General features: G+C 46.5%; 56 protein-coding genes and 2 other RNA genes (1 of these 58 running past the window's edge). 23 read left to right on the top strand and 35 right to left on the bottom strand.

Annotated elements, in window-relative coordinates; genetic code table 11:
* The 3 genes from rimM to ffh form a co-directional block, all read right to left on the bottom strand.
* Positions 1–433, bottom strand: partial view of a ribosome maturation factor RimM gene (gene rimM, locus EHS89_RS12975; protein WP_124926584.1) — the 5' portion only. Its footprint begins 101 nt before the window's first position; the window shows 433 of its 534 coding nt (coding positions 1–433); its start codon is at positions 431–433; its stop codon lies beyond the left edge, outside the window.
* Between the two features lie 31 nt (positions 434–464).
* A complete protein-coding gene (rpsP, locus tag EHS89_RS12970) occupies positions 465–704 on the bottom strand; it encodes a 30S ribosomal protein S16 (RefSeq protein WP_124926583.1) in 240 nt (79 codons plus the stop codon).
* Positions 705–1,086: 382 nt separating this feature from the next.
* Positions 1,087–2,496 carry a signal recognition particle protein gene (gene ffh / locus EHS89_RS12965; protein WP_124926582.1) on the bottom strand — a complete coding sequence of 470 codons (1,410 nt, stop codon included), beginning with the start codon at positions 2,494–2,496 and terminating at the stop codon, positions 1,087–1,089.
* 222 nt (positions 2,497–2,718) lie between these two features.
* Between ffh and EHS89_RS12960 the strand changes: the two genes are divergently transcribed.
* A complete protein-coding gene (locus tag EHS89_RS12960) occupies positions 2,719–3,519 on the top strand; it encodes a cytochrome C assembly family protein (RefSeq protein WP_229753587.1) in 801 nt (266 codons plus the stop codon).
* Positions 3,520–3,645: 126 nt separating this feature from the next.
* A complete protein-coding gene (locus tag EHS89_RS12955) occupies positions 3,646–4,929 on the top strand; it encodes an HlyC/CorC family transporter (RefSeq protein ID WP_124926581.1) in 1,284 nt (427 codons plus the stop codon).
* 12 nt (positions 4,930–4,941) lie between these two features.
* Here the strand turns inward: EHS89_RS12955 and EHS89_RS12950 are convergent, their stop codons facing one another.
* From EHS89_RS12950 to EHS89_RS12935, 4 genes are all read right to left on the bottom strand, one after another.
* On the bottom strand, positions 4,942–5,247 hold the full coding sequence (locus tag EHS89_RS12950) for an MTH1187 family thiamine-binding protein (RefSeq protein WP_124926580.1): 306 nt from the start codon (positions 5,245–5,247) through the stop codon (positions 4,942–4,944).
* Positions 5,231–5,449 carry a DUF1289 domain-containing protein gene (locus EHS89_RS12945; protein ID WP_373290054.1) on the bottom strand — a complete coding sequence of 73 codons (219 nt, stop codon included), beginning with the start codon at positions 5,447–5,449 and terminating at the stop codon, positions 5,231–5,233. Before EHS89_RS12945 ends, EHS89_RS12950 begins: the two co-directional genes overlap by 17 nt.
* 3 nt (positions 5,450–5,452) lie before the next feature.
* A complete protein-coding gene (locus EHS89_RS12940; protein WP_373290062.1) occupies positions 5,453–5,974 on the bottom strand; it encodes a gamma carbonic anhydrase family protein in 522 nt (173 codons plus the stop codon).
* An 84-nt stretch (positions 5,975–6,058) separates the two neighbouring features.
* Positions 6,059–6,646 carry a CoA pyrophosphatase gene (locus EHS89_RS12935; RefSeq protein ID WP_124926578.1) on the bottom strand — a complete coding sequence of 196 codons (588 nt, stop codon included), beginning with the start codon at positions 6,644–6,646 and terminating at the stop codon, positions 6,059–6,061.
* Between the two features lie 73 nt (positions 6,647–6,719).
* Between EHS89_RS12935 and EHS89_RS12930 the strand changes: the two genes are divergently transcribed.
* The 3 genes from EHS89_RS12930 to EHS89_RS12920 all read left to right on the top strand — a co-directional run bounded on the left by EHS89_RS12930 (position 6,720) and on the right by EHS89_RS12920 (position 8,173).
* A complete protein-coding gene (locus EHS89_RS12930) occupies positions 6,720–7,271 on the top strand; it encodes an NUDIX hydrolase (RefSeq protein WP_124926577.1) in 552 nt (183 codons plus the stop codon).
* A 39-nt stretch (positions 7,272–7,310) separates the two neighbouring features.
* A complete protein-coding gene (locus EHS89_RS12925; RefSeq protein ID WP_124926576.1) occupies positions 7,311–7,472 on the top strand; it encodes a YqaE/Pmp3 family membrane protein in 162 nt (53 codons plus the stop codon).
* A gap of 89 nt (positions 7,473–7,561) precedes the next feature.
* Positions 7,562–8,173, top strand: coding sequence for a MarC family protein (locus EHS89_RS12920; protein ID WP_124926575.1), 612 nt, complete (start codon positions 7,562–7,564; stop codon positions 8,171–8,173).
* 295 nt (positions 8,174–8,468) lie between these two features.
* On the opposite strand, the gene EHS89_RS12915 is transcribed toward EHS89_RS12920, so the two are convergent.
* The 7 genes from EHS89_RS12915 to grpE all read right to left on the bottom strand — a co-directional run bounded on the left by EHS89_RS12915 (position 8,469) and on the right by grpE (position 15,078).
* Positions 8,469–8,780 carry a YqfO family protein gene (locus EHS89_RS12915; protein WP_124926574.1) on the bottom strand — a complete coding sequence of 104 codons (312 nt, stop codon included), beginning with the start codon at positions 8,778–8,780 and terminating at the stop codon, positions 8,469–8,471.
* A 69-nt stretch (positions 8,781–8,849) separates the two neighbouring features.
* Positions 8,850–9,239: a DUF3461 family protein gene (locus EHS89_RS12910; RefSeq protein ID WP_124926573.1), complete on the bottom strand. Its 390-nt coding sequence runs from the start codon at positions 9,237–9,239 to the stop codon at positions 8,850–8,852.
* Between the two features lie 234 nt (positions 9,240–9,473).
* Positions 9,474–10,280: a 4-hydroxy-tetrahydrodipicolinate reductase gene (gene dapB / locus EHS89_RS12905; RefSeq protein ID WP_188885247.1), complete on the bottom strand. Its 807-nt coding sequence runs from the start codon at positions 10,278–10,280 to the stop codon at positions 9,474–9,476.
* 49 nt (positions 10,281–10,329) lie between these two features.
* On the bottom strand, positions 10,330–11,133 hold the full coding sequence (gene cysE / locus EHS89_RS12900; protein WP_124926572.1) for a serine O-acetyltransferase: 804 nt from the start codon (positions 11,131–11,133) through the stop codon (positions 10,330–10,332).
* Positions 11,134–11,193: 60 nt separating this feature from the next.
* Positions 11,194–12,318: a molecular chaperone DnaJ gene (dnaJ, locus tag EHS89_RS12895; protein ID WP_124926571.1), complete on the bottom strand. Its 1,125-nt coding sequence runs from the start codon at positions 12,316–12,318 to the stop codon at positions 11,194–11,196.
* A 117-nt stretch (positions 12,319–12,435) separates the two neighbouring features.
* Positions 12,436–14,361, bottom strand: coding sequence for a molecular chaperone DnaK (gene dnaK / locus EHS89_RS12890; RefSeq protein WP_124926570.1), 1,926 nt, complete (start codon positions 14,359–14,361; stop codon positions 12,436–12,438).
* 120 nt (positions 14,362–14,481) lie between these two features.
* On the bottom strand, positions 14,482–15,078 hold the full coding sequence (gene grpE / locus EHS89_RS12885; RefSeq protein ID WP_124926569.1) for a nucleotide exchange factor GrpE: 597 nt from the start codon (positions 15,076–15,078) through the stop codon (positions 14,482–14,484).
* 177 nt (positions 15,079–15,255) lie between these two features.
* Between grpE and recN the strand changes: the two genes are divergently transcribed.
* The gene (recN, locus tag EHS89_RS12880) at positions 15,256–16,926 is read left to right on the top strand and encodes a DNA repair protein RecN (RefSeq protein WP_124926568.1); all 1,671 of its coding nucleotides are present in this window, start codon (positions 15,256–15,258) and stop codon (positions 16,924–16,926) included.
* A 128-nt stretch (positions 16,927–17,054) separates the two neighbouring features.
* Here the strand turns inward: recN and fur are convergent, their stop codons facing one another.
* Positions 17,055–17,480, bottom strand: a complete 426-nt coding sequence (gene fur, locus EHS89_RS12875; RefSeq protein WP_124926567.1) for a ferric iron uptake transcriptional regulator — start codon at positions 17,478–17,480, stop codon at positions 17,055–17,057.
* An 89-nt stretch (positions 17,481–17,569) separates the two neighbouring features.
* Here fur and EHS89_RS12870 point away from each other — a divergent pair, with 89 nt between their 5' ends.
* On the top strand, positions 17,570–17,908 hold the full coding sequence (locus EHS89_RS12870; protein ID WP_124926566.1) for an outer membrane protein assembly factor BamE: 339 nt from the start codon (positions 17,570–17,572) through the stop codon (positions 17,906–17,908).
* Between the two features lie 68 nt (positions 17,909–17,976).
* On the opposite strand, the gene EHS89_RS12865 is transcribed toward EHS89_RS12870, so the two are convergent.
* The 4 genes from EHS89_RS12865 to EHS89_RS12850 all read right to left on the bottom strand — a co-directional run bounded on the left by EHS89_RS12865 (position 17,977) and on the right by EHS89_RS12850 (position 23,008).
* Entirely contained in the window at positions 17,977–18,285 is a 309-nt protein-coding gene (locus tag EHS89_RS12865) for an RnfH family protein (protein WP_124926565.1), read from the bottom strand.
* Positions 18,286–18,372: 87 nt separating this feature from the next.
* Positions 18,373–18,807 (bottom strand): type II toxin-antitoxin system RatA family toxin, encoded by a 435-nt coding sequence (locus EHS89_RS12860; protein ID WP_124926564.1) that lies wholly within the window; start codon positions 18,805–18,807, stop codon positions 18,373–18,375.
* Between the two features lie 5 nt (positions 18,808–18,812).
* A complete protein-coding gene (locus tag EHS89_RS12855) occupies positions 18,813–20,177 on the bottom strand; it encodes a sodium-dependent transporter (RefSeq protein WP_124926563.1) in 1,365 nt (454 codons plus the stop codon).
* A 110-nt stretch (positions 20,178–20,287) separates the two neighbouring features.
* Positions 20,288–23,008, bottom strand: a complete 2,721-nt coding sequence (locus tag EHS89_RS12850; protein WP_124926562.1) for an ATP-binding protein — start codon at positions 23,006–23,008, stop codon at positions 20,288–20,290.
* 171 nt (positions 23,009–23,179) lie between these two features.
* Between EHS89_RS12850 and smpB the strand changes: the two genes are divergently transcribed.
* The 3 genes from smpB to EHS89_RS12835 all read left to right on the top strand — a co-directional run bounded on the left by smpB (position 23,180) and on the right by EHS89_RS12835 (position 25,832).
* Complete coding sequence (gene smpB / locus EHS89_RS12845) at positions 23,180–23,653, top strand: SsrA-binding protein SmpB (RefSeq protein ID WP_124926561.1); 474 nt, start codon at positions 23,180–23,182, stop codon at positions 23,651–23,653.
* A 143-nt stretch (positions 23,654–23,796) separates the two neighbouring features.
* Positions 23,797–24,155: a transfer-messenger RNA gene (gene ssrA, locus EHS89_RS12840) on the top strand.
* Positions 24,156–24,251: 96 nt separating this feature from the next.
* A complete protein-coding gene (locus tag EHS89_RS12835) occupies positions 24,252–25,832 on the top strand; it encodes a site-specific integrase (protein WP_124926560.1) in 1,581 nt (526 codons plus the stop codon).
* 71 nt (positions 25,833–25,903) lie between these two features.
* Here EHS89_RS12835 and ffs read toward each other — a convergent pair.
* From ffs to EHS89_RS12785, 11 genes are all read right to left on the bottom strand, one after another.
* An RNA gene (gene ffs, locus EHS89_RS12830) (signal recognition particle sRNA small type) lies at positions 25,904–26,000 on the bottom strand.
* Positions 26,001–26,150: 150 nt separating this feature from the next.
* Positions 26,151–26,570 (bottom strand): hypothetical protein, encoded by a 420-nt coding sequence (locus EHS89_RS12825; protein WP_124926559.1) that lies wholly within the window; start codon positions 26,568–26,570, stop codon positions 26,151–26,153.
* 1 nt (position 26,571) lies between these two features.
* Entirely contained in the window at positions 26,572–26,898 is a 327-nt protein-coding gene (locus EHS89_RS12820) for a helix-turn-helix domain-containing protein (RefSeq protein ID WP_124926558.1), read from the bottom strand.
* Positions 26,899–26,932: 34 nt separating this feature from the next.
* Entirely contained in the window at positions 26,933–28,312 is a 1,380-nt protein-coding gene (locus EHS89_RS21250) for a hypothetical protein (RefSeq protein ID WP_211340341.1), read from the bottom strand.
* Positions 28,313–28,500: 188 nt separating this feature from the next.
* Entirely contained in the window at positions 28,501–29,871 is a 1,371-nt protein-coding gene (locus EHS89_RS12810; protein ID WP_124926557.1) for a hypothetical protein, read from the bottom strand.
* 399 nt (positions 29,872–30,270) lie between these two features.
* On the bottom strand, positions 30,271–30,441 hold the full coding sequence (locus tag EHS89_RS21140; RefSeq protein WP_170167496.1) for a hypothetical protein: 171 nt from the start codon (positions 30,439–30,441) through the stop codon (positions 30,271–30,273).
* 28 nt (positions 30,442–30,469) lie between these two features.
* Positions 30,470–30,751, bottom strand: a complete 282-nt coding sequence (locus EHS89_RS12805; protein WP_124926556.1) for a hypothetical protein — start codon at positions 30,749–30,751, stop codon at positions 30,470–30,472.
* Positions 30,752–30,899: 148 nt separating this feature from the next.
* On the bottom strand, positions 30,900–31,199 hold the full coding sequence (locus EHS89_RS12800) for a hypothetical protein (RefSeq protein WP_124926555.1): 300 nt from the start codon (positions 31,197–31,199) through the stop codon (positions 30,900–30,902).
* Positions 31,200–31,542: 343 nt separating this feature from the next.
* A complete protein-coding gene (locus tag EHS89_RS12795; protein ID WP_124926554.1) occupies positions 31,543–32,112 on the bottom strand; it encodes a recombinase family protein in 570 nt (189 codons plus the stop codon).
* Between the two features lie 786 nt (positions 32,113–32,898).
* A complete protein-coding gene (locus tag EHS89_RS12790) occupies positions 32,899–33,852 on the bottom strand; it encodes a TRAFAC clade GTPase domain-containing protein (RefSeq protein ID WP_124926553.1) in 954 nt (317 codons plus the stop codon).
* Complete coding sequence (locus tag EHS89_RS12785) at positions 33,849–34,301, bottom strand: hypothetical protein (RefSeq protein ID WP_124926552.1); 453 nt, start codon at positions 34,299–34,301, stop codon at positions 33,849–33,851. Before EHS89_RS12785 ends, EHS89_RS12790 begins: the two co-directional genes overlap by 4 nt.
* A 1,454-nt stretch (positions 34,302–35,755) precedes the next feature.
* On the opposite strand from EHS89_RS12785, the gene EHS89_RS12780 reads away from it, so the two are divergent.
* Positions 35,756–36,859, top strand: a complete 1,104-nt coding sequence (locus EHS89_RS12780; RefSeq protein WP_124926551.1) for a protein NO VEIN domain-containing protein — start codon at positions 35,756–35,758, stop codon at positions 36,857–36,859.
* 129 nt (positions 36,860–36,988) lie between these two features.
* Here EHS89_RS12780 and EHS89_RS12775 read toward each other — a convergent pair whose 3' ends face one another.
* The gene (locus EHS89_RS12775) at positions 36,989–38,443 is read right to left on the bottom strand and encodes an MvaI/BcnI family restriction endonuclease (protein ID WP_124926550.1); all 1,455 of its coding nucleotides are present in this window, start codon (positions 38,441–38,443) and stop codon (positions 36,989–36,991) included.
* Positions 38,444–38,647: 204 nt separating this feature from the next.
* Between EHS89_RS12775 and dcm the strand changes: the two genes are divergently transcribed.
* Positions 38,648–40,102, top strand: coding sequence for a DNA (cytosine-5-)-methyltransferase (gene dcm, locus EHS89_RS12770; protein WP_124926549.1), 1,455 nt, complete (start codon positions 38,648–38,650; stop codon positions 40,100–40,102).
* Positions 40,099–40,545, top strand: coding sequence for a very short patch repair endonuclease (locus EHS89_RS12765; RefSeq protein WP_124926548.1), 447 nt, complete (start codon positions 40,099–40,101; stop codon positions 40,543–40,545). Before dcm ends, EHS89_RS12765 begins: the two co-directional genes overlap by 4 nt.
* Positions 40,546–41,412: 867 nt before the next feature.
* On the opposite strand, the gene EHS89_RS12760 is transcribed toward EHS89_RS12765, so the two are convergent.
* Together EHS89_RS12760 and EHS89_RS12755 are read right to left on the bottom strand one after the other, a co-directional pair.
* Positions 41,413–44,268, bottom strand: coding sequence for a bifunctional diguanylate cyclase/phosphodiesterase (locus EHS89_RS12760; protein ID WP_124926547.1), 2,856 nt, complete (start codon positions 44,266–44,268; stop codon positions 41,413–41,415).
* Between the two features lie 13 nt (positions 44,269–44,281).
* The gene (locus tag EHS89_RS12755; protein WP_124926546.1) at positions 44,282–45,271 is read right to left on the bottom strand and encodes a substrate-binding domain-containing protein; all 990 of its coding nucleotides are present in this window, start codon (positions 45,269–45,271) and stop codon (positions 44,282–44,284) included.
* 279 nt (positions 45,272–45,550) lie between these two features.
* Here EHS89_RS12755 and EHS89_RS12750 point away from each other — a divergent pair, with 279 nt between their 5' ends.
* The 10 genes from EHS89_RS12750 (at position 45,551) to EHS89_RS12705 (ending at position 56,524) form a co-directional block, all read left to right on the top strand.
* Complete coding sequence (locus tag EHS89_RS12750; RefSeq protein WP_124926545.1) at positions 45,551–45,850, top strand: STAS domain-containing protein; 300 nt, start codon at positions 45,551–45,553, stop codon at positions 45,848–45,850.
* The gene (locus tag EHS89_RS12745) at positions 45,850–46,212 is read left to right on the top strand and encodes a response regulator (RefSeq protein ID WP_124926544.1); all 363 of its coding nucleotides are present in this window, start codon (positions 45,850–45,852) and stop codon (positions 46,210–46,212) included. Before EHS89_RS12750 ends, EHS89_RS12745 begins: the two co-directional genes overlap by 1 nt.
* Positions 46,213–46,219: 7 nt before the next feature.
* Entirely contained in the window at positions 46,220–49,075 is a 2,856-nt protein-coding gene (locus tag EHS89_RS12740; protein WP_124926543.1) for a chemotaxis protein CheW, read from the top strand.
* Positions 49,072–49,617: a chemotaxis protein CheW gene (locus EHS89_RS12735; protein WP_124926542.1), complete on the top strand. Its 546-nt coding sequence runs from the start codon at positions 49,072–49,074 to the stop codon at positions 49,615–49,617. Before EHS89_RS12740 ends, EHS89_RS12735 begins: the two co-directional genes overlap by 4 nt.
* Positions 49,618–49,638: 21 nt before the next feature.
* Positions 49,639–51,984 (top strand): methyl-accepting chemotaxis protein, encoded by a 2,346-nt coding sequence (locus tag EHS89_RS12730; protein ID WP_124926541.1) that lies wholly within the window; start codon positions 49,639–49,641, stop codon positions 51,982–51,984.
* A 14-nt stretch (positions 51,985–51,998) separates the two neighbouring features.
* The gene (locus EHS89_RS12725) at positions 51,999–52,835 is read left to right on the top strand and encodes a CheR family methyltransferase (RefSeq protein ID WP_124926540.1); all 837 of its coding nucleotides are present in this window, start codon (positions 51,999–52,001) and stop codon (positions 52,833–52,835) included.
* Positions 52,835–53,428, top strand: a complete 594-nt coding sequence (locus tag EHS89_RS12720) for a chemotaxis protein CheD (protein WP_124926539.1) — start codon at positions 52,835–52,837, stop codon at positions 53,426–53,428. The genes EHS89_RS12725 and EHS89_RS12720 overlap by 1 nt, the downstream gene beginning before the upstream one ends.
* Positions 53,429–53,430: 2 nt before the next feature.
* Positions 53,431–54,504 (top strand): protein-glutamate methylesterase/protein-glutamine glutaminase, encoded by a 1,074-nt coding sequence (locus EHS89_RS12715; RefSeq protein ID WP_124926538.1) that lies wholly within the window; start codon positions 53,431–53,433, stop codon positions 54,502–54,504.
* Complete coding sequence (locus EHS89_RS12710; protein WP_124926537.1) at positions 54,501–55,676, top strand: methyl-accepting chemotaxis protein; 1,176 nt, start codon at positions 54,501–54,503, stop codon at positions 55,674–55,676. Before EHS89_RS12715 ends, EHS89_RS12710 begins: the two co-directional genes overlap by 4 nt.
* A 104-nt stretch (positions 55,677–55,780) precedes the next feature.
* A complete protein-coding gene (locus EHS89_RS12705; RefSeq protein WP_124926536.1) occupies positions 55,781–56,524 on the top strand; it encodes a dienelactone hydrolase family protein in 744 nt (247 codons plus the stop codon).
* Positions 56,525–56,526: 2 nt separating this feature from the next.
* Here the strand turns inward: EHS89_RS12705 and EHS89_RS12700 are convergent, their stop codons facing one another.
* The gene (locus EHS89_RS12700) at positions 56,527–57,162 is read right to left on the bottom strand and encodes a 2OG-Fe(II) oxygenase (protein WP_229753586.1); all 636 of its coding nucleotides are present in this window, start codon (positions 57,160–57,162) and stop codon (positions 56,527–56,529) included.
* A gap of 158 nt (positions 57,163–57,320) precedes the next feature.
* Positions 57,321–57,671 (bottom strand): hypothetical protein (locus EHS89_RS21135; protein WP_211340340.1); only part of this gene is annotated, 351 nt, incomplete at its 5' end.

The raw sequence follows: 57,671 nt of genomic DNA, 5'->3' as shown, positions 1-57,671 counted from the left end.
CAATACTGTCTGCCTTACCTTTCACAACCAGTACATCATTAGAACCGGTCGCTATCAGATGACTTACCTTACCCAGCTTGACGCCGGACTCGGTTAATACTTCAAGCTTTTCCAGCTGACTCCAGTAAAAATCACCTTCATCAAGCGCTGGCAGCAGGCTGGTCTCTATCGCGATATCCATGCCACAGTACTGGCGCGCCACATCCCGATCATCAACTCCTGCAAGCTTAGCTACCAGTCCCTTACCATGCTTTTTACCGTCACTTATTTTGACTGGCTGCCACTGACCATCAATCTTCAGTAGCCATGGTGAATAATTAAGGATGCTTTCCATCGGCTCGGTATGGGAATAAATCTTAACCCAACCTTTTACACCGTAGATCGTAGTAATCCGTCCTACCGTAGTAACTTTGTCTGACGTTAAACCACTCATCTTAATAACCCAACTGATCGCTTAAAAATGTTTACTTAGCGTTTTTAATCAGCTTAGCAACACGGTCAGACATCTGAGCGCCTTTAGCTACCCAGTAGTCAACACGCTCTTGATTAACACGCAGGCGCTCTTCCTGGCCTTTAGCCAGAGGGTTGAAGATGCCAACACGCTCAATAAAACGACCATCACGCGGATTACGAGAATCAGCTACAGTCAGGTGATAGAAAGGACGCTTCTTAGCGCCGCCACGAGAAAGACGAATAGTTACCATACGTTTGGTCCCTTTATTAAGTGAGTTTTAATATCGCTCACAGTTTACAGATCCCGACCCCGTTCCGACCTTCCCGAAGGAAAACCGACGCAGACCAGACCTAATCATAAAAACAGGGCGGAAATTCTACGCGAATCTACCGCCCTTGGAAAGCCTTTTGGCTATTTATTAAACGCCAAGGCTAAATATATAAACAGGAGCTGTAAGGCTACATACGTGGGAAGCCACCCGGACCGCCCATGCCGCCGCCCATTCCACCGCCGCCTGGCATCATACCTTTCATGCCACGCATCATTTTCGCCATACCTGCCTTAGAAGAAACAAAGCTCTTATAAAGGGTTCATCATCTTGGCCATCTGCTTTTATTTAAGCAGATACATCACTACATGCGCGGGAAGCCACCCGGGCCACCCATGCCGCCGCCCATACCTCCACCGCCTGGCATCATACCTTTCATGCCACGCATCATTTTCGCCATACCTGCTTTAGACGAAAACTTCTTCATCATCTTGGCCATCTGCTTATGCTGCTTGAGCAGACGGTTTATATCCTGAATCTGAGTACCAGAGCCCGCTGCGATACGCTTCTTACGGGAACCGGAGATAACATCCGGACGCTTACGCTCATGGGGCGTCATGGAATTGATGATCGCTTCCATCTGACCAAAGCTCTTTTCTGCACCGGCCATATTCGCACCCTGCATCATCTGGCCCATCTGCCCCATACCCGGCAGCTTATCCATCAGCGAAGACATGCCGCCCATATTATTCATCTGCTGCAGCTGATCACGGAAATCTTCCAGATCAAAGCCTTTACCTTTCTGAACTTTCTTGGCCAGCTTTTCAGCTTTCTTCTTGTCGACCTTCTGTTCAACTTCCTCAATCAGGGACAGTACGTCGCCCATACCCAGAATTCGGGAAGCAACACGATCCGGATGGAAAGGCTCCAATGCGTCGACTTTCTCGCCAACACCCAGGAACTTGATCGGTTTACCTGTGATATGACGCACAGACAGCGCAGCACCACCACGGGCATCACCATCGGTTTTGGTCAGAACCACACCGGTTAATGGCAACACATCGTTAAATGCTTTAGCAGTATTGGCAGCATCCTGACCGGTCATCGCATCGACAACAAACAGGGTTTCAACCGGCTTAACCGCCGCATGCAGATTTTTAATCTCGTCCATCATGTCGGTATCAACATGCAAACGGCCTGCGGTATCGACGATCAGTACATCAAAGTGTTTAACCCTGGCATGGTTGATCGCAGCATTAACAATATCAACCGGCTTCTGATCAGCGCTGGAAGGGAAGAAATCTACTTCAACTTCGGCCGCCAGGGTTTCCAGCTGTTTAATCGCTGCCGGACGATAAACGTCAGCAGAAACAACCAGTACTTTCTTCTTCTCACGCTCACGTAAAAAGCGGGACAGTTTAGCCACAGAGGTGGTTTTACCCGCACCCTGCAAACCCGCCATCATTACGACAGCAGGCGGCTGAGCGGCCAGGTTAAGCGCCTCATTAGCCTCGCCCATAACCTTTTCCAGCTCTTGCTGGACAATTTTAACGAAGACCTGACCCGGACTCAGACTCTTGCTAACTTCGGTACCGACAGCACGTTCTTTGACGTTGTTAATAAATTCTTTAACAACGGGCAGCGCAACATCGGCTTCCAGCAGCGCCATGCGTACTTCACGCAGAGTGCCTTTAATATTATCTTCGGTCAGCTTCGCCTGACCGGTAACCGTTTTTAACGTTTTCGATAAACGGTCCGTCAGATTTTCAAACATAGTTCCGCCCTGGGGGATTAAATCTGTTGCTGAAAGTGAGACGCAGATCTCGGCCAGCATGAATAAAGAGACGCATTATACAGTAGCAATCCGTTATACCCTAGCCCGGATAACGCTTCATTCGACGATAACCAGAGTGATCCGGATCAATTGGCTTGTTATCAATATTTCATCAACCTCTTATTTATGACAAACTTAGGCCCTGCTAATTAATCAGAGCCTATGAGTTTACTGCTAATGCAAACACTGCCCGCTATTATTGCCATTATTTGTTATCTGACCGCTGCAGGTCTGCAGTGGCAGGTTGCCAACGGCCAAAGCTTTAATAGCAAGCTAATTAAACTTGCAGGCCTGGTCGCTCTGATCACTCACGGCTATGCCGCCTACCTTGATCTACACCGTCCGGAAGGCATTCATCTGGATTTTTTCAGTGTCGGATCATTAATCGGCTGGCTGGTCGCCGCGCTGGTTCTGCTTAGTTCTTTGCGTCAAAAAGTTGATAACCTGTATATAGGTATCTTTCCTCTGGCTGCTACCGCTCTGCTGTTTAATCAGCTGGGTATCGATACCAGCACTGCAAAGCATTATGACGGCAGCCTGGTTGTTCATATTCTGCTCTCCATCCTGGCCTACAGCATCTTCACCCTGGCGGCATTTCAGGCGATCCTGTTATCAAAACAGGAATACCAGCTAAAACACCATAAGACCCGTGGCTTATTACGCTCTCTGCCGCCACTACAAACAATGGAAACCCTGCTGTTTCAGATGATCTGGACCGGCCTTATTCTGCTGACTCTGTCTCTGGTGAGTGGCGCTCTGGTATTCGAGGATCTGTTTGCTCAGCATCTTATCCATAAAACTGTACTTTCTATTCTGGCCTGGCTGCTATATGCCATTCTACTGATTGGCCGTCACTTCCTCGGCTGGCGCAGCCATAAGGCGATTCGCTGGACCGTTGGCGGATTCATCGTACTGATGCTGTCTTTCTTCGGCAGCAAATTTGTTGTTGAACTACTAATCTGATCAGGTTTAACGACCAACTTAACCGGCGCCTGATTCAACAATCCACCGCTGACACATAAGTATGCTTGACAGCATTTCAGCTTAGCCTGACAATGGCGGTCCGAATGACTAATTAGGCTCACCGTCTTGGAAGGCGCATCGATCGAGTCCCTGTTGGGACTGCTTTTCTTTCTTATCCTCTGTTCAGCATTTTTCTCCAGTTCAGAAACCGGCATGATGTCGCTTAACCGATACCGTTTACGGCATATGGTTAAGAACAAACATCGTGGCGCGATTAAGGCGGGTAAGTTACTACAACGGCCTGACCGACTGATCGGTGTGATTCTGATCGGAAATAACTTCGTCAACATCCTTGCTTCTGCGATCGCCACATTAATCGCCGTAGAGCTCTGGGGCGAAGCGGGTATCGCTATAGCTACCGCAGCGCTGACACTGGTAATCCTGATCTTTGCCGAAGTAACGCCGAAAACGGTCGCAGCGATGCATCCGGAAAAAATTGCATTTCCGGCTGCCTATCTTTTACACCCGCTACTAAAAGTACTCTATCCGCTGGTATGGGTCGTGAATTTCATCACCAACGGCTTACTCAAACTGTTCGGCATCAAAGTTACTGAAGGTGATCATCACCACCTGAGCACGGAAGAGCTTCGCACTCTGGTAAACGAATCCGGCGCAGTACTACAGCAACGCAACCAGTCAATGCTATTAGGCGTACTCGAGCTGGACGATGTGACGGTCAACGATATTATGATCCCCCGTAACGAGGTGATCGGTATCGACCTGGACGATGATCTCGACCTGATTATTGAGCAACTAAGCAAAACACCCCACACCCGCATGCCGGTATTTCGCGGCGAACTGAACAAAGTGGTTGGTATTCTGCATATGCGTAATCTGGCTCAGGTTTTTCAGCAGGACGCCGTCTCTAAAGCCGCCATTCTGCAGGTTATTCATGAACCCTACTTTATTCCGGAAACGACGCCGCTGCAAACCCAGCTGTTAAACTTTCAGAAAGAGAGCCGTCGAATCGCCCTACTGGTTGATGAATATGGTGACATCCAGGGTATTGTTACACTGGAAGACATTCTGGAAGAGATTGTGGGTGAACTGTCGAACAACAATAAAGAAGACAATCAGGACATCTACCCACAGGAAGATGGCTCGTTCTTTATCGACGGTACCGCCAACATCCGGGATGTAAATAAATCACTGGACTGGCATCTGCCTACCGACGGCCCTAAAACAATTAATGGCCTGGTGACAGAGCAGCTTGAATCTATTCCAGATGCTAACGTCTGTATGCTGATGGATAACTATCGGGTAGAAACTCTGCAGGTGAGCGACAACCTGATTAAAACCGTACGCATCACTCAACTTGCAAACGATGAAGCGGATGACGAGGAGGAGTAAAGCACTCCTCCATTAATCTGCCTTGAGCTTTGACTCAACGCTGGCAATTTTATCTTCCATCGTCTGCTCACGGTCTGTCCGGGTGCCTATGCGCATACTGGTATTGATACGCGCAGCTCCCATACCGTGCACGACTTCATGGCAACGCTTTACCGTTGCAAACACAGCATCCCAGTCGCCTTCCACATTGGTGCCGTAAGCATGCATCTGGTGCTTGAGTCCGGATTCCTGCAATACTCGCTGACACGCAGTTACATATTCTGAAACAGAGGTGCCCACGCCGATCGGTACCACACAAAGATCAATCATTACTTTCATTGTTATTATCCCGTGCAAGTTTCTCAGCCCTGACTCGCTCGCCAATCAGGTCATAAACTTCAATACGCTGCGCATTATTCATCACCCCCCACTCACCAATTTCAATGGCGGTGCGGCGACAGGCGATACAGACATCCTGCTCATCCAGCGCACAAACACCGATACAAGGCGAGGGAACAGGGTTTACTTCATTCATATTCATAATTCAGTTCTGCTGTTTAAAATCATTGCGGTAACGGCGCATATTGTCCACGTAGTGGGCTGCATTATCCAGTAACCCCTGCTGCTGCTCGGGACTCAGCTGTCGCTTTATTTTAGCCGGCGATCCCACCACCAATGAGCCATCTGGTATAACCATACCTTCAGGTACCAGTGCATTGGCCCCGATCAGACAGCCTTTACCTATTTTAGCGCCATTCAGTACCACAGCACCAATACCTACCAGCGAGCCATCCCCCACTTCACAACCATGCAACATCGCCTGATGCCCTACAGTTACATTAGCACCAATGCTGAGTTCAAATCCCGGATCAGTATGCAGCACCGAACCATCCTGAATATTAGAGCCTTCACCGATAGTTATCTGATCATTATCGCCACGGATCACGACGTTAAACCAGATACTGGCGCAGTTATGCAGCACCACTGAACCGATCACTGTCGCGTTATGGGCAATGTAGTGCTCATCACCAACCAGATTAACCAGGCGATCTTCTATGCTGTACATCATTCTATCGATATCCTCTAATCTGATTATTTCTGTCGCTGTGTTTTCAGCAGTGCTGATTAGTAAACGTTTAACAAAAACGTTTTAACTATGTTCAGGCCGGGTTTTCATCGGAATATTGGCATCAAATCCCACATTCAGCAGCTCAACCAACATATAAGCGGTCAGCCCCCAGATAATATCACCTTCATATTCATACGCCGGCACATAGTGGGTCATCCCTTTAAAGTTGATCGCATCAGTATGATGCCGCTGATCCTGCAGAAAGAAACTCAGGGGTACCCGGTGGATACGATCCAATTCATCAAGGTTAGGCGTAAGCACAGTATCAGCAGCAATAATGCCGACGAAGGGAGTCACTTGTAACATATGTTTTGACAGCACCATCCCCAGAGGCCCCAACACTTCGACCTGAGACGGGCTTAGCCCTACCTCCTCTTCAGCTTCACGCAATGCGGTAAACAACAGGTCAGGATCCGTGTCATCACGCTTACCACCCGGAAAAGCTATTTCGCCACTATGAGTATTCAAGTGATTAGCCCGCCGGGTCAGAATAACGTGCGGATCGTCTACGTTGTCCGTCAATGCGATCAGCACGCCAGCCTGCGGTCTGTCAGAAACCAGAGTACGGGGTGCATAACCAGAGAGGCGCTGTTTCAGTTTATTTATCATTTCGCATTACTGTCGGGACTATTGTTTCATGATACCTTTGGTAGAAATGAAAGTTTAGCTTTGCAGGCATATTATGAATTTTTGTAGCCAGTGTGGCGCATCGATCAAACTCGCCATTCCCGAGGGTGATAACCGGCAACGACATATCTGTACTTCTTGCCATCACATCCACTACCTCAACCCTAAGATTGTGGCCGGCTGCCTGCCTGTGTGGCAGGACAAAGTACTGCTGTGTAAACGCTCAATCGAACCTCGCAGTGGCTACTGGACACTACCGGCAGGCTTTATGGAGAATGGTGAATCTACCCGCCATGCGGCCCTGCGCGAAACCCGGGAGGAAGCCAACGCCCGGGTCAGCAACCTGCAGCTTTACACACTAACCTCTATGGCGCCGGTCAGTCAGGTGCAGATGATCTATCTGGCCCAACTGGACGATCTGGATTTCAGTGCCGGCGACGAAACTGAAGCTGTCGCACTCTATAGTGAAGAGGAGATTCCCTGGGATGATCTGGCCTTTCAGACTATCCACAATGCACTGAAGCTCTTTTTTGAAGACCGGAAAAAAGGAATTTTCCCATTACACCATATAGATCTTGAGAGACCATCGAAGCCTCCGGAGAATTAAGCTGCACCAGAACCCACAATTTATACAGGAAGTATAACTATGGATAACAAGCTGTTACTAATCATTCTCGCTATTCTGCTACCGCCGATTGCCGTATTTCTTAAGACCGGTGTCGGACTGCAACTTCTCATCAATATTATCTTATGCCTGTTTTTTTACATTCCAGGGATTATCCACGCCCTCTGGTTGGTGCTAAAATAGGCAGCAGTCACTGACCCGTGACACAGAATCAACGGCCCATGAGGCCGTTTTTTTATTTTTTGCCCACAAGGCATTTCAGAGTATTAAAGATGACCCTGCTAATATCTACCTGGATAAAGTTCTTCTTCCTGTTTGCCCCCTTCTTTGTTGTGTCGATGTTTCTGGCCCTGACCCGAAACGATACCCCGGCGGAACGACGTACTACTGCCAATAAAGCTGTTCTTTCAGCGGCCTGCGCTGCGTTGATCCTGTTTTTCTTTGGTACGACCCTGTTTGAAATTCTCGGTATTACTATCGATTCATTCAGAATCGGCGCCGGCATCCTGCTCTTCCTGTCAGCGGTTAGCCTGGTAAAAGAGGGGGTGCGCACCAATGCCCAATTACCGGATGCCCCCCGGGAAGATTCTTCGGTAGTCCCTCTGGCCATTCCAACCATTATTGGCCCGGCGACTATCGGTGCGATTCTGGTGTATGGATCAGAGCTTAAAGGAATCGATCTGGCCTGGGGGCTCAGCGGTATGTTTCTGGCCCTGTTTGCATTACTAGTACTACTGCATGCTGCCAGCTGGCTGGAACGACTTTTAGGTGTTACCGGTCTGAATATACTGAGCAAAATAACCGGCCTTGTACTGGCTGCCATGGCATCTCAAATTGTACTCACCGGCATTACCGGCTTTATTACCAGCGTCGATATAAACTGAGCGTTTAAACACCACTTTGGCCAGAGCCCCGTATACCGGGCTCTGGCGGCCTTACCCCACAGATACCCCAAACTTTTGCACAACCTTATACACAGATATTGTGATTAGTTTTGCACCGCAAATTGTCTTTTCCTCACAGCCCGATCAAATTTAACACAACTCCACTTTAGTCTTTAATTACAATAAGTTAAACAACTTCAAGCCAGCTTACACAGAGTTATTCAACAGCCTTATCCACAGAATATGTTTATAAGCCGACTGGTTATAAACACCTTAGTACCACAGGCTTATGAATTTAAATATCAGCCAGCTGCCAGACCTCATACGCCACCTCTTCATAGGGATGAGCCTGCTTCAGGGCAGCAACTACCTGACCGATCAAAACATCTTCACACACCAGCTCTACCTTCCACTCAGGGAGCTGCTCCACTACCCCCTGAACGCCTATATGGGGATTGCTGTCAGGTAGCGGCCGGAACTGCCCCACGCCTTTCACCTGCCAGCAACAACGATCGTAATTACCTATCTTTCCGGCTCCGGCATTAAACAGAGCCTGCTTTACCTGCTCAAGGTCTTCTTCAGGGACAAAAAAAGCCAGCTTATACATTAGGTGTCTCCATAAAAAAACGGCTGTCAGATCACTCTGACAGCCGTTTGGCAATTTCAATTACACGCTTTACAACTCTTCAATCTGACGGCGAATATCTTCCACCTTACGCGCAACCACTTTCTCGAGATGCTCGATCTCATCCAGTAACAGCTCTTTTTTGTCTTTAACAGACTTGTCCTGAGCAACCAGCTTTTCAAGCTCACTCAATGCACGCAGATAGTAAGGCGAAGGCTCTGTACTGGCACGATACGGCACCAGACCACCTTCTACCGATACATTGGTATGCTTACGCTTGAACTTAAACTTTTTACTTTTCGCCATCCAATCACCCTGATGACGATGCAGGTAGACCTTTAGTACATCGACATCATTTTCAGTACGGGTAGTAAAGCGCTCAATATCATGGGGATTTTCAAATCCCATCTCTTTCAGGGTCTGAAATTTTTCAGCAGACATCTCTGTACTCCATCATCCAGGAACCTTCGGACTAATCCTGCCGGTCTTCTGTATATGTAACAACCTGCAGCTGCAGGTTCCTTATTCCACCCATAGAATATAGATGAAAACTCACTATTCCGAAGCCAGATTTCACTCAAAATGAGTGCAAATATTTAACTTCAGACCATAACACTAATCTTTAAAAACAAAAAAACCGCCGATTGGCGGTTTTAATAATCACTCGCCAAAAGTCTAGTCACGCAGACTTAATACATCCTGCATATCGTACAGCCCGTTGGACTTATCAGCCAACCAACCAGCAGCTCGCACAGCACCTTTAGCAAAAGTCATTCGGGAGCTGGCCTTATGGGTAATTTCAATACGCTCACCCTCGGTCGCAAAAAGCACCGTATGATCACCAACCACATCACCCGCACGGATAGTCGCAAAACCGATCTCCTGCTGAGTTCTCGCGCCGATCTGGCCTTCACGACCATATACAGCACACTGGCGCAGATCACGGCCCAGAGCACCAGCAACCGCCTCACCCATACTTAACGCAGTACCGGATGGCGAATCAACTTTGTGATGATGATGTGCTTCGATAATCTCAACATCATAATCATCGCCCAGCGCTTTAGCCGCCTGTGCCAACAACTTAAAGCACAAGTTAACGCCAACACTCATATTGGAAGCAAACACCAGCGGCATCCTCTCACCAAAGCTGTTCAGCTCAGCCCGCTCAGCTTCACTCAAACCGGTCGTGCCGATCACCATCGCTTTACCGTTTGCCGCACACAGCTCAAGGTTAGCCAGGGTTGCCTGAGGCGCAGTAAAGTCGATCAGCACGTCAAAATCGGCTACCACCTCTTCCAGAGAGCCAACAATAGCCACGCCCAGTTTACCTACACCGGCAACCTCGCCTGCATCCGCACCGATAAGGCTACTTGAAGCCTCGACAATAGCCGCGCCCAGCTGCACACCATCAGCAGCCTGAATCGCTTCAATATTTGTTTTACCCATACGGCCGGCTGCGCCGGTTACTGCAACTCTGATCATTCTATTTTCCCGAGTAAGGTAACAGTCACCTGAGGATGACTGAGAGAAATTATGTTTCGTCGTGATGAACGTTCTGATCCATATCCAGCGCTGGTTTAGCGCAATCTGGTCGCCCAACGATCTTGGCTGGTACACCCACTACCGTCGTGTGCGGGGGTACGTTATCCAGTACCACAGAACCACCACCTACTTTGGCGCCTTTACCAATCTCGATATTGCCGAAAATTTTGGCTCCTGCTGCGATCATCACCCCTTCACGAATCTTAGGATGACGGTCGCCACACTCTTTACCGGTACCCCCTAAGGTCACCGACTGCAGAATAGAGACATCATTTTCAATCACACAGGTCTCACCCACCACAATACCGGTAGCATGATCAAACATCACACCGTGACCAATAATTGCTGCGGGGTGAATATCAACCTGAAATACCGAACTGATACGACTTTGCAGATACAGCGCCATCGAGTGACGTTTCTGGCCCCACATCCAGTGCGCTATACGGTACGCCTGCAATGCATGAAAGCCCTTCAGGTATAACAACACGGTAGTAAAACGATCTATCGCCGGATCTCGGGTACGCACCGCGATCAGATCACGACAGATACGCTCCATGATAGCAGGGTCTTTCTGCAACGCTTCTTCAATCAGCTCACGTAGCGCGACTGCTGGCATCACATCATCAGACAGCTTACTAGCAAGAAGATAGCTCACCGCTGCGCAAAGGCTAGTGTGACCTTTAATACTGGTGTGAAAAAAAGTCGCCAGAAAAGGTTCCCGCTCACTTTCTTCACTGGCTTCCTGTTGGATCAGTTGCCATAACTGTTCAGATTCAACCGGCCATTCGCTCATTTATACTGCTCCAAAAAATCTGGAAACGAACAGGGCGCTATCAAAGCGCCCCGTTAATCTTTAGGTCATATCTTCGAAGAACTTCTTCACACTATCGAAGAAACCATGTTTCTTCGGCGCATGATGTTTTTTCCGTTCATCCATTGCCGATTCAAAATCTTTCAGCAGCGCTTTCTGCTTGCTGTTCAGATTAACCGGTGTTTCAACAGTAACACGAACCAGAAGGTCACCCACTGCACCACCACGAACCGGCTTAATACCTTTGCCACGCAGACGGAACAACTTACCGGTCTGGGTTTCAGCAGGTATTTTCAACTTAACACGGGATTCCAGCGTTGGAACTTCCAGCTCGCCACCCAGTGCCGCATCGATAAAGCTGATCGGTACTTCACAGTATAGATGCTTACCGTCGCGTTCGAAGATCGCATGGTCACGCACATTAACCTGTACAAACAGATCACCGGAAGGACCACCGTGAGTTCCCGCTTCACCTTCGCCTGACAGACGAATACGATCACCGGTATCAACGCCGGCAGGAATTTTAACCGCCAGTTTCTTGGTTTCCTGCTTACGGCCCTGACCATGGCAGCTACCACAAGGATCAGATACAACCTGACCTTCGCCATGACAGCTTGGACAAGTCTGCTGTACCGAGAAGAAGCCCTGCTGCATCCGCACCTGACCAACACCACCACAGGTACCACAGGTCTTAGCGCTGGTACCCGGCTTAGCACCGCTACCATCACAGGTATTACAAGGGATCAGAGTAGGAACCTTAATCGTCTTGTCACAACCATGCACAGCCTCTTCCAGGCTAAGATCCATGGTGTAACGCAGATCGGCACCCCGTTGGACGTGGCTGCGACGACCGCCGCCTCCCTGACCAAAAATATCCCCGAACACATCACCGAAGACATCACTGAAGCCGCCCTGACCGTGACCACCGCCCATACCCTGCTGATCTATACCAGCATGGCCGTACTGATCATAGGCTGCTTTTTTCTGCTGGTCAGACAGCACTTCGTAGGCTTCGTTAACCTCTTTGAAAGCGTCTTCTGAAGCTTTGTCATCGGGATTACGATCCGGGTGGTACTTCATCGCCATGCGACGAAACGCCTTCTTAATATCCCGGTCAGATGCATCTCTGGAAACGCCTAACACATCGTAAAAATCTTTTTTCGACATAATCTGTTTCGCAATCCGTTCTCGCTAATCGCCTTATGCAATTAGCTGGCAATAAAAACGCGACAACGCGGGAGAGGCCCGCGCTGTCATTTACAACATTAAAAAAGCTAAGCCGACTTACTTCTTGTCGTCGTCTTTAACTTCTTCAAACTCCGCATCAACAGCGTCGTCAGCAGGTTCCGCCTGTGCTTGCTCAGCACCTTCAGCAGCGCCTTCAGCTTGTGCAGCTTCAGCGTACATCTTCTGAGCCAGACCAGAGATCGCTTCAGTCAGTGCAGCAGTCTTAGTCTCGATCACCTCTTTATCGTCGCCCTTCAGTGCTTCTTCAAGCTCTTCAGAGGCAGCATTGATCGCAGTTTTCTCTTCTTCAGTTGCCTTATCACCGGCATCTTCCAGAGTCTTCTTCGCAGAGTGAACCATCGCATCACCCTGGTTACGGGCCTGAGTCAGTTCTTCAAACTTCTTATCCGCTTCAGCGTTAGCTTCAGCATCCTGAATCATCTGTTCAACTTCATCATCGCTCAGACCAGAAGAAGCCTTAATTACAATCGACTGCTCTTTACCCGTCGCTTTATCCTTCGCACCTACGTGCAGGATACCGTTGGCATCGATATCGAAAGTAACTTCGATCTGTGGAATACCACGTGGCGCCGGTGGGATATCAGCCAGGTCGAAACGACCCAGCGACTTGTTGCCAGACGCTTGCTTACGCTCACCCTGAACAACATGGATAGTTACCGCATTCTGGTTATCATCAGCAGTAGAGAACACCTGAGACTTCTTAGTCGGGATAGTAGTGTTCTTATCGATAACCGGAGTCGCAACGCCACCCATAGTTTCGATACCCAGGCTTAGAGGTGTTACGTCCAGCAGCAGTACGTCTTTAACGTCGCCAGCCAGTACCGCGCCCTGGATAGAAGCACCCATAGCAACCGCTTCATCCGGGTTAACATCTTTACGAGGCTCTTTGCCGAAGAATGCAGTTACTTTTTCCTGCACCAGAGGCATACGAGACTGACCCCCCACCAGAATAACTTCATCAATTTCAGAAGCAGACAGGTCAGAATCTTTCAGCGCCTGGCGACAAGGAGCCAGCGTACGCTCAACCAGCTCTTCAACCAGAGATTCCAGCTTGGCACGGCTGATCTTAACGTTCAGGTGCTTAGGACCGGTCGCATCAGCAGTGATGTAAGGCAGGTTAACGTCGGTAGACTGTGTAGAAGACAGCTCAACTTTAGCTTTCTCAGCACCTTCCTTCAGACGCTGTAGCGCCAGAGGATCGTTGTGCAGATCGATACCAGACTCTTTCTTGAACTCAGCTGCCAAATACTCGATCAGACGCAGATCGAAGTCTTCACCACCCAGGAATGTGTCACCGTTAGTCGCCAGTACTTCAAACTGGTGCTCGCCATCAACTTCAGCGATCTCGATGATAGAGATATCGAAAGTACCGCCACCCAGGTCGAATACAGCGATAGTCTTATCGCCCTTAGACTTGTCCATACCGTAAGCCAGTGCCGCAGCCGTTGGCTCGTTGATAATACGCTTAACTTCCAGACCTGCGATCTTACCGGCATCTTTAGTTGCCTGACGCTGAGAATCGTTGAAGTAAGCCGGTACGGTAATAACCGCTTCAGTTACATCTTCACCCAGGTAATCTTCTGCAGTCTTCTTCATCTTCTTCAGAATTTCAGCAGAGATCTGTGGGGCAGCCATCTTGTTGTCGTTTACCTGAACCCAGGCATCGCCATTATCAGCTTCAACGATTTTGTATGGCACCATAGTGATATCTTTCTGTACCACATCGTCTTTAAAACGACGACCGATCAGACGCTTGATCGCAAACAGAGTGTTGTCCGGGTTAGTAACCGCCTGGCGCTTTGCTGGCTGGCCTACCAGAATCTCACCATCGCTCGCATAAGCGATGATGGAAGGAGTAGTACGTTCACCCTCAGCATTCTCAATAACCTTAGACTTCTCACCATCCAGTACAGCAACACATGAATTGGTTGTGCCCAGGTCGATACCAATAATTCTACCCATTTCAAAATCTCCCGTAATTCTGCGTTCGCCCGAGCGAACTAAATTCTTTATAACTTGCTAGCTATATAGGTCCGGATTCCTCAGTTTCAAGAGCCCGGCACCAACTTAATTGGTTACTATTTACTCAGCACCCTTGGAAACGATCACCATCGCCGGACGAATCAGACGTCCGTTCAGGCTATAACCTTTCTGCATTACAGCCATTACGTTGTTTGCTGCAACATCAGGATTCGGTACCATCGACATCGCCTGATGCAGTGCTGGATCAAATACTTCGCCCATAGGGTTAATCTGTTCAACACTAAACTTACCCAGGCCGGATACAAACATATTCAGGGTCATTTCAACCCCTTCACGCAGCACTTTCACAGCTTCATCATCGGACGATGCCGCTTCAATTGCGCGTTCAAGGCTATCGACTACCGGCAATAGCTCATTAACAAACTTATCTAAGGCAAACTTATGTGCCTTTTCTACATCCTGCTCTGCCCGGCGACGCACATTCTGCATATCAGCTCGGGTACGCAGTTCCTGATCGATCAAACCAGCTACCTGATCCTGAGCTTGTGCCAGTTCCAGTTGTAGCGCGTCTACATCAACTAAATCGCCCTCAACCAACTGTTCCGGTGTCTCATTGGATGCTTCAGTTGCATCAGCTGCTTCAACTACAACCTCTGGCTGTTCAGTTTCAACCTGAGTCTTATCTTCGCCTGCCATCACTTTCTCCAACCATGTCAAACGTGAAAATTCTGTTGAGCTTTATATGGGGCTAAGGCAACAAGATTCAAGTGGGTATTTATAGATTTTTTTTACCAGAGTGAGGAGAAACAGATTGCGACTTTGACAATATTGGCTTATACAATAACTACTGTATAAAAACACAGATAAATTGTTATGCTGACACAACTCAATATTCGTAACTATGCAATTGTCGAACAACTGGATCTGGAACTGAACAAAGGGATGACCGTTGTCAGTGGTGAAACCGGTGCCGGCAAATCAATCATGCTCGATGCACTGGGCCTGGCTCTGGGCGACCGGGCCGATATGGGCTCTGTACGCCGGGGCGCCGAGCGGGCAGAAATCATTGCCAGCTTCGACATTAACAATATTCCGGCGGCTAAAAAGTGGCTGAAGCTTCAGGATATGGATGACGAAGACTGCATCCTACGCCGGGTTATCACCAATGAAGGGCGCTCCCGCAGCTATATTAACGGCAGCCCCTGCCCGATTAATAAAGTACGCGAGCTGGGTGAATACCTGATCGAAATTCATGGTCAGCATGAACACCAGCGACTACTGAAAAAAGACCATCACCGCTATCTGTTGGATGCATACTCAGGTAAAGGTGATCTGGCGAATAAAACCCGACAGATGTTCCGCAACTGGAACAGCCTCAGTACTCGCCTGCATAAGCTCACCGAACAGAGCGAAGAACAAGCAGCCCAGGTTCAGCTGCTGCGTTATCAGGCAGAAGAGTTAGAGCAGATAGGGCTTAGTGAAGGTGAGTTTGAAGCCTTAGTAGAAGAACAAAATACACTGGCAAACGCTGGCGAGATTTTGCAATCGGGTCAGCAGATCCTGCAAATAACCAGCGACAGTGAATCCGGAAACTGCCTGAGTCTGCTGAATCAGTGTCAGCATCTACTAAGTAATATGAAAGGCACCTCGCCCTCAATCACACAAACAATTGAGATGCTTAACAGTGCCCATATTCAGATAGAAGAAGCCGCACAAGAGATCAGCCACTATATGGACCGGGTCGAACTTAACCCCGAGCGTCAGATAATAGTAGAAGAGCGCCTCAGCACTATTTTTGATCTTGCCCGCAAAAACCGGGTCCCCCCAGAGCAACTGACGGCATTTCAGCAACAAATTCAACAGGAGCTGGACGGCCTTAGCTTGTCCGACCAGGCACTTGAAGAGCTTCAGCAGGAAACCGAGCTGGCAAAACAAGCCTTCATCGCCAGTGCTGAAAAACTCAGCAAGACCCGTCAGAAAGCGGCCAAAACCTTAGGATCAGAGGTCAATAAACAGCTTCACAGTCTGGGCATGACCGCAGCTAAGATTGAAGTTGCGCTAACAGCTTACCCAGAACAACAGTTGAGTGCCCACGGTCTGGAAGAGGTCGAGTTCCTGATCAGCACCAATACCGGCCAGCCCGCCCGACCACTGAATAAGATCGCCTCCGGTGGCGAACTGTCACGTATCTCTCTGGCGATACAGGTCATTACCGCGCAATCGTCCAGCACTCCCAGCCTGATCTTCGATGAGGTTGATGTGGGCATTGGCGGAGCAATCGCCGAAGTGGTGGGCAGGTTACTACGTCAATTGGGTGAGCACAGTCAGGTCATGGTAGTTACCCACCAGCCTCAGGTTGCTGCACAGGGCCATCAGCACCTGTTCGTCAGCAAACAGAGCGACAAAAACAAAACCCATACCCGTATCGATCAGCTTAATATTGATCAGAGGGTCGGCGAAGTTGCCCGCATGCTGGGGGGGATTGATGTAACAGAAACCTCCCTCGATCATGCCAGGGAGATGCTCGGTCTAGAGACTGCTTAAAATAAAAGCTCTTGAGACAGCTTAAGAAGAACAGCCTGGAGACAGGCTGGAACATCAGGCTAAACGCAGACACAAAAAAACCGGCTCAGGCCGGTTTTTTTCGAATAAGACTGTTACTTACCTATAAATCAGGACTTCTCGCAGCCTTCGGCGCATTCGCCATACAGATACAAAGTGCGGTCGGTAATTTTAAAGCCCAGCTCCTGGGCAATCTCATCCTGACGCTGCTTCAGTGACGGATCGCTAAACTCACGGACTTTGCCGCATTTTACACAAACGATATGATCATGCTGTTCATCATGCGCCAGTTCAAATACAGAGTGGCCACCTTCAAAGTGATGACGGGATACCAGGCCTGCCGCTTCAAACTGAGTCAGCACGCGGTATACCGTTGCCAGCCCCACATCCTCATTCAGATCCAGCAGAATCTTATAGATATCTTCCGCGCTGAAGTGGTCGCCTTCACCGGCCTTTTCAAGAATCTGGTAAATCTTCACCCGGGGTAAAGTCACCTTCAGACCTGCTTTTCTTAATTCCTGATTTTCAAGTGCCATATCTTTCTCTATGATGTAGGTCGCAACGAATGTTAGACTTGCAAATCCAATTATCTGTTTTTATTCACGAAAGTGGAAGTCATTTACTGATGCAAAAAGTTCTTATTGGCGTTTTTACTGCTATTTTATTGGTCGGCTGTGCTGATTTTCCCGGGGTTTACAAAATTGATATTCCTCAGGGGAATAACATAACCCAGGAGATGGTTGATAAACTCCGCCCTGGCATGACCCAGAATCAGGTCCGTTATGTACTGGGAACGCCCCTGATCACAGACAGTTTCAACGTTAATCGCTGGGATTATATTTACCGTTATAAGTCCGGTGAAACCGGTGCAGTCACTCAGGAACGCCTGACCGTTATATTTGATGAGAGCGGCAAGCTTTCTAATATGGCCGGTGACTTCCGTCCTGGCGGCAATCAACAGTAAGTTTTTCCAGATACAAAAAAACCGGGCCTAACCCGGTTTTTTTAACTTTAAACACAACAGACGGCTATTTACGCTTTATCACCCGCCTCTCGTTCCGCCTTTGCCTTAGCAGCCCGTTTAGCCCGGGCCTCTTTCGGATCGGCAATCAACGGACGATAGATCTCCACCCGCTGTCCTGGCTTAAGGATAGTATTCTTCGCATCACGTACCCCTTTACCAAAGATCCCCATAGGATCATTTTCCAGGTCGATCTGCGGAAACAGCTCTGCAATGCGCGACTGAATCACCGCCTCATAGATAGAACAGTCTTCAGCCACCTGCAGACTGATAATTTTCTGTTCATGGGGCAGCGCGTAAGCCACTTCTACCTGCATCATCGATTCTTCCTCTCAGCCCTGATACTAAGCTCTAATAAGTAAGCTCTGATTGTAAGCCCTGATATTTAGTTCTGATCCAGCCAGACTTCAGGAACCATAGACCTGGTCAGCCCGGCTGACAAAAGCATCGACCATCGTCGCCGCCATCTGATTAAACACCTTGCTCATCGCCATACTGGCAAGCTTACCAGAAAAATCAAACTGCAGACTCAGACTGACCTTACAGGCCTCATCACTGAGTGGCTTGAAGGTCCAGACGCCCGACAAACTAGAGAAAGGGCCTTCAACCAGCTCCATATGGATCCGTTCCGGCCGCTGTAGAGCGTTACGCGTAGTAAAGCTGTACTTAAGCCCCGCCTTGGCAACATACAGACTCGCCTGCATAATCTCATCGGTCGATTCAAGAACAGTAGAGCCGGAACACCAGGGCAGAAACTGCGGATAGTTTTCCACATCATTTACCAGATTAAACATCTGCTCCGCTGTGTGGAGTACCAGCGCACTCCGGTCTACTTGTGCCATTCAGATCAGCCCAACTTCTCAATCAGATTCAGAATAAAGATTGCAGCAACCGCAAGCGGTGCAACATAACGGATCAATACTAACCAAAGTGCATAAACACCCGGACGCTTAATCGCCAGCTCATTCTGAGAGATCTGTTTAGTCAGTACCCAGCCTGCGAAGCAGGCCACAAACAGACCACCCAACGGCAACATCACATTCGCGGTAATGAAATCAAGGAAATCAAAGATATTCATGCCGAACAGCGCAATATCACTACCGATGTTGAACGAACTCAGAGCGGCAATACCCAGTATCCAAACCACAATACCCAGAATGACACACACCGGCGCCCGCTTCATACCAAAGCGCTCAACCATCCATGCAGCCGCAGGCTCCATCAGAGAGATAGCCGAACTCCATGCCGCCAGACCGACTAAGACAAAGAACAGGAAGCCAAAGATCTGACCACCCGGCATCTGACCAAAGGCCACCGGCAAGGTAATAAACATCAGACCAGGACCCGCACCCGGATCAAGCGAATTAGCAAATACAATCGGGAAGATAGCCAGGCCAGCCACCAGCGCAACAATGGTATCCAGCGCTGCAATGGTCATTACGGTACTGCCGATAGAAGCACCCTTAGGCATATAAGAGCCGTAAGCCATAATTGCGCCCATACCCAGAGACAGAGTAAAGAACGAGTGACCCAGTGCGACTAACACCGCATCCCAGGACAATGCAGAAGGATCAAAGTGGAACAGGAAGTCGACACCTTCACCAAAAGATCCCGTTGTCATGGAATAGCCCAGTAACACCAGCAGCAGCACAAACAGTGCCGGCATCATGATACGGGTAGCCCGCTCAAGACCTTTATTTACACCGCCCATAACAACCGTCATCACCAGCACCACAAATACCGTGTGCCAGATCAACAGCGCCTGAGGGTCAGCCAACAGGTCGTTAAATACCTTACCCGCCTGCTCACTACCGATATCCAGAAAATCACCGTTCGCCATCCCAGCAACATAGGCCAGTACCCAGCCTGCTACCACAGAGTAGAACGAGAAGATCAGAAAGCCTGCTAACGCACCCATCCAGCCAACAATCGCCCACTTAGGGGAGTGATTCGCCTCGATAGCCACTTCGCGCATCGAGTTAATCGGACTTTGACGACCTCGACGGCCAACCAATACCTCAGCCATCATAATAGGAACACCTACACCCAGAATAAACAGCAGGTATACCAGTACAAAAGCACCGCCACCGTTTTCACCCGCGATGTAAGGGAATTTCCAAATATTACCCAGCCCTACCGCAGAACCGGTCGCTGCCAGGATAAAGATCCAGCGATTTGCCCATGAACCATGGATATTTTGACGATCTTTCATGTATATCTCTTAAAATAAGCACTAATTTTGGATTGTGGATTTTCCGGGTTTTACCCGTCAAATACAACGGCCTGCATCAATGGACCTGAAACAAAATAGTATATAGATATTCAACCCACTTCTTCAGCCATCTTCAAATCTGACAAGATCAAATCAAACCTGAAATCTCTAAGGTTCTCGTTAATAGATACATACACTGCAGGATACTCTATTCGAATTGCCTCCAAAATCTCTTTCAGCTCTTCTGCTTGGCACAACACCGCTAGCGATTTTGCATTATTAAGCCACTGTTCAGGTAATCTCAATAGTTGTTCACGGAGCTCTCGTTCTGAATATTGTATGACCGAGCCCAACTCAGAACTCGTTTCCTTCAAAGAGTGCGGCAAGAAATCCATCAGCATTTTAACAAGGTCTATCCGTTGCACTGGCTTGCGTAAATAACCATCGCATAACTTAGAAATAACCTCTTCATCTTCTTTCAAAGCCGACGCTGTCACCGCAATTATTGGTATTTCTCTAAACAAATCATTCTGCTGAAGTCTTTCTGCCACTTCATAGCCATCCATTTTTGGCATTTTCATGTCCAGCAAGATGAGATCCAACGAACGAGCCTTTACCTGTTCAAGCACCTCAATGCCATTCTGAGCAAAAACAATATTAAAGCCCCAACTCTTAATATATTCGGCAAGTATTTCACGGTTATAATCAATATCATCGGCAATCAGAATGGTAGCTTTTTCAAAGTTTATCTGGTCATAATTCAAAGCTGTCCGCTCCTGCTCAAGCTCACTCAGAGCAGCAATATCGAGACCTGAAAGCTTAACTGTAAATGTAGTTCCTGCCCCTAACTCACTATCTACTGTTATTTGCCCGTCCATCATATGGACTAAGCGCTGAGATATTGCTAAACCCAAGCCAGTGCCGCCCACAAAGGTTGCATTCTTATCTATAACTTGTTCGAACACGCCAAAGATTCTGTCTTGCTGCTCAGGTGATATCCCTACACCCGAATCTTCAACCTCAAATATCAAATTCACCTGGCTAACCTCAGGCACACCTACTGATTTAACACGTACGAGGATATGCCCTACATCTGTGAATTTAATCGCATTACCAACCAGATTTATTAATACCTGCCTTACCCGCTCCCGGTCCAGAATCAGCGCCTGAGGCACATCATCAGCAACCTCTACCCTGATATCCACCCCCTTTTCTGTTGAGACTGCATAAAAAATTTCTGTAATTTCATCTAATAGTGTCCGAACATCATTTACTGTGCAGCGTAGCTCCATCTTACCCGCTTCAATCTTGGACAAATCCAAAACATCATTTATGAGATTCAAAAGATTATTGCTGCTGCTACATATTGTATCTATATAGCGTCGTTCTTTAGCATCGCTCAAACGCATTTTAAGTAATTCGGCATAACCAATGACAGCATTCATTGGTGTTCTTATCTCATGACTCATATTAGAGAGAAACTCACTTTTAGCCTGGTTTGCAGCCTCAGCAAGTTCCCTGGCATGCACTAACTCTCGTGTTCGTTCCGATACTCTATTTTCCAGATTGGTCGAATAATCATTGATTCGCCGAGCCATTTTAATGAATGATCGGCCCAGAACTCCTATTTCATCTTCACGTTCAACTTCAGGGATAAACGGCGTAGCACCACTAACAAATTCATCCGTCGTTACTACGAGCCTATTCAGGGGCGCAACTACTTTGCGCCTGAGTACAAAAAACACCAGAATCATTTCAATCAGGAACAAAAATAAGGCACCAAACACAAACAATTGAGTTGTTGCCTCTGCGAGGCTTTCCAGCAATGTTTTAGGATAGAGTGTGATGTAATACCATTCAGGCCCCTGCATTTTTGCTACCACAATAATATTCTGACTATCCTCAGGCTCTACTATCACCACCTCATCATCGACCTTTCCCACAGCCTCATAAATCGCCTTTAAGTCAACATCATTAGATTCATTAAGCTTGAATCTACCAGGCTCCTCGACCAGCGCCGCCATTATCTGCGGATCCGAATGAGCTATGAGCTGGCCACTTTTATGCACTACCGCCAAGGCGGTTCCTTCAAGCTGCTTTTGCGTCAGTCGGTCAAACATATCGTTGAGTAAAATATCCTGACACATATTCCCGATATACTGCCCATCAACATATAGTGGATTGATGATGCCAATCATCGCCAAACGCTCGATAGGATCATGGTATGGCGCACTCCAACGTAACTCCCCACTGGGATTGTTTTCAGGCAGACCTGATTTGACAATATCCATCTCACCATAAGAAAAGGTTTTCTTTTCATTGATGATCACTGCAACATTTTCCATCGAAACCAGGTACTTATCCGCTATAAAATAAGATGCCAGGAAGCGTTCCTTCCAAGCAGCGCCCATGGTTTCAATAACATCGATAATATCGACCAAACTAACTTTGAGGCTTGACGATACACTGAAATCATCACTGATAATGACACCAGTATCTCTGTGGGTTTGATAATCCAGATGGGGGCCAATCTTGCCACCTTCCCGAACTGGAGTCTGATAAGCAAACTGATCAGCATAGTCCTGCTCGGACCGTTGCTTATGATTCTTATGAAACTGTTGTTTCATAAGCTCAGTATTCCTTTCAGCCTCTACTAGCATCAGGCTTTCAAATCGCCCCCGCTCTTCCGTATATTTCAGCAGGGTATCAAAAGTATTTTCTTTTAATGTCTGAGTAACGTGCTGGTAGCTCAAGAATGCAAGTGGAATAATCGCCACAGCAATCAACACCGCCATATGTATCAGAACATTGGTTGTAAGCCCCTTTCTCATATCGATTATTCCCCTACAACAAATAAAACCAGCTACTCACTCCCAACATATACATATTAAGCTATCAATAGATGATTGACCGTACTCATTTTGCGAGATAAAAATAACCTGAGAAACAGAACACCGCCGCCCCCCTTTCTTTGTTCAAGGCCGCTCTATATAATCCCGGCCATGGCAAAGAAGAAACCGAAAGTCAGTAGTAATACCATCTGTCAGAACAAAAAAGCCCGGCATGAGTATCATATCGATACCAAGTTCGAGGCGGGTTTGTCCCTGGCCGGATGGGAAGTAAAAAGTCTGCGCGATGGCCGCGCCCAGCTTGTGGATTCCTATGTGATTCTGCATAACGGCGAAGCCTGGCTTGCTGGCGCCCACTTCACACCACTGAAAACTGCCTGCACCCACGTTGTAGCCGATCCTACCCGTCAGCGTAAGCTACTGCTGAACCGACGTGAGATCGACACACTTATTGGCGCTGTCCAGGCCAAAGGCTATACCTGCATCGCCCTCTCCCTGTACTGGAAGAACGATAAAGTTAAGTGTGAAATCGCACTAGCCAAAGGTAAAAAGCAGCACGATAAACGGGATGCAGAAAAAGATCGCGACTGGAACCGCCAGAAGCAACGCCTCATGGCAGCTAAGTAAGCCTCTTTTTGCAGTTTATTTTCAAATCAGCTTAATTGTTGATGTAAGTTTTGCCATAACGGCTATAATGGCCGCCTGCTTCAGAGAACTACCGCGTTGTTCTGTTGTCAGAAATAAGGAGTGTTCGAAAGAATATTTCTTATGGGGGTGACTTGGCTTCGACGCTGATTACGAACCCTTTGGTGCATGTCGTGAGTGTAGTGAATCACGTAAATCAATTACTACACAGTTATAGTTGCAAACGACGATAACTACGCTCTAGCTGCATAGTCAGCTTGCGCTGCTCCTAAAGGTGTCTATAACTTAAGGATTTTGCAGTGTCATTCGAGATAGAATCGCCCGGAAGCTTTGTCTCAAGCGGAACGGCTAAAACTTAAAGAGGCTCGCCCTAAACGCCCTGACCTTCGGGCCGTGGTGGGTTAACTCAATAGAAGTGTCTAAACATGTAGATCTAGAGGCAGAGGATTGGCGGACGCGGGTTCGACACCCGCCACCTCCACCATACATCTGAAAGGCCCCGTACTCCGGGGCTTTTTGCTATCTACAGTTAGCTCTGAAACCAATTTGCTACTAAGTTTGCTACTAAGGTTTCAGTGTTATGACACATCTGCGCACACCCTCATACCTGCTTCAACGTCCTTCAGGATTCTATTTCCGTTACCAGATACCCGCCCGATTTCGATCCTCAGTGGGTTGCAATGAACTGCAATTGCCCCTACATATCAACGACACGCATAAAGCGAAACATATCAGCACAGGGATGGCGTTAACACTTAAACGTACCTTGGAGACTGCTATGGGCACCCAGCTCACAAAAGCTGACCTAAAGCGCATTGCTCAACACTGGAAGACTCGCCACCTGATGTCCATGGAAGAGGACAAAGCGACCGCCAGAATCATCACACCAGACAGACACGAAGAACAACTGACATCGCTTGAGTTGCTACTTAGCGATCTACGGGAACGCTTTGCACTGAATAGCTATGCTGACCTGACTGAAGATGCCTTTGAGCTCCTAAGCAAAGAGTCATACACACCGACTGATGTTCAGCTGCTAACTTACGAACTGGCCAAAGCCCGCCTTGAGGCGTTAGAGCAGCAGACCCAACTATATAAAGGTAAGATCCCAACGCCCAACACAGCATCAATCACTGCAGTCGATGATAAAAGCTACTCTGATGCCCTGATGTCTACGATTTTCGAAACCTACGCTTCAGAAAAACTTCGAAATAAAGACTGGGTAGAGAAAACTCAGCACGAACACCGTTACGCCTTAAAGCTTTTAATCGGCTTTATCGGTGACAAGTCTGTATCAACCATCAGCAAGGCTGACATCCTGAAGGTAAAAGAAACACTTGTCCGTCTGCCAAAAAACATCACTAAAGATAAGCGGTTTACCGGATTAAGCGTCCAGGAAATTGTTGATTCCGGCATCAGCGACGATTACATCAGCCCCACCAGCATTAAAAAATACCTGAATCTTATCTCATCATTCATAGATTGGTGCCAACGTAATGGCTTTATCGCAGAGAACCCAGCTAAAGGCATGATCCCGAAACGAAAACATAACTCCCGTGATGAACGCCCGCCATTCAATGATGCTGATATCGCAGCAATTTTAATACACCCACAAATTAGCCGACCAGAAACCAAGAAGCCGCACCAGTTTTGGCTTCCTCGACTGGGAATGTATACCGGGGCAAGAATCGAAGAACTCAGCCAGCTTCATACGAAGGACGTTAAAGAGCTGGACGGAATTCATTATATCGATATAAAAGCCTCGCGCCCCGACCAGCACCTTAAGAATCCGCAAAGCCCCCGCATTATCCCTCTGCACCCAAGCCTGATTGAAGCAGGGTTTATTGAATACCTAAAGAAAGTCGATCAGACAACTCCTGATGGGCTTATTTTCCCAGAACTATATAAAACGGACGGTAAATACAGCCACAATGTATCGAAGTGGTTCAGTAGGGCCAAAAAGAAAGCAGGTGTAGTGGATGGAAAAACCTTTCATTCATACAGACATACTTTCGCCGATAAATTGCGCGCCTTAAGCACCGAAGATTACGTTATCAAACGCCTTATGGGTCATGCAACACAGAGCGAAACCCATGATCGTTATGGATCAACTGATATCAAGTTATTAGCAAAGGCGATTAATCAGATATCTTTCCAGTAATGACCCAGCCATGCGGTTACTCACAAATCCTGTGGATAACACTTTAGGGGGAGAGAGGGGTAACAAGTTGACTCCAGCAGCCACATCCCGGCACACGGATCCACCGCTGAGGCTGCTCCCTTCCGGGCCTGACCAGGTTCACGGTTTATCGTTGCGGGAGGACCAATGGAGCCACCATAACGTGGGCTGTAGAGGATTTACCCTGATGCAACGCTATTAATATTTAGTCACCATTCTATATCTACATGGGATGCTTTTACAGGCGCTTTGTATCACCGTTTGTACCACCTGCTATAGCTAATTCCTATAACCTACAACCTAGTGAAAACCAGCAAAACCTATCAAGAAAGATTTCCAGTCATTCACGTCATTCAGTTTGTAAGCTTTACCACAAGGCTCTCCTTTACCTTCAAAGCATGGGAAGCCTTTTAAAGCACTGTGAGAATGTCTATTCCTCTTAGTCTGTCTATTAATGCATGGCTGCAGGCTTAGATCCGCAAACTCATCATGCTGAACATACCGATCCGGATGCACATAGATCTTAAGGTAGTTAATATCTCCTGATTTAGATATTCCGATGTTTTTATCTACAAAAACCTTGACTCCTTTCGACTGAAGGCAGATCAGCTTCTTATAGTGATCACTGCCATTAGCATCAACTTCAACCCTCCAGCCTGCTTCTTTCGCTTCAACAAGTAGCTTTTCCCGTGAACTATTTAACATTTTATATTCACCCACTTTAACTATCCCCTATCCCTGTATTTACAGTGGCTACTTTCTCAATACCTAATATGTGAGTAAGTGCTCTCCAGACTTCTGGTTGATCTTCTTCAAGCACTAAAGACAACAACTCAACAGGATCAACGTCTACTGCATCTGCAAAACCTTGCACTTTATTAACAGGCAGCTTCATTCGTCCTGTTTTAATCATTGAGATAACATTTGGTCGATAAAATCCCACTTCTTTCGCGATTTGTACTTGGGTTTTTCTACTGTTATTCACGGCCTGCATCACGAAGCATGCCACACGGGAATCAACCGTAAGTATTGATGTTTTTTCTCGCATCTGTCGCCCCTTCCTTATGGATCAAAAACCAAAATCAATCATATTTAGACATAGTAATATCTGCCAATTGAGCTTTGATGCGGCTTCTTGCATCATCAATGACCTCAGCGTTTGTACGGGAAGAGAGCTTGTCTTTTTCCTTCTCTTCACAGAAGTACTTAATCCTCTCAGCATTTGCACCTGAAGGATGGGGTATACCCTGTAGAATCTGCCCTTGCTTCAAAAAACCTTTCTTGGATAGGTATAACAATGCCTGAGCAGGCTTAGGCCCTAGCGGAATAAAAATGACATCCTCACCAAACTGCTGTACTTCTTTAGACAAAATCTCATCGATCTGCCATTTAAGTGCGTCCTCTTTTAACATCAACGGATTACCAGTGTAATTAGCTCCTCTATAAAAGACCGGATTCTTAAGCGCTGATGTGTAGTGAACCATATCCTTATGCTCATCAAATAGCCCTGTGCAACTATCAATACCCAACAGTTCATTCACACCTACGTGGTCGAGCATCTTCGAAAGACTACTGCGCATTGACCCAGCAAAACTAGCAGCACTTTTCACAGTTGCCAGTGCTTCAGCTTCATTTACACCATCACGTAACTGCATAGAGAAAGTATTTAATGCAATTTCCGCTTGAGCTGCACCAGGAGTAATTCCACAAAGAACCACCTTGGCTTTAACATTAATATGCTCGAACGGCGCATAGAACACTTGAAGTGCACCTTTCTCACGCAGTAACAATTCATCAGGCAGTTTGGAACCATCGAACACTGGTCCTACTTCCCGGATAAAGCTCATCATGTCTTTGGTAGTAGCTTTCTCCTCCTTTAAGGGCTCATAGTAATTTTTGAGTGTTAGCCATTTGCATGCTTCCTCATACTCGACAAACACGGATTGCCCAACTGGCTCTCCCTTAAAGTTCACCACCCCATCGATTCGAATAGTATGAAGGTCACCATTTTTAAGTGTCGCATTCCGTACACTGCCAACACTTCTACCAGCAAGATCAGCAAGCATTTCAATTGAGAAAACTTTTAACGGATTCATATCCTGATCATAGAAATCCCATGTGCAATAATCAGGAAAATCAATTCTTATAAAGCTTTCAGCTCTACTCAGCAGTGCCTGTAAAGAGTTCTCCTCCAACAAAAATGAAGGCGTTAACCCTAAGTATCCATGACCCGTTACAAAATCAATACAACCACCCAGCACTATTACCGAGTTACCCAGCTCATCAGCTGCATGCAAACCATCATTAATGAAGGGGAGCTCCCTTTTGTAGACATAGTCATGAAGCCCACCTATAGCTGACTCAATCTGATCTTTTATAAGCGCTACTTCATGTTCAACCGTATTGATAATCCCAGCAGCTTGTTCCTGCATGGTTTCTAGAGAGCTCTCTTTGTAATTCATCATGTTCACCAAAACGGCAATTAAAATATTATGACAAGAATAGTATCATTTAATTTTTATGTTGCAATAGGTAACATGTTTTTTTATTATTTACCCATCAGGGTTGTTTAGTCATGACCCTTGTGTGTGTGTGTAAGTGTTATTCGCCCCTCAAGCGAGGGGCTTTTTTCAGAGCTCTTTTGATAAAGCTACGCAGCATGAACCACAGGATTAAACCCCATGACATTCCTGTACTCAGACTCCATCACATCCCGCAGCCAACCTTCATCAGACTGACGGACAATGAAAGAATCATGAATAGGCAGCACAGGGATATCCTGCTCGACACTTAAGGCAAGGATCTTATCGACAACATCCGAATCCTTCCGCTGGATCTGAAGACCAAGGCTGGTGCAGAAGAACTCTTTCAGCGGCTTATGCTTCTTCATAAACGCTTTGATAATTTCTTCAGCTGTCCAAGGCACCTCATGTCCTTCTTTCCGGAGCTTAGTAAGCTTCTTGGCCACTGCACCGTTAGCTTCGCTGGGGTGTTTGGTGTTGCACATGATGATCGATGTGAACTTAGCTGCTTTACGTGCAACAGGATTACCAGGTTCACCAATACCGTATGCAGACAGGTCGTATAAATCACCCTTAGGCACTTTGATACCCAGCTTCAGGTTGTAAAGTACAGACAAGTGAAGAGATGAATAGTCCAGCTCAACGACAGGTTCTCCATCGATCAAAAGCCTTGCTCTTGTTTCAGACGACAAGCGTTGCCAGAACCCTCCATAGAATCGACCACCTTGATCAAATGAGTTGTTATTGAATACCCGGTAGACATAACGTCCAGCTGTTTGTCGGATACCATCAAGTGTTATCTCTGGCGCACTCTGAAGGTATTCATTGAAAGCTCTGACAGTAGACCGCATAGCTTCCGTTTCAGTTGTCTCTGGATAATCAATCAGTCTCTTCTGTTTATTCTTTAGACGAATCACTTCAGCTTCTGGATCGATGGCTACCATTGACTGACACGCGATATCTAACTGACCAGCTCTGTAGAACTCTTCAAACTTCTTTAGCAGTAACCCAGACGCTTGGATGCGTGTTTTATAGCCCTGCTGAGATGGGTCTTGGGGTTTATAGCCTAAGTCCTGTTCGATTAGCCCCCGTGCTAATAGCGGATCAACCGTCTTAGTTATGAAGTAATCAAATGAGATAGCTTCAGGTTTATACCGAGTAACCATAGTTGATGGAGAATAAGCCTCCACAGTACGATCTATCGACAGCAGGCCTGATATAGCTTTCAAACAGCCGGTCTGTTGGGCCATAAATTGAAGGAACAGATTAGCCACTGCAGCATCAACATTGGCAAGTAACCTAGCCTTTTTCTTAGCGTTAGGTGTGCGTTTATTCTCAATGAAACTGTCTTGGATTATTTCTCCGGTGAGTTGTTGGGATAGGACTTTGAGCTGACCTCCTGTGACTAGAGAAAAATCGACAGGTATAGCGTTTACATAGTCCTTTTTCGACAATGCATGGGCATCACCGAAAGCGTATTGTTTAGTGTGAATTATCATAGTTATTATTGTTATTGGTAGATTTGTAGCTCCGGTCTGGAGCAGTCTCTGAGCGGATCAACTGAAGAGATGAACAGAAAGACCAGGAAGGCCTTAGGTAGATGTTCAACAGTTGATGCTTAAGAGGTATTAGTGGGTTAGTCGTAGAGAGAGATCTGTAGCGGAGACTTAAGAGATGTGATCCCTTTTATTCCTATTTTTATTGATAACTTAAATATCAATCTTCTTTATTTATTCCTGCATGCTCGTACCTCACATACAGGTTTCGCTTCGCAGGTTCTTTAGTAGATCTCTTCTATATCTTTAGGGCCTTTTGTCTTCCTTTAGACCTTCTCTTCATTACGCGAAGAAAAATGAAAACTAAGGCTTTATATGGTGTTGGGTAAGCTGGTGGATCTACTATTCCCTCCGTTGTAATAGCCCAGCTTCACAGAGTAAATCCTTAAGCTTTTCCAGTTGGATGGCATGGTGCATCTTCTGCAGATGTTCATCTGAGTAGTAACAGGTGCCCAGATGGCAGATCCCTTCTGACCAGTGCTCTTTGATTGAGTTTAGAAGTGATTCGTTCATGTAGATATGTCCTTTATGGTTGTTAATTTCAGAATGGTTTAGCGACCAGTCTTGTTCGTTTTGTCGAGGCCTTTAGCATCCTCTTGTGGATATCAGGTGATTGATCCAGCAGCCACCCAAGGTTAGGAAGCAGCGTTTCATAGACCCAAGGGATACCGCATTCTTCAAACCGGAAGTAAGCCCATGGCTTTACCATCTCCTGAGCGTAAAGGCAGACTGTTTCGCCCTTCAGGTGTTTACCGGTTCGGTTCATTGGACAGACAGCCGCAGAGCAGCTCTCCCACTTAGGGCATTCAGTTGGTGTATTCATAGTTTTGTTATTCTTCTTATTGTTGTTATTGGTAGTGCGTAGCAGGGTTGATTACAGGACTAGAAATAGCCCTGTGGCAGCATATGAGGGGGTGTATAGCAGTATTTCTTGGGTTAGGAATACGATGACCCATCTTAGGTTGTTCAATTCAGCTATATCTCCCTGATATTGATTTGGAGTCTGACTTTGATGGCCGTCCTCTTGCACCCGTTAGCCGTTCAATACGCTCCGGTTCGGCTGACAGATAACCTCCCCTGTGTTGATTCAGCAGATACTGGTCGTACACCTCAATTGCTCTGCGGATTAGCAGTGCTCTGCTGTAGTCCTTACTGGAGAATCGACTGAGTACTTCAGATATTTCCTGGATGGTTTCTATAGAGGATTCTGTAAGACCTATCCGCTGGCTTATCGCTTTTCGTGTCAGGTAGACCTTTGGTCGTCTTTTCATAGTAGTTAGTACCTTTTAATGGTTATTTAATGGGAGTTGCTTCCTCTCCGAGATAGATAGGGAAAGCAACGATACAAAAGCGCAGACGTGCGAAAGCCCACAGCAGATGAGCCGTGTGATAACGCAGGTATGTTCTTTTATCTGGGGTCTCTGACCGGGATCGATCAGGGTGAAATGGTTTGTATATTCCTAAGGGGAGTCATATATAAAAAAGTTGATAGTACCTACTCACATTGACCGGAACAGATGATATTTTGCGAGTAGTATTCCTAGGATGGGCCTTTTAGAAAAAACAGTCAGTAACCACTAACATTCTGACCACTATTAACCAGAATACAGGCCGCTATACCGCAGCAGCCTTACTGTTCTTAAGAATCCTGTAGACACTGGCAATGCCTATCTCCAGCTGGTCAGCTATATCCTGCCGTTTAAGGCCTTCATCAGCTAACCGAAGTACATCATCAGCCTTTTCCTGTGCGGTAGGCTTACGGCCTTTGTAGACACCTTTCAGCTTAGCTTTAGCGATGCCTTCAGCCTGACGCTCTTTACGTAGGTTAGTTTCAAACTCTGCGAACACCCCCAGCATATCGAAGAAAGCTTTCCCTGCAGCTGTACTGGTATCTACCTGCTGTTCTGTAGCACGTAGATTCACCCCTTTCTGTTTTAGCTGGTGGACGATGTCCTGAAGGTTCTTAAGACTACGTGCCAGTCGATCTATCCGGGTGACCACCAGACAATCCCCTTCCCGGAGAAACTGCAGCAGTATGGATAGCTCCTTTCGATCATCTGTAGATGCCTGACCAGAGACCTTCTCTTCCCTCACTGAATCACAGCCAGCTGCTAAGAGTGCATCACGTTGAATAGTCAGATCCTGATCTTCAGTACTTACCCGTGCATATCCGTATGTTTTCATATCGACATTACCTATCAGTAGAGTATTGATGCAGTGATAGTTTCATATCAAATCTACAATATCAACTCTATTGATAGTTAAATCAGGTAGTTTTAATGTCGATCACAGAGGTATACCTTATTGATAATAAGATAGGTGCATTTTTAAGGCGTGAGTGTTCCTAGTACGCGGGTTAATTCGAAAGCCAGTAACCACGCGGGTTTCAGAAATCACTTAAAACAGGTAATTCCTGGCTAATTAACAGGTAATTCATAGACCGCTTTAGTGCTGATTTATGTGTGATACAGCGGTGTTATCCAAGAGGTATTCTCGGCGCGCCAGTGTTCCTAGGGTATGCCCTAACTTCAAACCCAGTAACCACGCGGGTTTCAGCGATGGCCAAAAACAGCCATTTGCAGGTCAATATATGCATAAAACAGGGAGATTATAGGGGGAGGGCTATTGATGTTTCAGGGGCAGATAAAGACCCCCTATGGGGGAAACTCAGGCAAACCAATACCGGTATAGGGCTTCACATAATTGTGCCAAAACGATTTTAACAAAAGCATATCGCTTGAGCCATTTCTCTAAATTAGGTCATTATAATACTATTAGAAGGTGCCATGAACACCTAACGCTTTCCCAAAAACTCAATACACTAAGCCCGAAGGGGTTGCTACTCTGAACGATGAAAAGATTTATGTGTGCATAGAAACAAAAGAACCTTAGAAATCAAAAATAAGACAACCTTCATATATAGGCCATATTTGAAATAGTAGGATAAGCGATCATTAACATGCACATTAACTATTTAAAAAGTGACGGCCTTATTTTAGGCAATACCGATGACAAAGTTCTTTCCATACCTAGCTTTGTATTATCTCCCAACGGCAAACTCGATAATATTCCAAATGCACTAGTATAGGTTACCGAGAAGTTTCTAGACTCACTTCTGAAAAAACCAATTAGATCCCTCATCACAAAATCAAGCTCTCTCTCAACATTAGATAGTATTGATTCATCTATAACTTTATATTGTACAGGTCCCGTAATAGATCCATCTCTACCGACATAATCGTCTAGGGCATCAATTTTTGTAAAGACTAGGGTAATAGGCTTTGATTTTAAATCGTTTAATCCATCTGAGTAATGATCTTTTATCTTTTGCCAAGAAGCCCTGTATGAATTAATAGTGTGGATTGTATAATCAATGGCTTTTTTATCACCACTAATAAGTTGACTTGCATCCACTACGAATAAAAATGCATCTGCTTCTATAGCCCATCTGAAGAAAGGTGTTTTTTGAAGCCAATCAATATCTGTTGATGATGCAAGTTCTTCGCTATCCTCTCCGGGAAAGTCTCCTATTTCAACCTTATATCGTCTAGAGAAGATACTACTCCCGGTAACCATATCTGCTCTATATGCAAATAAATCCTGATCAGTTGTTGGGCCTAGCTCTTCACCTCTTTGCAGTCTGGCAATATCATCATTTACCTTTTTTATTGTCTCGTCACCGCGAAGAGTTAAAGATATTCTTCTCATTCTTGCAGAGAATATTTCAGCAAATATTGAAGTAACAAGTGTTGTTTTACCAGTTCTAGGTAGACCAATCACTGCGATGCTATGAGCTACAGGGAGCTTCTTTCTCATCACTAATATAGAAAAAGCAGAGAATAAAGAACCGATCAATATGCCAACTAATGCTGGCTCAGCATAAGGAAACGCTAAATTATTTATTATATCTAAAATATCGTTCATATTGCTGTACTCAGTTTGAAGCTTCTCTGTGCATAAATAGTAGATATGACAGGAAAAATAGCGATTGAAAACACAAAATAATCAACGGTTGATTTAATCCCGATAAGTTTCATAGAACTTTCATCCTCTATTAATGCGCTTAACATAACTATTACTGCGAAAGTGCAAAATGAAAAAACTGCTATTATAGAGAAAGATGAAGCTGCTCCAGCTAAACTATCTGATCCGTCTGAACCTGGAATAATTAACTTATGCTTTATTAAGCTTTGGCTAACGTATAGACACAATAAGCCAATGGACATTGCTAAAGTTGCACTATTGAAAGTAGTTTGTGACACCGTGTTGTCAAAGGCCACAACCCTAATTAATCCTTCAACAAAGAACGGACATAAAGGAAAAAGAATGTGGACGACCATCCAAGCCCAAGAAGAAGGCGTTTTATTACTCACAACAGGTTGTCTCCATACAATCGTTGTATTTGGTATTTTACTCGAAAAAACACTTTGAGCTAAATTGGATAGTAATTCTATGATAGTTAAGGGGAAAAGTGGAGCATGTATTGTTGATATGAGGCAAATTGGTCGGGATGGGGAACGTATCGTTCGTAAATTTTCTGTTACAGCACTGGCTGTTCGCTTTGGATCTTTTCCATTACCCAATCAATCGTTGAGCAGAGTAAAATCTGTCACTCAACGATGGCTGTAGGCATGGTGACCTTGCTACGGATACAGGGCTACAGCAAGATTAAAATGACTATGCGCAATGCAACCTTGCTCTGGAACACCTTAAGACGCTTTGACATTGCTAAGCAATTAGGATTCATCATAGCGATTCACTCTTAAGAGAGCGTAGTGAAATTATAGGTATAGGGGACAAAAGCGGTATCTCGTTTTTAAGCTCGCCTGAAACCCTTATGATGCGCCTTGCGTTGAGATACGCTGAGTGGGTCAGGCATTCCGAGCGCGCCTCAATCACCACACTTCATCCACGCCCTAAATCCTCTTACATCAATATCATTTTTACTTATCCATTCATCACCCCAAAAATCATCCCGTAACACATGCTTTGGGCCTGTTAAGCTATCCGAATACTACCCAGTAGAATTATCCCAGCAACGACACTATAAACAGCAGAATCATTGCTGACCAAATAGGATATTCAAATCAAAATTTGCTACTAAGTTTGCTACTAAGATACACTACAGTCAGGCGGTCTTCAGAGATAACTGTTTGATTTTATTATACAGGTTAGGCAGCGGTTCGACACCCGCCACCTCCACCAAATGCAAAGAAAAAGGGCTGCCCTCCGGGTAGCCCTTTTTCTTTGCGCTCGTGAAAGTATGGCGGGGGTTGAGCCCGCGGAGCGGGTTGAACCGAGCGCGCTCTTTGCGCGACACATCATCGCGCCCTTCCGATGACCCGAAGGGCAAGGCCGGAACGGCCGCAGTACTCCCGCCACCGTATTACCAGCTCTGCACAGAATCATTCAACCGGGCAGCCTTTTTTGTGTCCGTGAAAGTGAAGCGGGAGCTGAGAAGCCGCGTAGCGGGGTCGAACCGAGCGCGTTCTTTGCGCGACAAATCATCGCGAACTTCCGATGACCCGAAGGATACGCTGCAAGCAGCAAATACTACCGACAATTGCTTAGATTCAAAGCCAGATTAATTTTACTCTGACCCAATCAATGACCGATGATAACCCCAATTATCTCTAATTATTATTACTCAGCCCCAACTATTCAAATCGATTGTATCCAATTGTTATTTAAGGCATATTTGTTTTTTACATCTGCATTTCCAAGACTGATCAATTAAGTATGTTAAATTACATAAAAAATCTGATTCAGTAATAAAACTCATAATAGGCTTTACTCTATTATTATTTACCTAAAGGACTTTACTACTGTGAGAAGGGAACTATTCGTAAAAAGGCTATCAGCCTCTGATGCTACTTTTATTGACTCTTTCTTTATAAGATCTAATGCTGATACGTCAAAAAAGAAAAAACAAAAAGCTATCGTCATTCCTAAACCCCAAATTGTTGAACTTTCTCCTGTTTTTGCATCACTACCCAGAAGCGAAGTCATCCACATAGATACCTGTTTTTACGGACCTTTAGGGAACACTGCAGCAATACGCAAAGCGGCAAATATAGGCAAACATTCAAAGGATTGGCGATTACAGCACTGCATCATTCACGAAAGTGATGCTCCTGGTAGGTTCGACACAATAGACACAGGGGATATTTTTATTTTTGAGCTCTTTACTGAAGATGAAAACTTCAGAGCTAATGCCGTGCTTGTAAGCCAGACTGCTAGCGAAGACAGCGCTGCGTACAGCGCTTTAAATAGTTTGTTAGGCTCTAAAACATCGACTCTTATCTCTCGAGAAAGCCTTGCAGATTCGCTCCCAACAAGGGACCAGGAGCATGCCATATCTATTGTACTAAATGAGTCGTTTGATGACCCACAGGATAAAGACCACAATACTCAGATAACATCAGGTTCAAGAAAAATATCCAAAAAAGCTTTCGAAAGCATGCAGCGTAGAAATAATGAGATAGGAGATAAAGGCGAGGATATAATAGATCAATGGCTAAGCACTCACCCTTACATCTCCGGAAAAAAAATCACACGCCATGTATGGGAGTCAAAGATAAATCACTGCGCACAATTCGATTTCCGAGCTACTACAGATACTAATGAAGAAATCAGGCTAGAGGTTAAGTCAACAACTGGTACGTTGAACGCCCCTTTTTATGTATCCATTGGTGAACTTGAGAATATGGCTACCAACTTAGAAAAAACCTTCATCTGCCGGGTATATGCTCTTAGTAATGAAACATCAGAAATAGCAATATCAGGTCAGACACAAACACATGCACAAACTATTTTATCTACATCGTTTCCTGATGGTGCCTCCCTTTGCACATCAAAAATAGAGCCCGCAAAAATGTTTGACTTCCGACCAACTTGTTTTTTTGAAAATGGTAGTTTTAATCGTATATAGAACGTTTCCAAGAGACTTACTCACCAGAAAAAGTGGGTAAGTTGGCTCTTATTTCTTGTAGTTTTATGCTTACAAACCTGAGTAACACAACCATTGAAGGTGAACCAAGGCTATGGTCCCTCCTAATTGTTACTCTAAAGAATCAGAGAGGTCCATTTCCGTCTTCTGAAGATAGAGACAATCCAATTCAGCCGACTTTATACGAAACTGACTGCGCGCCTTTACCTTCCCTCCCGCTGATACACTCTCAACTTTAATACCCGGATCATAGTAAATCGCCTTATCAAGTACTGCACCTAACAACATATTAATGTTTGTTCCTTCAAACAATCGTATGTTGCTACCGTAATGGTAAGCCCTGTGGCCGCTCTCAACATCTGAGGCTAATGAAGGTATATATACAGCCTTTGAGTGCTTTCTTTTCCAGTGCTCTAATAGCTTAGAAAAACTCCAACTAGCTGCAACGTTATCTTGAGAATCTAACAAACCAATAAAGCCAGCTGCATTTGTCATTTCTCTATTAACTGGATCGAACCCATTCACAATTAACGTTAGTCCGCTTTTTTTACAAACTAAGTTCGCCAAATGACGCCCCGTGAAGTCATACCGATCACCACCATTCGTATAGCCGTAACTTAAAACGAAATCTTTTGCTCCATGAAGATCATAGTAACCACCGTCCGGTTCAGGAGTCATAACAGTCAGAGGCTTACTTTTAATCAGATCAAATCTTTTTACACCAAACTGTTTCACTTCCCACCCAAGAAAGTCTGGCTCTGCAATTCCATTCGGAGTAATTCCTAACTCAGCCTCTAAAGTGTAGCCTCCTCCATTCCTTGCTTTATAAGGTATTTCAATACCGGCTTTATTTAGTCGTTTACTGCCTATTGGTCCTTTAAAATGAATACGCCTCAATTCATCAATCAACCCCTGTCTCGATGTACTGCTACCCGAAAGCTGCAACGAATAATTTGCTCTTGTTTCACTTACTCCCGTAAATATCGATAGCTGCCGGGCCTTCGGAATCAACCTATGTAGAAGTGAAGTGATGGGTATGGAATCCCAATCCTTTATTTCCCTGGAAATCCTGGAGCCCGGGATTGCAAGATATGAAAAGATGGAACCATCACTACGAATACCTAAGAATAATATTCTCCCCAGACTGCGCCCCCTTTTGCCCGGATCCATCCATTCACTAATATCAACAGGACAGCCTTTAAGAAAACCGGATAATCGCACTTCAGGAAACTGAGGGTAGTAGATCAATTTAGCATCGGGAGCTTTGTATGTTCTTCCATCAGGAGATAACCATTGGAAATTGAGTAAAGAAGTAAACTTTGTTCTTCTCTTTTGACTCATTTGCTTCGATGAGAACGTACTTGAAGGAATCAAGTCACCCGAAGGAATAAAGCCTATTTCAGAAAAATCTGCCGCCATATAAGGCTGATTCTTGCTGTTATCATTCGGCGCTAAATGTTTATAGACTATACGTTCAACTCTTAAATCAGAATAGCATTCGCATAAAGAGCTCAGTGAGAACTCAAGGCTAGCCTGAGAGTCATAAATCTTTGGTTTATTCGCCAATGGAGTACATCCTGTATTCGTAAGGGCTTATTTCATTCCGCCATTTACACCACTTCCCTGTTCTCAAAGGGATGTAAACTGTGCTCGTAGTATGTTGCACATAAATGCCCCCGCACAATACTGTATAAAAAAACATATAATCATTTCCGCCGGGTCATTCGTGTGATAAAGTTCACACAAAACCACCGCTAATGATCCTTAGATATGAACCAGTTAACAGACATTGCTCGACAGATCGCCACAGAAGAAAAAGAAGCATTAGAAAACCGTCGGGCTGAAGACCTGCTACTTATTGAAGAGTTACTTCAGGTCTGGGATCAGAAGGCGCTTGCAGAAGCGCTCAATGCAGTAAGCCCTGATTCATGGAGCAGAGAGCACCTAAACAGAGCACTCAAGGGTAAAGAGCCTCTTAAAGCATTAAATACTCTTGAGGTTACTATTTTAAAGAAAATGCTGCCGCAAAAGCCGGATCACTATGACAATCCTGATTTTGAGTTTATTGACCTTTTTGCAGGTATCGGGGGAATCCGTAGCGGATTTGAAGCTATAGGCGGTAAGTGTGTATTCACTAGTGAGTGGAATAAATTCTCTCAGAAAACGTATAAAGCCAACTGGTACTCATGTGAAGAACATATATTTAATGAAGATATTCGAGAAGTAACTCTCTCTGAAGATGAAACCATCTCAGAAGAAGAAGCATATCGTCATATAAGTAAGACTATACCGGATCACGATGTTCTTCTTGCAGGTTTCCCCTGCCAGCCATTCTCACTAGCTGGCGTATCAAAAAAGAATGCCCTCGGCAGAGCTCACGGCTTTGAATGCGAAGCTCAAGGCACTTTATTCTTCGATGTTGCACGCATTCTCAAAGCAAAGCGCCCCGCCACATTTCTCTTAGAAAACGTTAAAAACCTAAAGAGTCATGACAAAGGAAAGACCTTCAAAATCATTGCAGATACGCTTGATGAGCTAGGCTACTGGGTCTCTGATATTGAAGAGATGGGCTCTGGTGATCCAAAAGTTATTGATGCAAAGCACTTTATTCCTCAACACAGGGAACGAATAGCCCTTGTAGGCTTCAGAAAGGATCTGAACATCCACGAAGGCTTTACACTTAAAAATATTAAAAATGAGATACCAAAGCATAAACCAACTTTCTCAGAGCTTCTCGATGAAGAAGTGCCCGACAAGTACACTCTGACCCCTCGCTTATGGGAATACTTGTACGAATATGCAAAAAAACACCAGGCGAAAGGTAATGGTTTTGGTTTCGGGCTGGTTAACCCATTGAATGAGAATAGCGTAGCCAGAACCTTATCTGCTCGCTATCACAAGGATGGATCCGAAATACTGGTAGATCATAAAGGCTGGGATATGAGTTTGGCTGAATCAGATTTCTGGAACTCTGAAAACCAGGCTAATCGCCCCCGACGCTTAACTCCCCGAGAGTGCGCCCGATTAATGGGATTTGAGAAAACTGAAAGCTCTGACTTTAGGATTCCTGTATCTGATACTCAGTCATACAGACAATTTGGTAACTCAGTTGTTGTTCCGGTTTTTGCGGCAATTGCTCGCCTTATGAAAAGCAGAATCATAGACGGGCGTAAGCGAGTAATTCAGGATAAGTATTGTAGAGTTCCTGTTCAGGCTGAGCTATGACCGATGTTCATTCTTCCGAGATTCGTCGGAAGAACATGTCTGCCATCAAGTCCAAAAACACGAAGCCAGAGCTCTGGCTTCGTAAACGGCTCCACGCAGCCGGTTTCAGATACCGGCTCAACCCAAAAGATCTCCCCGGCAAACCAGACATAGTACTACCCAGATACAAAGCCGTTATCTTTGTTCACGGCTGCTTCTGGCACGCCCATGATTGTCATCTGTTTAAGCTTCCCGCCACACGGACTGATTTCTGGAAAGCTAAGCTTTATGGTAACCGTGACAGAGATCTGTTGAAAAAACAGCAATTGGAAAACTCGGGTTGGCGGGTACTTACAGTCTGGGAATGTGCAATTAGCGGTAAAGAGAGAATCAAAGAGGACATACTTATTAAAATCATTTCTAACTGGATCAGAACTCGCGCTGACTCATCAGAAATCCCATAGTAGCCAGAGCCCCCTTCCACTATAAAGCCGTCATTCCAAACAGCCTTTACCTATGCATATAGCTATTTTCTTGTAGCACGGCGTTCAAAAAAATAACTCATATTTTTTCCTATAGTTTCTGAAAAGTTATTTTATTAATCTTGATATGTATCCAAGGAAGGACTCCATATCATGACGCCCCATATCTGTCCTGCATGCAGAGAACTCAAAATATACAATACGCCAAGGCCTCACCCAGCGTTAAAAGTAATGTCCGTCATGCCCGGCTACAAACTCTACAACTGCATAACCTGCGGTGCTTTTGCAACTTTCACCAATCGAACTCTACAGTGGATTATAGAAACACTGGAGCCAGTTAAGTACATTAGCATACAGTCCTCTCCTGATATTGCGGAACAGTAAATCTGCCCCGCGCGCTCAAGCCCCCACAAACGTTACCTTCCCACCCAGTAAGTGTTACCCCTTTTGGGTCATAAGGTAACACTTTCACCACCTAAGCTCTGTCAGTAAGTAACAAACAGGTAACTAAGACAGACAAAAGCCACTAAAATCAATAAGTTACAATATGTGGCACGTCACCTGCTTTATATAGAGTAATAACAACAAAAATAATAAGAACAACAACAAATACTGAAAGCATCGGCCAAAATAAAAATAACTGCGGCAAAGATGTGGACAATACCGTCTCTTAATAAAAATAATAATTGAGGCCAAACCGGTTACACTGGCGCTAAGAACTCTGTTCTGGCTGTTGGGTAGCCGGTATTCGTTCTTCCCCCTGTTAACCAATCCTCTGCCTGAATATAAGTAAAACCATCTCTGGTTCAGATTTTCTGCATGTACCTTTCTGTGGCTATCAAAGCCTTATCAATAAGTCGCCTCCTGCTCCTGACCTTCTGCTTCCCTCGTATTTAACACTTTAGCCATCTGTTCTACATTCAGAGGCCGATAGATATAGTAGCCCTGACCATACTCACACCCCTGCTGTTGTAGTTGCCATAACTGATCCTGGGTTTCTATCCCTTCGGCAATACAGGGCAGATCCAGCTCGTGGGCAAGATTGAGAATGCCACTAACAACCCGATGATGCTTTTTAGATTCGACGCACTGCATCACAAAAGAGCGATCTATTTTTATCAGATCGATCGGGAATTCAGACAGATGACTCAAAGAAGAGTATCCGGTACCAAAGTCATCCAGATGAACCTCAACCCCCAGCGCTTTAATTTTATCTATCACTCTGGCGGCTTTACGGGTATCCCGAATCAATACTGTCTCGGTAATTTCCAGCGCTAGCTCTCCCGGGGAAAACTGATATTTCGACAGTAGCCCCGGCAGTATTCGTAACAGCCCCTCATCATAAAACTGCACCGGTGAAAGATTCACTGACAGGGATAACTCAAGTCCGCAAAAGACGGTTCTACGCCACTCACACCATTGCCGACATGCTGATTCCAGCACCCACTGCCCCAGAGGGTGAATCAGATTGCTACTCTCCGCGATGGGGATAAACTGGTCGGGGTTGAGCAAACCTTTTTCCGGGTGCTGCCAGCGAACCAGTGCTTCACAGCCCGCAATCTGGCCTGTTTTCAGATTAATGACCGGCTGGTAGTGAAGTATTAACTGATCATCTTTAATCGCTTTACTCAGTTCGCGCTCGGTATTTATACGCTGCACCAGATGCTCACGCATGTCTTCATCAAAGACTACATAACAGTTTTTACCAGACAGCTTCGCCTGATACATCGCGATATCAGCGTCCCGGATCATTTCATCAGGATCACTGTAACCGGCATGACTCAGCGCAATACCTATACTGCCTCCGGACAGCACCTCTTGCTCGGCAATCTGATAGGGTCGCACCAACGCTTCAAGGATCCGCTCAGCCACATGGATGTAATGAAAGTCATCACTGTGCTCCAGTAATATCACGAACTCATCACCACCAAGGCGGGCTAACAGATCCGTATTGCGTAGACAGTCCTTGAGTCGCGCAGAAACCTCTATCAACAGTTGATCGCCGGCTGAATGCCCCAGGGTATCGTTAACCATTTTAAAGTGGTCCAGGTCGAGAAACAGTACCGCAAAAGCCTGCTCTTTTTGTCGTGCGGTATCGTTGATCGTCTTCGCCAGATAGCTGGTAAACCATGCCCGGTTACTCAGCCCGGTCAGATTATCGTGAAATGCATCATGGCGCAGGCGGGACTCTGCATCTTTGCGGTCACTGATATCAGAGTGCGAGCCCGCCATTCTTACCGGCTCCCCGGCTGCATCCAGTTCAACCAGGCCATGGCTTAGTACCCAGCGATAGCTACCATCTTTTTGTAGCAGCCGGTATTCAGATTCAAAGTGAGGCGCAACCCCCTGCAGGTGCAACTCGATCTGCTGTTTGACACTTTGCAGATCATCCCCGTGAATCCGTTCCAACCATTCAGCAGGGCTATTTGTTTCCAACGGCTCTGTGACAGGATCCCGGCCCAGCAACACAAGAAACCTTGGCGACAGGTACAAGGTATCTTCCAGCAGATTCCAGTCCCACAGTCCCTCGTGGGTCGCATTCACCACCAACTCGTAACGCCGTTCACTTTCTCTCAAGGCCGCTTCAGACTCTTTCTGGGCGGCCAGGTTATCGAGAAAGCGGTTAAACCAGCGTACCAACTCTGTTATCTCATCATTACCTTTAACCGGTAGTCGCTGGTTCAGATCGTAATCATTGCCCTGCAGTGATTTAAAGCTACTCACCACCGCTCTGATCGGGGTAAGTATATTGCGGAAAAACAGCCCCCCCGCAAATAGCACTAACAACAAACCTAACACCAAAAGACTCAGCGTAATCTGCCGAATATCTCTTACACCGGTGAGCAATATACTCTCAGGAACAGCACTGATCAGGTGCCAGTTGTATGCCTCAAGATGCTGCTCCTGAACCAGGTAACGATTATCCTGCCAATCGGCAAACATACCCTCATGAAAGCCCTGGTGGATATAACGAATTAACAGCTGATTTCCTGTTGGATTATTCTGATAGATTACATTGCCAAACTGATCCAGCAAAGCCAGTTGACTACCCTGTAACAGCTCGGCCTGGGTAAACTGTTGAGCCAGATAATCCAGGCTGTAATTAACCAGAATTACGGCGATAGGTTGCTGCTGCATGGTTTCACGATCCAGCACCTTCAATATTCTGGCGGCCGTTAATACCTGACGATGACGTGAAGTACTGTTTACGTTGTCGACCACGCCGGCCCAATACACCTGTTTATCTGATGCCAGCGCCTGCTGTTTTATCTGATCTTTTATCTCCAGTCGGGCAGCGCTGATATCCAGCGTATCCCCCACATGATAGTGAGCTCCCCCTTCGGTAAATATATCGATGGACACCAGCCCTTTGAGGCTCAGATAACCGTTCAGAATATAGCCAATACGCGCCTGCGTCGCCAAATGGGTATAACTATCGGCAGAGCTGTTTTTGTCATTCAGAGAACGGGTGATATCTTCCACACCGGATATATTGGCAATCAGGTTTTCAACCTGTTCTAACTGCGAGCTCAGCCGCTCTACCTGATTCTGCAATAACGTACGGGCATAGCGCTGCTCCGCTTCCTGCATCGCCTGGCTACTAGCCTGATAGGAAATCAGACCGATAAGCAGTAACGGTAACACTGATATCAGAATCATAAGCCCGACAAAACGGACAATAATCTTTTTCCCCGGATTGAGCATCTAAGTTAATCCGTTAGAATGAAGCGCTGGTGATCAGCCGGGTATCGATCAGTATCACCGCAGGTAAACGGTCACCCTGCAGTGCCCTATACGCGAACATTACCCCCTGATACCCCTGCTCGGCCGCCTGCTGATCAACCGTTGCAACCAGTTCACCCGATTTAACTGCCGTCACAGCCTGTTCAAGCGCATCGTAACCGGCAACCCGGACATCGCTACGTTTGCTGTCTTTAAGGTATTTCAGTGTCCCCAGCGCCATCATATCGTTAGCACAGAATATCGCTTTCACTTGCGGGTGCTGCTCCAGCAGATGTTTAGTGACTTCATAAGATTCATCTATTTTCCAGTGGGCCGTTTCACTGAAAACAACTTCGGCAAATTCAGATTCATTAAATGCTTTTACCGCGCCATTTTTACGATCCTTAGCATTTTCAGCTTCCCGAATGCCTTCGATAATCGCTACTTGAGTGGTTTCAGACATCGCTGAAGTTAACGTCTTTGCTGACTGATAAGCGGCATGCTCGTTATCCACACTGATAAAAGGCACGCCGACTAAGCCGGAGACTTTGGCAAACTCCTTATCCAACCGGTTATCAATATTGATCACGACTATCCCAGCATCCCGCGCCTGTTTTAAAACAGGTACCAGTTCAACAGAGTCTCCCGGAGCTATGACGATGGCATCTACATGATCACGAATCAGATCTTCCACAATACTGATCTGCTGTTGTATCGATGTTTCCTGCGCAGCCGTCTTAACCACCAGCTCAATACCCAGCTTTTGTTCTGCCTGTCGAGCCCCCCGTTCCATCTCGATAAAAAAAGGATTAGTCAGGGTTTTCATCACCAGAGCCACCGTTTTAACCTCAGCAACCGGCGCCTCTTCGACGACAGCAGGGGCTTTAGTAACAGGTTCAGATTCACTACAGGCAGATAAAAAAAACAGAGAGAAAAGAAAACCGAAAAAGATATTTTTACGGCAGAAGGCATTCAGATATTGCATATTATTCTCCAACGCAAACGAATAATAAAAACAGCTAATATGAATTCCCTTTCAACCCCAACTTAACACAGAATTACTCTGCCCAATTGAGCCCTAATCAAAAGTCTAACGACTAAGCCCCTGAATTACGGACGAACATCACCATTTTGTGCATTGTTCAAATAAGCACCAATACTGCCCAACCGATACCCAGTTTGAGTACCCCGCCAGCCTATTTCTTTGACTTAGAACCGTTCGTGAGTCAGATTTTATCTATCTGATTATGATGCAGGAACGTCCATGTCTGACAGCACAACAATTGAATTACCGGAAGAGCTTTCGATCAATACAGTTGATCAGTGGCACCCTGTATTTTGTCAGGCCATAGACCAGCACCGCCACTTTAATTTTCAGAGTAATGACTTGTGCCGCATTGACAGTGCAGGCTTACAACTGCTGCTGGCGTTTATCACACAGGTTATCAATAGTGGCAAAACCTATCACTGGCTATCCGTTGCACCCACCTTGCAACATCAGGCACAAACCCTGGGTTTAGACCACGCAATATTCGGCCAGCAAACATCTGATGGAGATAAATAATGGCTACCATTCTGGTCGTGGATGATTCTGCCTCGCTACGCGGCATGGTGGTGTTCACGCTGAAACATGAAGGCTATGAGGTTTTAGAAGCGGAGAATGGGCAACAAGCTCTGGATATCGCCGCGGAGAATAAGTTTGATCTGGTTCTGGCCGATGTAAACATGCCGATAATGGATGGCATTACCTTTTGTACTGAACTGAGAAAACGCCCTTCTGCCCGATTTACACCGGTACTGATGCTAACCACCGACAGCTCAATGGAGATGAAGCAAAAAGGCAAACAAGCCGGGGCAACCGGCTGGCTGGTAAAGCCTTTTAATCCCGAAAAACTGATCAGCACCATTAAACGGGTCGTCAGGTAGTTAATCTATGAGTATCGATCTGTCTCAGTTCATATCAACCTTCCTCGAAGAGAGCTACGAAGGCCTGGAGATAATGGAGAACGGGCTCCTTAATCTGGACTCCGGCGACCATGAGACAATAAACACTATTTTCAGAGCCGCCCACTCCATTAAAGGTGGCGCCGGTACTTTTGGCTTTGATCAGGTAGGCGAGTTTACCCACAACGTTGAAACCCTACTCGATAATCTGCGTAAAGAGCGTCAGCCTGTCACTCCGGCTATCATCAATCTTTTACTGGAATCTGTTGATGCTATTCGCGCCCTGCTGGCAGCCACTCAGAACGGCCCTGCGACCGACACAGACCAGATTAACCAGCTAGATCTGCGCTTACTTCAGGCTATTAATGGCGAGCTTGAAAGTACCGGCCCCGCATCTGACGCTGAACACACACAGTCGACCGCGGTAGACGAAACATATGATTCGGCTATGCCTGTCACCAGGCCCTCCAGTAAGCACGCAGGCGAAGAACAGGCCTCTCCCGGACAGCTAAGCAGCGCTAACTGGCAAATTTATTTCAAACCGGCCCCGACATTACTACAACAAGGCCATGAACCCTGGTTCTTACTCGAAGCCCTGCAAGAACTGGGCGATGTTGAAACAGAGGCGTTCACCCAGGATATCCCCCCTCTGACGGAGCTCGATCCTTATACACTGCACTTAAGCTGGCAATTAAACCTTAACGCCGACTGCAGTGAAGCTGAAATACGTGAAATTTTTGAATGGATTGAAGACGATTGCGAGCTAACGATCCTGAACAATGCGGATGCTCAACAATCCCGCACAGAGCAAACAGGTGCTGGCTGGCATATCAGTTTCACCCCCTCAAAACAGATGATGCAGTTGGGCCATGAGCCGGTTTTCATGCTCGAGGCACTACAGCAGCTTGGCTCTGCGTCTATCAGCGCATTAACTGATGAGTTACCTTCGTTAGCAGAACTTAATCCGCATGAACTCTGTCTTCGCTGGCAAATAGAGCTGCAAAGTGACTGCGATGAAAGCCAGATCAGGGAGATCTTTGAATGGGTTGAGGATGACTGCGATCTGCAGATTATACCAACCGGCACTGCGACACACAGACAACCTCCGGAAACAGAAGCACAACCGGTTGCGGCATCCTCTGATGGACCTGAGATCGATAATAGTCTCGACACTTCGGTTAAGAACTCTTCTTTAGCTAAGAATGAGCCTTCAGCTAGTATAGAGCCTTCAGCGAATAAAGAACCCTCAGCCAATAAAGAGCCCACAGCCAACATAGAACCCTCAGCCAATAAAGAGCCCACAGCCAACATAGAGCCCTCAGCGAATAAAGAGTCCTCAGCTAATAAAGAGTCCTCAGCTAATAAAGAGTCCTCAGCTAATAAAGAGCCCTCAGCTAATAAAGAGCCCTCAGCTAATAATGAGCCCTCAGCTAATAAAGAGCCCTCGGCCAACATAGGGCCCTCAGCGAATAAAGAGCCCTCAGCCAATAAAGAGCCCTCAACTACCACTGAAGCAGTCTCTTCAGTTAGTCCGAAGACAAACACACCCAACCAGAATACCGAAAAGAAGAATTCATCGACTCTGAACCGGGTTACCACTGAAGCCAGCAGTGTTCGGGTTGAGCTGGAAAAAATTGATATTCTGGTAAACCGGGTCGGTGAGCTTGTTATAACTCAGGCGATGCTAAGCCAGATCGGCCAGGATATAGCTGAAATACCCTCAGTCGATACCGAACGCCTGATGGCCGGGCTTGAGCAACTTGAGCGTAACACCCGCGACCTGCAGGAAGATGTTATGCGGGTGCGCATGTTCCCGATCAGCTTTGTCTTTAATCGTTTTCCCCGGCTGGTTCATGACATCAGCACCAAGCTGGAGAAAAAAGTTGAACTGCGCATCTCCGGGGAACAAACCGAGATCGACAAAACCGTGATGGAAAAAATCGGTGATCCCCTGGTTCACCTGATACGTAACGCCTTAGATCACGGTTTAGAAACACCACAGCAACGGCTTGCAATGGGCAAACCTGAAACCGGCACGTTACAACTGAATGCATATCATCAAAGCGGTTTTTTTATCATCGATATTATTGATGATGGCCGGGGAATTGACGAACAGAAAGTACGCCAAAAGGCGATTAAGCAAGGTTTAATTGCGCCCGAACAATCCCTTAGCAGCGGCGAGATTCATGACCTGTTATTTAGCCCCGGCTTCTCAACGTCGGATCAGGTGAGTGACCTATCCGGTCGCGGTGTGGGTATGGACGTGGTTCGCAGGAATATTGAGGCACTGGGTGGCAACATACAAATCAGCTCAGAACCCGGCCAGGGCACGCTGTTTTCAGTCAGTTTACCACTCACACTGGCCATAATGGATGGTCAGCTGATCCGGCTGCATGATGAAACCTATATCATCCCCCTGATCAGTATTATCGAAACTATTCTGGCAAAAGAATCCGATCTTAGCCCCATTGCCGGTCAGCACAATCTTTTGTTATTCAGGGATGAATACGTACCGCTGATCAGTTTGCATAAACTATTTAATCTACCTGAAACAGATCAGGTTTCATCTGGTCAGCTCATCGCTATTGTCGAAAGCGCAGGCCAAAAAGCAGGCCTGATCGTCGATGAATTGTTCGGCCAGCAACAGGTTGTTATTAAAAGCCTGGAACAAAACTTTAAACGTATTGATGGCCTGACCGGCGCAACTATTTTAGGCGACGGCAGCGTAGCACTGATTCTGGATATTGCCGGCCTGATTAAACGTGGCCTGGATTATTCCCTGACTCAGGCCGCTCATCAACGCACCATCGTATTAAACAAGCCCCCCCTGGAGGAACAGGTATGACGAGACCCGATTGGCATAGCGCCGGAAAAAGCACCGGGGACAATACCGACTACGACCTGGATCAGAATACAGAGGGTCAGCAATATTTAAGCTTTCTGTTAGATAACGAAGAATACGGTATCGATATATTACGGGTACAGGAAGTCAGGGGCTGGACCCCAATGACCCGGGTACCGGATATGCCGGTCTACCTCAAGGGTGTGTTGAATCTGCGTGGTGCCATCATTCCCGTGATTGACCTGCGTGAACGCTTTGGGCTACCAGCCGTTGAATACGGCCCCACTACGGTGGTCATTGTAATCAATGTTAACAGCGGGGATCAGCAGCGCATCATGGGCATCATTGTTGATGCTGTTGCCGAAACCTACAGTTTACCCAAAGAACAGATACAGCCTGCCCCCCAACTGGGGACAGTGATTAATTCAGAGTTCATTACCGGGCTGGTCGCTCAAAATGAGCAGATGATCGTGTTGATAGATATTGATGAACTGATGAATGCTGACGAGTTGGCAATTGATCTACATGAATCGATGATTGCGTAATCAGGGCCCTGGAGTACAAATATGAAAATCAATGAGCCGATAACTGATATTGAGATAAAACTCAAAGATGATCAGGAGCTGGTAACCAAGACCAACCTGAAAGGTGTTATCACTTACACTAATCCGGCCTTTGTTGAAGTCAGCGGTTTCAGTTATGCCGAACTCATCGGTAAAAGCCATAACCTGGTCCGCCATCCGGATATGCCTCAGGCAGCATTTCAGGACCTCTGGGACACGCTTAAACTGGGACGGCCCTGGTCAAAACTGGTAAAAAACCGCTGCAAGAACGGTGATTTTTACTGGGTTAAGGCCAATGTCACCCCGGTTTTTAAAAATGGTGAAATCGTTGAATATATGTCGGTCAGAACCAAGCCCACGCAGGAAGAGATCGAATCGACAGAGCGCCTTTACGCAAAATTAAAAAACAATCAGACGAGTATCCCCTCTCCCGGAAAGATCCCCTCTGCAAATCTTGCGGGCATGCTGACTAAGTATGCACTGATCGGCGTCGCTGCTGCGGTACTGATAAACGCCGTTATTTTTGCCACAGGCCTGCCCGATATGGCACTAATGACAGGCCCGGTTATTGCTTTTCTGATTATGCTGGGCGGCTCACAAAGCTTTATTCAGAAACATGTCATCCAGCAGATGAACCAGACTCGTCGCTACATGCAGGATATTTCCGAAGGCGAATACTTAAGACAGGTACCCATCGATGAACCCGGTGAAACCGGCGAGCTGAAACGTATCGCTAAAATGCTGGCAGTAAAACTAGGCTTCGAAGTCAACGACGCAAAGGAAGCTGCACGTCGGGCACAGCGCATTAAAGTGGCCCTTGATAACGTTTCTTCAAATGTGATGGTCGCCGATAATCTGGGGGAAATTATCTACTGCAACGAAGCGGTACTTAAGATGATGAGTACCGCACAGGACGATATTCGAGAGCAGCTCCCGAATTTTGACAGTGAAAAGATCGTCGGCTCTAACTTTGATATCTTTCATAAGCATCCAGAACATCAGCAAAAGATGCTGCAAGCGCTGAAATCTACCCATAACAGCCAGATTAAAGTCGGCAAACGCAGCTTCACCCTGATAGCCAACCCTGTAATTGATGAACAGGGAGAACGACTGGGTACCGTGGTTGAGTGGGCCGATATTACCGATCAGTTAGTCGCTGAAAGTGAGGTAGAGCTCATGATTCAGAACGCCTCAAAAGGCCAACTGGATCAACGGCTGGATACCGCGTTGTATAGCGGCTTTATGAGCAACATCGCGATCGGCGTAAATCAGCTACTGGATGCTATTGTTCAACCTTTAGGGGAGGTAAAGCGAGTTATCTCAGCCCTGGCAGAAGGTGATCTGACACAGCAGATGAGCGGTGATTTTCATGGTGAATTTGCGGAACTGAACCACGCCCTCAACAGCTCCATTCGGAACCTGGACAATATCGTTTCAGAGATCAGAAATGCCGGTTCAAGCATCAATACCGGCACTACCGAGATCGCCTCAGGTAACGCGACGCTCAGCTCCCGCACAGAAGCCCAGGCTGCCAGCTTACAAGAAACCGCTGCCAGTATGGAACAGATGACCAGTACCGTTAAACAGAATGCGGATAACGCTGAACAAGCGCGTCAATTAGCCAGCAACGCTCAGGACCTGGCAGAAAAAGGCGAAGAGATTTCTGGCCGTGTCATCAATTCAATGGCCGATATCAGCTCCAGCTCATCTAAAATCGCCGAGATTATTGGTGTCATTGATGAAATCGCGTTCCAGACCAACCTGCTGGCACTAAATGCCGCTGTAGAGGCTGCCCGGGCCGGTGAACAGGGACGGGGCTTTGCCGTTGTGGCATCTGAAGTACGCAATCTGGCTCAGCGCAGTGCCAGCGCAGCTAAAGAGATTAAGGAGCTGATCAGCGATAGCGTTGTTAAAGTTGAAGAGGGTGGTCTGTTCGTCAATAAGTCTGGTCAGGCGCTGAATGAAATCAATGGGGCTATCAATAATGTATCCCGTATTATCAGTGAAATAGCAGCCGCCAGCCGGGAACAGGCAACCGGTATTGAAGAGGTAAATATTGCTGTTACCCAAATGGATGAAAGTACGCAACAAAACGCAGCTCTGGTTGAAGAAGTTGCGGCAGCATCATCCTCCCTTAAAGATCAGGCCAACCAACTGCAGAATATGGTGAGTGTGTTCAATATTAATAACACTAATCATCAGCCTGCCACACAGCAGAGCAATAGTGACCTGGAGCGTATTCGGGCACTGACGTCAGCCGCAGCGCAACCAACAATGCCGGTAAAAACAGCAAAGCCGGCACTCATGCAGGATACCGGAAATAACGAGGAGGACTGGGAGGAGTTCTGATCTCCCGGATTATCATGCTGCAGGAAGCCTCAGTCCGCGATTATAAATTTACAACTCAGCAGTTTAATCTGGTGCGTGAGCGGCTGTACTCGTCGGCGGGTATTGCACTGGCGGACCATAAACAGGATATGGTGTATAACCGCCTGATTCGCAGGCTACGCTGCCTGAATCTGAATAGCTTTGAGGCTTACTTTGAATACCTGCAGGACAACGAGTCAGAGCAGACCTTTTTTATTAATGCCTTAACGACTAACCTGACCTCTTTTTTCAGAGAGAAGCATCACTTTGATTTTATCAGGGATCAGATCGTGCCTGAGCGACTCCATGGCCATGATAGAAAGTTACGCTTCTGGTCAGCTGGCTGCTCCATGGGTGAAGAGGCCTATAGTCTGGCAATGACACTATGTAACGCCGGCATTAGCCCTGCCAGCTGGGATCTGAAAATTCTGGCAACCGACATTGATTCCGCTGTATTACAGACCGCAAGGCAGGGTATTTACGATCTGAATCGCAGCAACATCAGCCGATCCGACCTGCAAAAGTGGTTTCTGAAGGGCCGGGGTAAGCAGGAAGGTCTGATTCGTATTAAATCGACGCTGCAGGAACTAATTAGTTTCAGACAGCTGAATCTGATGGACGAATGGCCGATCAAGTCCTCATTTGATGCCATTTTTTGCCGTAACGTTATGATTTATTTTGATGCGCCCACTCAAAAGATATTGCTCGACCGAATGGCTAAAATGCTTAAACCCGGCGGTTATCTGTTTGTCGGACACTCAGAAGCACTGGTTCGCCAACAACAGATGTTTGAGTTGATTGGCCGGACTATCTACAGAAAGGTAGGTAGCTAATGAATACAGCCAATAGCTTCTGGGAACCCCAATGGCAGTGCCAGGCGTTCAAAATTTCCCCAGGTGAATATAAGGTGACTGATGAACCCGTGGTATTAACCACCGTGCTGGGTTCATGTATCAGCGCCTGCCTGCATGATCCGCTGCTGAACTTCGGAGGCATGAATCACTTTATGCTACCGGACGCCTCTAGCAACAGCGATCCCGAGCAACCATTACGCTATGGACTGTTTGCGATGGAAAAGCTGATTAATAAAATGATGAAACTTGGATCGGACCGTAACAATCTTGAGATAAAGGTCTGTGGTGGCGGTGAAATGATGCAATGGAAAACAAAGATAGGTCGCCAGAATATTGATTTCATTGAATCATTTATTAACCGTGACGGGTTAAAACTGACCGCATCCGATCTGGGCGGCAGCAGCCCCCGCAAAGTTGCCTTTTTCCCCACCACCGGACGTCTGCTTATTAAAAAGATCAAGCCTCAGCTCGCCAGCCAGCTAGCACTTGAGGAACAACAATATCAGTCACAGGTGCAGGTACAACAGCAATTGAACAGCCCGGATATTTTATTGTTTGGTAGGGAGAGCTGAACATGACACCAATAAAAGTACTTATTGTCGATGACTCAGCACTGGTACGAGAAGTAATCAGTGAACTACTGTCTGAGGACAAAGCCATTCAGGTGGTAGGCACCGCCGTTGATCCTTTCGACGCACGGGATAAAATAAAGCAACTAAAGCCTGATGTATTAACCCTGGATGTTGAGATGCCACGCATGGATGGCATCACTTTCCTGCGCAACCTGATGAGACTGAACCCAATGCCGGTGGTTATGCTGTCCTCTCTGACGCATGAGGGGGCTGATGTCACGCTACAAGCATTAGAAATAGGGGCGGTTGACTATATCCCCAAGCCCAGAACAGATGATAACGCAGCTGTATTTCACGCTTTCCAGAACGATCTTATTAGTAAGATTAAAGCGGCGGCCAGCTCAGCAACCAAGATAAAATTTCATCAACGTAACAGTATCAGGCCCACTGCAAAACAGACCACTGGATTTAAATTTGCGGCTGACCGTCTGCAAATAGTAGCGATCGGCGCATCAACCGGAGGCACTGAGGCGATTGCAGATCTGCTCAGTAAGTTACCTGCAAATATGCCGCCAATAATAATTACCCAGCATATCCCAGCCAGCTTCAGCAGCCGCTTTGCTAAGCGATTGAATAATATAACTCCCCTGACGGTAAAAGAAGCCAGTGACAGGGAGCCTATTCTGGCGGGGCACGTATATGTAGCGCCGGGAAACCGACACCTGACGGCAATAAAACAAGGCGCCAAGCTGGTCTGTAAACTGCTCGATACTGAAGAGGTCAATCGTCACAAGCCCTCTGTCGAGGTGATGTTTAACTCCCTTAACAAAGTGACGCCCTGGCGGGTCACCGCCATCTTGCTAACAGGCATGGGGGAAGATGGTTCTTTAGCGATGAAACCGCTGGCAGACGCAGGTAGCCTCACTATCGCTCAGGACGAGGCTACCAGCCTGGTTTGGGGTATGCCCGGTGCAGCCGTCCGTTATCAGTCCGCCAAAGAAATCATCTCGTTGCCTAAAATGCCGCAAAGGCTACTAGCAGCTCTTTCTGATAATTCGCAAGGCAAAGCATCATGATTCATACCTACCTTCGCTATCTGTCTATCGTTACTGTTCTTGTGCTCGGTTTTGCGTTCTATCTGTATCCTGCACCCTGGCTACAGTGGAGCTGCTTAAGCATCATTTTCTTCAGCATTGCCGGACAGTTTTATCCGACAAGCTCATCTCCGACGCAAGAGACGACTGACACAGAACCTGCAACGTCTCAAACTGCTCTGTTATCGCAGGATATGTCTTCAACTCTGAAGTATGAAACCGAGGTAATCAGCTACGAACTTAACAACCTGAAAGCGATGCTAAAAGAAACCTCTGACCTAATGAGTCTGAGTTTTCAAAATATGCATGCGCTTACTGCAGAGCAGACCAGCATCACTTCTGAGATTCTCTCTCAGACGGAGCAGTCCGGTAACTCCGTCGACAGCCAACTCAGTTTTCAGCAGTTTTTTATCGAAATTAGTCGCATGATTACCCATTTTGCCAACACGATGAATGAACTCAGTAACAGCCGCCAAGACACAGTTCAGCATATCGACGAAATGGTTAGCAAGCTGGACGGCATTTTTGCTCTACTGGAGAATGTTGAAGGCTTGGCAAGCCAAACCAACCTGCTGGCACTCAATGCCAGCATTGAAGCGGCCCGTGCTGGCGAAGCAGGTCGGGGGTTTGCTGTAGTAGCCGATGAAGTACGTACGCTTTCGAATAACTCGACTCAACTGAATAGCAAGATTCGAGAGGAAGTTGGCGCGACCCGGGAGACCATCGAGGTTTTACGCAGTAGCGTTAATACGATGATTCATTCAGATCAGCAGGAAACCGAGCAAACTCAGCAGAACATAACAGATCTGATAGAGCAGATGCAGCAGGCCAATCAACTGATCAACGATAAAATCAATCAGGTAACTCAGCTATCCGATCAAATGGGCAGTGCCACCGAAGGCATGATCCAGTCACTGCAATTTGAGGACATCTCGAATCAATCATTAACTGCGGTTGAGATCAATTTAGAACACTTGCAAGCACTGTCAGGCCTCATACAAAACCTGATACCTGACAGTACTGAGTCAGGCGAATTATCGCCAGAGCAGCTACGCAACGAGTGTCACTCCCTGATGCAGAAAAGCCGTAAAAACAAACTAACCCGGCAATCTATTCAAAAAGATATCTCCACCGGCGAGGTTGAATTATTCTAAATCCAGAGTGTTAAGCCTGACGCGCTGAAATACGGCACAAAACCAACTTCTCTATTCTGATACTACAATTCTCATATGTAATTGCCTGTATGGAGTAGAGAGTCATGAATATTTCGCACGGTCTGTGGGCCAGTCTATGCCTTAGTTCAGCAGTATTGGCAGCCCCGGTTAACTACGACATTAATGGTCAGCCCTACGAGGGCTTTTTTGTTAGCCCTTCTGCCAACGCACCGCTGGTGCTTCTGGTACATGACTGGGATGGCCTCACCCACTATGAAATACGACGTGCCAACATGCTCAAAGAGATGGGCTATGCAGTGTTTGCCGCTGACCTGTTTGGTGCGGGAGTTCGGCCAACAGAGGTCAGTGATAAAAAGCAGCATACCGGCGAGCTCTATAAAGACCGGGAAAAAATGCGGGCTCTGATGCAGGGAGCGCTTGAAAAAGCCGGACAACTAGGGGCCAACACCACAAACAGTGTGGCTATGGGATACTGTTTCGGTGGTGCGGCTGTACTGGAATTCGCCCGCTCAGGTGCCCCGATGAAAGGCTTTGCAACCTTTCATGGCGGACTCAGCACACCCGAAGGTCAGAATTATAGCCAAACCACAGGCTCAGTACTGATCATGCACGGAACTGCTGACACTGCTATTACTATGGATCAGTTTGCCAACCTGGCAACTGAGCTGGAAAGCAACAACGTTAGGCATGAGATGATCTCCTATAGTGGCGCACCTCATGCCTTTACTGTCTTTGGTAGTGCAAGATACAGGGAAGACGCTGACAGAAAGTCATGGCAACGTTTCAGTCATTACCTGACAAACACACTGGAACAAAATACAGACTAAGATCATTCAGCCGGATCGATGCGCTGACTGTCTGAACTGTTTATACGATACCAGCCGGCGATACTGTAACGATCAGTATGCGCCGGTAGTACTTCATGGGGGAACTCTTCGCTGAGGAATATAACCAGAGTGCCAAATGCTGGTTTGACCTTATGTAATGGATTCTCACCCTGCTCCGGATAGATCAGTAGCTCACCACCATCCTCATCACCCCACTCAGGGTTCAGATATGTTACTACTGTCAGCATGCGATTTTGCTGCCCCCTGAACGCATCCAGGTGCTTTTTGTAAAAGTCGCCTTCACTATAATGCGCATAATGACTTTCAAACGAAAACAGCCCCAAAAACAGACGCCGATTCATAGCCTGTTGCAGCTGAGCAGTCCAGTTCAGCCAGGCACTTCCTGCTGCCGTAGAATTATCAATCCAGTGAATCTCATCACGACGAATTACTTCCGTCATCAAATGATCTTCCTGTCGTCCAATACCCGCCCGACTAAATGAAGACTGCGGTAAACTTCGGACTTCAGTCGCCAGTGCCTGGGCCAGCTCATCAGGCAGCGCCTTGGGTAAAATACAGTAACCCTGTGCATAAACCTGTTCTGCTATCTGATCAAACATTTCTGATGAAGGCATCATCGCCCCTCTGGTATCCTGCTCTTAACAGGCTGCATTTGATCGAAAAAACGTCAGTCTGACAACTACATTCTGCCGATCTGTTCAGCCGTCTCAGATTCCATGACCAATAACAATAGAAAAGGCCGCATCAGCGGCCTTTTTAAAGAGATAAAAAGTATTTAGCTACGACGATCAGCAGAGCTGCCCTGACGCTCGCGAGAACCAAAACTAGGAGATACATCTGTGCTACGTACGTAACCAACAACACAACGTTCCGGATCGATAACATCCGCCAGAACCTCACGCCACTTTTCCGAATTCAGCACAACATGAGAAGAATCGCTGAATTCAAGCCAGCCATTCTCTACCATTGCCTTCACTTTTCGGCGTACGGTCTCATAAGGAATACCCGTCGCGATACTGATCGAGTGGTTATTACAGGAAAAACCAGCAACCTCCTGGCTCGCCTCTGTTTCTTCGCGCTGACGCAAAGCCCACAGGGAAATAACATTAAAGATGATCGCTGATTT

This window comes from Amphritea balenae, assembly GCF_003858655.1.
Lineage (GTDB): Bacteria > Pseudomonadota > Gammaproteobacteria > Pseudomonadales > Balneatricaceae > Amphritea > Amphritea balenae.
The sequence above is the reverse complement of the archived record's forward strand: the minus strand, read 5'-3'. Positions and strand labels throughout refer to the sequence as shown.

Coding starts and splice junctions, on each gene's coding strand:
- rpsP (WP_124926583.1), bottom strand. CDS start 704: ATGGTAACTATTCGTCTTTCTCGTGGCGGCGCTAAGAAGCGTCCTTTC.
- ffh (WP_124926582.1), bottom strand. CDS start 2,496: ATGTTTGAAAATCTGACGGACCGTTTATCGAAAACGTTAAAAACGGTT.
- EHS89_RS12960 (WP_229753587.1), top strand. CDS start 2,719: ATGAGTTTACTGCTAATGCAAACACTGCCCGCTATTATTGCCATTATT.
- EHS89_RS12950 (WP_124926580.1), bottom strand. CDS start 5,247: ATGAAAGTAATGATTGATCTTTGTGTGGTACCGATCGGCGTGGGCACC.
- EHS89_RS12945 (WP_373290054.1), bottom strand. CDS start 5,449: ATGAATATGAATGAAGTAAACCCTGTTCCCTCGCCTTGTATCGGTGTT.
- EHS89_RS12940 (WP_373290062.1), bottom strand. CDS start 5,974: ATGTACAGCATAGAAGATCGCCTGGTTAATCTGGTTGGTGATGAGCAC.
- EHS89_RS12935 (WP_124926578.1), bottom strand. CDS start 6,646: ATGATAAATAAACTGAAACAGCGCCTCTCTGGTTATGCACCCCGTACT.
- EHS89_RS12930 (WP_124926577.1), top strand. CDS start 6,720: ATGAATTTTTGTAGCCAGTGTGGCGCATCGATCAAACTCGCCATTCCC.
- EHS89_RS12925 (WP_124926576.1), top strand. CDS start 7,311: ATGGATAACAAGCTGTTACTAATCATTCTCGCTATTCTGCTACCGCCG.
- EHS89_RS12920 (WP_124926575.1), top strand. CDS start 7,562: ATGACCCTGCTAATATCTACCTGGATAAAGTTCTTCTTCCTGTTTGCC.
- EHS89_RS12915 (WP_124926574.1), bottom strand. CDS start 8,780: ATGTATAAGCTGGCTTTTTTTGTCCCTGAAGAAGACCTTGAGCAGGTA.
- EHS89_RS12910 (WP_124926573.1), bottom strand. CDS start 9,239: ATGTCTGCTGAAAAATTTCAGACCCTGAAAGAGATGGGATTTGAAAAT.
- dapB (WP_188885247.1), bottom strand. CDS start 10,280: ATGATCAGAGTTGCAGTAACCGGCGCAGCCGGCCGTATGGGTAAAACA.
- cysE (WP_124926572.1), bottom strand. CDS start 11,133: ATGAGCGAATGGCCGGTTGAATCTGAACAGTTATGGCAACTGATCCAA.
- dnaJ (WP_124926571.1), bottom strand. CDS start 12,318: ATGTCGAAAAAAGATTTTTACGATGTGTTAGGCGTTTCCAGAGATGCA.
- dnaK (WP_124926570.1), bottom strand. CDS start 14,361: ATGGGTAGAATTATTGGTATCGACCTGGGCACAACCAATTCATGTGTT.
- grpE (WP_124926569.1), bottom strand. CDS start 15,078: ATGGCAGGCGAAGATAAGACTCAGGTTGAAACTGAACAGCCAGAGGTT.
- recN (WP_124926568.1), top strand. CDS start 15,256: ATGCTGACACAACTCAATATTCGTAACTATGCAATTGTCGAACAACTG.
- fur (WP_124926567.1), bottom strand. CDS start 17,480: ATGGCACTTGAAAATCAGGAATTAAGAAAAGCAGGTCTGAAGGTGACT.
- EHS89_RS12870 (WP_124926566.1), top strand. CDS start 17,570: ATGCAAAAAGTTCTTATTGGCGTTTTTACTGCTATTTTATTGGTCGGC.
- EHS89_RS12865 (WP_124926565.1), bottom strand. CDS start 18,285: ATGATGCAGGTAGAAGTGGCTTACGCGCTGCCCCATGAACAGAAAATT.
- EHS89_RS12860 (WP_124926564.1), bottom strand. CDS start 18,807: ATGGCACAAGTAGACCGGAGTGCGCTGGTACTCCACACAGCGGAGCAG.
- EHS89_RS12855 (WP_124926563.1), bottom strand. CDS start 20,177: ATGAAAGATCGTCAAAATATCCATGGTTCATGGGCAAATCGCTGGATC.
- EHS89_RS12850 (WP_124926562.1), bottom strand. CDS start 23,008: ATGAGAAAGGGGCTTACAACCAATGTTCTGATACATATGGCGGTGTTG.
- smpB (WP_124926561.1), top strand. CDS start 23,180: ATGGCAAAGAAGAAACCGAAAGTCAGTAGTAATACCATCTGTCAGAAC.
- EHS89_RS12835 (WP_124926560.1), top strand. CDS start 24,252: ATGACACATCTGCGCACACCCTCATACCTGCTTCAACGTCCTTCAGGA.
- EHS89_RS12820 (WP_124926558.1), bottom strand. CDS start 26,898: ATGCGAGAAAAAACATCAATACTTACGGTTGATTCCCGTGTGGCATGC.
- EHS89_RS21250 (WP_211340341.1), bottom strand. CDS start 28,312: ATGAATTACAAAGAGAGCTCTCTAGAAACCATGCAGGAACAAGCTGCT.
- EHS89_RS12810 (WP_124926557.1), bottom strand. CDS start 29,871: ATGATAATTCACACTAAACAATACGCTTTCGGTGATGCCCATGCATTG.
- EHS89_RS21140 (WP_170167496.1), bottom strand. CDS start 30,441: ATGAACGAATCACTTCTAAACTCAATCAAAGAGCACTGGTCAGAAGGG.
- EHS89_RS12805 (WP_124926556.1), bottom strand. CDS start 30,751: ATGAATACACCAACTGAATGCCCTAAGTGGGAGAGCTGCTCTGCGGCT.
- EHS89_RS12800 (WP_124926555.1), bottom strand. CDS start 31,199: ATGAAAAGACGACCAAAGGTCTACCTGACACGAAAAGCGATAAGCCAG.
- EHS89_RS12795 (WP_124926554.1), bottom strand. CDS start 32,112: ATGAAAACATACGGATATGCACGGGTAAGTACTGAAGATCAGGATCTG.
- EHS89_RS12790 (WP_124926553.1), bottom strand. CDS start 33,852: ATGAACGATATTTTAGATATAATAAATAATTTAGCGTTTCCTTATGCT.
- dcm (WP_124926549.1), top strand. CDS start 38,648: ATGAACCAGTTAACAGACATTGCTCGACAGATCGCCACAGAAGAAAAA.
- EHS89_RS12765 (WP_124926548.1), top strand. CDS start 40,099: ATGACCGATGTTCATTCTTCCGAGATTCGTCGGAAGAACATGTCTGCC.
- EHS89_RS12760 (WP_124926547.1), bottom strand. CDS start 44,268: ATGCTCAATCCGGGGAAAAAGATTATTGTCCGTTTTGTCGGGCTTATG.
- EHS89_RS12755 (WP_124926546.1), bottom strand. CDS start 45,271: ATGCAATATCTGAATGCCTTCTGCCGTAAAAATATCTTTTTCGGTTTT.
- EHS89_RS12750 (WP_124926545.1), top strand. CDS start 45,551: ATGTCTGACAGCACAACAATTGAATTACCGGAAGAGCTTTCGATCAAT.
- EHS89_RS12745 (WP_124926544.1), top strand. CDS start 45,850: ATGGCTACCATTCTGGTCGTGGATGATTCTGCCTCGCTACGCGGCATG.
- EHS89_RS12740 (WP_124926543.1), top strand. CDS start 46,220: ATGAGTATCGATCTGTCTCAGTTCATATCAACCTTCCTCGAAGAGAGC.
- EHS89_RS12735 (WP_124926542.1), top strand. CDS start 49,072: ATGACGAGACCCGATTGGCATAGCGCCGGAAAAAGCACCGGGGACAAT.
- EHS89_RS12730 (WP_124926541.1), top strand. CDS start 49,639: ATGAAAATCAATGAGCCGATAACTGATATTGAGATAAAACTCAAAGAT.
- EHS89_RS12725 (WP_124926540.1), top strand. CDS start 51,999: ATGCTGCAGGAAGCCTCAGTCCGCGATTATAAATTTACAACTCAGCAG.
- EHS89_RS12720 (WP_124926539.1), top strand. CDS start 52,835: ATGAATACAGCCAATAGCTTCTGGGAACCCCAATGGCAGTGCCAGGCG.
- EHS89_RS12715 (WP_124926538.1), top strand. CDS start 53,431: ATGACACCAATAAAAGTACTTATTGTCGATGACTCAGCACTGGTACGA.
- EHS89_RS12710 (WP_124926537.1), top strand. CDS start 54,501: ATGATTCATACCTACCTTCGCTATCTGTCTATCGTTACTGTTCTTGTG.
- EHS89_RS12705 (WP_124926536.1), top strand. CDS start 55,781: ATGAATATTTCGCACGGTCTGTGGGCCAGTCTATGCCTTAGTTCAGCA.
- EHS89_RS12700 (WP_229753586.1), bottom strand. CDS start 57,162: ATGATGCCTTCATCAGAAATGTTTGATCAGATAGCAGAACAGGTTTAT.